Origin of the sequence: Halococcus sp. AFM35, from assembly GCF_051195015.1 — an archaeon.
Taxonomy (GTDB): domain Archaea; phylum Halobacteriota; class Halobacteria; order Halobacteriales; family Halococcaceae; genus Halococcus.
Map to the genome: position 1 here is coordinate 1 of NZ_JBNTJU010000017.1, position 55,830 is coordinate 55,830.

Below are 55,830 nucleotides of genomic sequence, written 5' to 3' on the forward strand. Positions count from 1 at the left end.
ACCTTAAACTCCCAAACCAACGCGTTGCGGTGCGGGCGTGGGATTCCACGTCGTTCACGGCGTGTGAGGATGTCAAGGACTGGATGGCGTCGGCGACGGATCGTCTCCACCATTCAGGATACGGTTGATTACGTGAAAGACAGGCGCAAAGCCTCGCCCTTTAGGGCGGGGATACGCGCCGTCCGCTTTGTCTCGGATTGTCGCAACCGCCAGCAACGCGGCGGTGGCCGTCTGGATATTCCACCATCGGAACGCTTAGGTTTGTTCAGTGTCATAGGTTACGTATGGCGAAATCGATGGTCACGCGCACTTATCGAGCGAGGGTTCGGAACCACTCGCAAGTGCGCGACGACCTCGATTCGCTTGGTTTCGCCGCCAGCAAGCTCTGGAACGTCGCTCGGTGGACAGTCGGGCGCGTTTGGGATGCTTGCGGCCAGATTCCCTCAGCCTTCGACCTGCAAAAGTACCTCAAGAGCCACGAACGCTACGCGGACCTCCATTCTCAGTCCAGTCAGCGAGTTCTCGCCGAACTCGGTGAAGCGTTCACGGCGTGGTACGGGCATCGAGGCAACGGGAACCAGAACGCGAACCCGCCCGGCTACCGCAAACACCATGACGAGCATCCGCGCTCAACGGTCACGTTCAAGCAAGCGGGCTTCAAGCACGACGCCGCGAACAGCCGGATTCGGCTCTCAAAAGGGAAGAACCTCAAAGACGGTTGGGGCGACTTCATCCTTTGCGAGTACGACGTTATCGGTCCCCGAGATACGACCGTCGAGAACGTCCAACAGGTTCGGGCCGTGTACGAACACGGCGTCTGGCGACTTCACATCGTGTGCAAGGTCTCGGTCGAAGTGGCCGAGTCACCCGGCGACCGAACGGCGGGCGTGGACCTCGGGATCTGCAACGTCGCCGCCGTCAGCTTTGGCGACGAATCGTTGCTCTATCCCGGTGGGTCGCTCAAAGAGGACGACTACTACCTCGGCAAAAAGCGCGCCGAAACGGACGATTCGTTCTCCCGTGAAGCTCGACGATTGGACCAGAAGCGCACCGACCGCCGCACGCACTTCTTCCATGCGCTCTCGAAAGAGATTGTGGCGAAGTGCGCCGAACGTGGCGTTGGAACGGTGTTCGTTGGCGACCTCGGTGGTATCCGCGACGACGAAAACGGCGACCCGATGAATTGGGGCAAACACGGCAACCTCGATTTGCACGGGTGGGCGTTCGACCGCTTCACGACGATGCTCGAATACAAGGCGGAGATGCAGGGTATCGCCGTCGAAACGGTGTCCGAACGGGATACGTCGAAGACTTGCTCGGTCTGTGGTCACACCGACGACAACCAGCGCGTTGAGCGTGGGTTGTACGATTGCGACGAATGCGGGACCGTGGCGAACGCCGACACGAACGGCGCGGAGAACATTAGACAGAAAAGTACCTCCGAGTCCTCGTCAGAGGATAGGAGTAACGGCTGGTTGGCACAGCCAGCGGCTCGTCTGTTCGACAAAACGCGAGGAGTTTTTCTCCCGCCAGAACAGGCGACCCGCGAACCCTAATATCCCAACTGCGGTCGGGAATCCTCGCTGTTCACGGCGGGGAGGATGTCAACAATCGGCCTTGCAGTTGATCACCGGGTGGAGACGATCAACAATCTCACCGGTTTCGTCGATACGCGACTCGACGATACCGGGATCTTTGTACGACATCGGTGACTCGTCGAGAGTGTTCTCCGAAATCGATGTTGAGTACACGCCCTCCATTGCAGTTTCGAACTCGTCGAGAGTAAATCTCTCTTTAGCCCATGTCCGGCTCCCGTTGCGACCTGCGCCGTGTGGCGCGCTGCGATTCCATGCTTTGTTGCCTTTCCCTCTGAGGACGACGGATCCCTCGCCCATGTTGTAGGGGACAACCAATCGCTCACTCTCATGGGCACGAGTGGCTCCCTTTCGAATAACGAGATCTTCGAAGTCGATGAGGTTGTGCGGCGAGTGGATACTGTCGGCGATACCGACACCGAGCGCGTCGGCGGTGAGTTCGCCCATGTATCGACGATTCTCCCACGCATAGGTCTGGCAAAATGCCATATCGATGAGATAGCCATGGGCTGTCTCGCCCTCCAAGTAATCGAGCTGTGTGTTTCGATCGGCTTCGAGGTCTTGCTTGCGGTCGTGCTGCACCTGCCTAATGCGGTTGAGATTCGCCTCGATGTCGTGGTCGTCGAACTGTGCGCGACAGAATTCCGCCGCGGCGTCCATATCGATCCGGCGACCATCCTGGTCGGTGATGTCGCTTACCGTTCCGCCAGCCTCCCGTACTTCGTCAGGGACATCCTCCTCGGCGAGCGCTGGGACGGCCGCCTCGTTACGGAGTTCGGTTGCTCTGTCCTGCCAGTATTCAGCAACGGAATTGCCGAGCGCCCGGCTCCCGCTGTGGAACACGACCCACCACTCGTCAGTTCGTTCGGATTCGGCGACCTCGACGAAGTGGTTGCCACCGCCAAGGGTGCCCATTTGGTTGATCGTCTTGTTCAGGCTGACGCCAGCTTTCTCACAGAGCGTCTTGAAATAGTCGAGATCGTACTCCTCGAACGCAAATTTCTCGTCCAGACGTTCCTGTAGGCGTTCGATCTTCGCCGTGGTTCCTTCCCACGGGAAGTCGTTGCCGATGTGGTATTGCTGGTCGTCGTGAGAGTGCCAGCCCATCGGGATGGTATCGCGGATGCGCTGGTCGATCTCCATCTTCGAGAGATCCGGCTTCCGGTCGAGTTTGATGGCGAGCATGCCGCAGCCGATATCGACACCAACGACGTTCGGGACCACCCTGTCGTCAAGCGGCATCGTGAAGCCGATTACACAGCCCGCTCCGGGGTGACAGTCGGGCATGATTCGGACGGGTTCGGTGAACGCCTCGTGGTTCACCATCTCCTGAATCTGCTCTCTGGTGAGGTCTTCGAGATCGCTCTCGTCAAGGAATACCTCTGCCATCGTGTGGTCGCCCGTGATTGTGGTCGTCATCGTGTTGTTATGTTTTTAGTTTCTATCTATCTCCCAGTTGTCTCAGTCAGGAAGATGGCTCCTAATTCACATCCCGGTTGCACCATTCGTCAAAATCCCTTTCAAACTGATTGAAGAGGTTGCGATGAAAGTTTCCGATGTATGGAAGAGGGTACTCCTGTTTGCTATCAGGCGAGTGCGCAAGATAATCGCCAGCAGAGTCAAGATCGCCCTTAGGAGTTGCATTGAAGAACTGTTTTTGGAAGCGTAGGTGGTAATAATCATACCCATCCTTGGCTGCTTCGTGCTCAACTCTGAGACACCAGTAGTCGCTATGCTGGAAGTCATTGCGCAGCCCCCAGAGGAACGTTAAAAGACGGGCGTACTCTGGTGCACCGGCATTATCTCCGGCCGGAAGGAAGTATCCCTTGTGGATATCCTTGTTGAGGTGCTTGGTGAGGGTGTCTCGCACTTGTTCGTTGTACGAATAAAGAGAAGTGAGGTAGTTGTGAACGCGTCGATGGATTTCATTGGAGACATCAGTTTCATCTGTTCCGCCTTCGACTTGAACAAGACCATCTGTCGTGATGCTGTCACACATCTGGACGAGGCGGTCATAGTTCCCGTGTACAATATATGCAGAGGACCGTGCGCGCGTTACTTCGCGATTTTGTACTGGGCTGTCAGGTCCTCTTGTATGGCCGAGTAGTTGATCAACAGTGTTTGTTGATCCAACATTCGCCCGACTCATAAAAGAGCCTACTCGTCAGAGTAGTCTTTGGCTAGTTCAGTGGCTGCTTCGCGGTCCTTCTCTAACTGATCTCGCGATTGTCCCGTCGTTTCGGCGAGATCATCGACCGTGGGGATGTTGTCTAACGCCATCTGGTTCACCTCTCATTTCTATCTAAGTGCCTCAGCACACAAAACAATATGGGTTTTGATGGGTGTCACTACTCTCGCTTGTGAGTTGTACAACCAGATCAGATAGAAGCGAATAGGAGGGATAAGGATCGGTCTTCAGAGTTCTCGTATCGCAGGTTGTCGGCTTGTTGAAATCGACGTGCGAGATACAGGGCGCGTATTCAGCAACCCGTCTCGTTGAATGCCTCTCAGTGTGTGAAGTTTTTACAGATAGGCTGAAGACGGCGATTGTTCGCCCCGAACGTACTGGAATGGCAGGGACCGATTCATTTTTCGAGCCATCGACAGAAGTCACCGTCATGTCTGACCGGCCACCGACGAGTGTCCTCCTGCCGACGATTAGGTGGACCGACTCATGCACGGAGCTGGCCGCCCAACTCGGGGACAGCGACGAGCTGTTGGTCATCCACGATGGAGAGGACAACCCCGTTACCGGGCGAGAAGATTATCCCGAAGGTGTTCGGCTCGTCGCCGCCGGTGAGCCGGAGAGCTGTTCGGGGAAGGCCAACGCCATCGCCGCCGGGATGGAGGCCGCGCGCCACGACCGCCTCGTCTGGACGGACGACGACTTCCATCATCCTCCGGACTGGCTGGCGACCTTCAGCGCGGACTATGCGGACCATGGGCCGGTGGGGGAGGTGCCGTATTTCGTCGGGCGGGACCCCTTGTCGGTGGTGCTCGAACCGCTGTACGCCTCTGGCGCTTCGTTAGGCATCCATCTCCGCAACCAAATCTGGGGCGGCGCGGTCATGTTCGACCGTGGCGACATCGACGAGGCCGCGTTTCTCGATGACCTTCAGCGGACCGTCAGCGACGACGGCCTCCTCATGGAGTACCTCGAAGTGACGACGGTCGGCCGGACGCGCACCGTTCCCATCGGGGGGACCATTCGTGAAACGATTGAGCGCCAGGTCCGATGGTCGAAGATTTTCCGGTGGCATTTCCCCGGTGCAATCGCCGGGTTATATCTCGTTATGCTGCTTGTCCTCGTCGGTTCGATCCTGTCCCCACTCTATACGGCGGCAGTCCTGACAGTGCTGCACCTCGTCGTCAACGAGGTTTTGGGTGTCCGCCGGTGGACAGCCGTGCTCGCCTACCCGGCGATGTTTGTGTTCGTGCTCCTCATTCCGTACACGCTCGCCCGTCGGACGTTCGTCTGGGGTGGCCGGCGATACCGCTGGCACGGGAAGTTCGACGTGACGGTTGTCGAGTAGCGACCCATCCAAGGACAACCCATTTCTCGTCGGTGCGCGCCGTCGGCCCTCTGGTCAGGACATTATACTCCTGCCGGTGACCGATACCACACCCTCTTAACACGTCGTTCCTATCGCAATCCGAAGTTTCGACAAAGCTGGTGTCGATGTTGGGCAGAGACTATCGATCACGGCACGTGGAGGGCCGCTTGATCAGCGCGTCACGGTCGATTTCCTGAACCGTCGAATAGCCGCTAGAGCCCATCACGCTCTCCAATTCCGCAAGACAGTTAAGCACGGTCTCGTAGACTCCCCGTTCACCCGCGACAGCGAGCGCGAAGAGGTACGGGCGGCCGACGAGGACACCATCAGCACCCAGCGCGAGCGCCTTGAACACGTCAGCGCCACTACGAATCCCACTATCCATGAAGACCGTCAGATCGTCTCCGACCGCTTCAACGATGGCGGGGAGTTGGGCGAGCGCAGCCACCTCGCCGTTGATCTCCCGACCACCGTGATTCGAGACCACGAGGCCGTCGATCCCTCGCTTGGCGGCCAATCGAGCGTCATCGGCAGCGAGGATACCCTTCAGGACGATTGGAAGATCCGTCCACTTCTGGAGTTTATCGAGAGCGTCCCAGGTGAGGCCTGTATCAACCTCCAAGCTCTGGATAAACGACGGAACTGATTCGTCGGTCGCTTCGGCTCGGGCACGGACAACTGGGTCCGTTTCGAGGACGCCTCTCGTGGGTTCGTGGGTCTCTTCGGCGTCGTTTGGGATGACTTGTCGCCGTAACGTGGGGTACTGGGAGTCGACTGTGAGGACGATGGCATCGTATCTGGCTGACTCGGCCCGCTCGACCAGGCTCTTGGCCACCTTCCAATCAGTTGGCCAGTAAAGTTGGAAAAACTGTGATCCGGCGTCAGAGACGTCCGCGACAGCCTCAATGGAATGCGAGGCCGAGGTGCTCAAGGCCATCGGTACGCCGAGTGTCCCTGCTGCCCGGGCCGTTGCGAGTTCACCCTCGTCGTGATACCGGCTCTGGCCGCCAATCGGTGCAAGCACGATGGGCGCAGCCGCCGTCTGATCGAACAGCTCGACATCGATAGTCGGATCGGTTACGCCACGGAGGACCCGCGTGACGATACGGTACCGGCGGAAGGCGGTGCGGTTGGCCCGAGCGGTGTCTCCAGATCCAGCAGCGGCGACGGCGTAGTCGTACGATATCTGCTGGAGCGCGTCACGGGCCCGCTCGCGGAGGTCGTCGTAGGCGAGTGGGACGGATTGGTCGCCCGCTGACAGCTCAGAGAGACGCCGTTCGAGGAATGAATCGTTCATACCTCTGGTACTTCGGCTGGAGTTAATACCGTACCGCCTGTGTTGCGCACGATATGATTCTTGCGCACGATATGATTCACGGATCTGAAAAACGATAGGAATCGAGTGTTTCGACGTACATGACCCTCACCAAGTCGTTATTGATTGTACTTCGCCACCTCAATAATTTCGACGATAGCTACTATAATATATGCTTGCTCTGGATCTGTCGTTGCGACTCTCCTTCTTCGTGAGAATCTTTAGTGCTGACTACATGCTCTATGTCTTGTGACATTTCTGACAGTTGCCAGAGAACATACAAAACAGAGTACGGATTCGGTTGCTAATTCGTAGAGCTGTTCGTCCCGCCGAGAGACACCTGTTCGCCACTCCGAGCCGCCGGCCCGCAGCCGATCTCGACCGAGGAAGGAGCGTCGGGACCGTCCTCGATGGTGTCGTCATTGGGAGTCAACGCCGGATGCTCGACATCGGCGAGTCCGTAGTGAGTCTTGACGAACCCACGCCACCGTTCGAGTCTCGGCAGCGCAGCGAACACCTCATCGGCATCTACTGGCCAAGCAAACAGCTCGTAGTCGGGATCGAGACCGAGATCGAGAGCGATCTCGTACAGCACATCATCCCACCGAGATGGACGGACGAGCGCGCTTTTGTCGCCGTCGGCCGTTCGCGGACCGTCGATGTCGGTGAGCGGCGACCACCACGGGACGATCCACGCCTGCCACTGCTTGTGACCGCCGTTGCCGGTGGCCTCCACGAGTCCGATTGCCGCCAGTTCGTCGATGTTGCGGTCATAGGAAGCTTCGGAGATGCCAGCGCGCTCGACAATCGCTGAACGACCGAGCGGCCCGTTGGCGACGAGCAGCGCCTTCACCGCCTTCTGCATCGTCGGCGGCAGCGACGGAACGAGCCGCTCGGCCGGGAGTTGGGCGAGTCCGTAGGCCACATCGCCAGTCGTGAGTGTCTCGGTCGGCGAGTGAGGACTGGCAACAGTAAGCAGCGCCTCAGCCAGCACATACGGCGAACAGCGTCCCGACTCTCCGCCGAGCGTCGCGGTCGCCAGTCGGACGTTCCGGCGGCGGTCGTCGGGACCGAGTGCCGCGAAGCCCTTCCGGTCGGCATGGCGGTCGACGACGCGACGCAGTGCGCCGTATGCGTTGCCGTCGACGACCGGAATTTCGAGGCTGACGCCGCGCTCGATGCCGTCCTGAATGGTCTCACGAACGTCGGTCGCTTTCGATGCGATTGCTCGTTCGATGTCCTCGCGGAAGGTCGCAGCGGTCGGTCCCGAGACCACCCACGACGCCGTGAGATCGGCCGTCGGGGCGTCGTCGAACTCGTAGCCCATGCGATGTTTGAGCTTGTCGACGCGCTCCTCATACAGGAGGCGATGACATCCTCCTCGCCGTAAACGGCGAGGTTTCCTGACCACAGTTGGGAATATTAGGGTTCGCAGCGCACCCGTTCTTGTGGAAGGAACCGTCCTTCCGTAGCGTCGAACGAATACGTCGCTGGCTGTGCCATACAGCCGTTATCCCTATCCAGACGGTCAAATGCGTCTGGATTCGGGAGTAGCGTTTGTCTGATGTTCTCCGCACCGTTCGCGTCGGCGTTCGCCGCCCGACCACAGTTCTTGCAGTGGTACAGGCCGCGCTCGACGCGCTGGCCACCGTTCTTGTGGCCGCACACGGCGCATGTTTTCGAGGTGTCTCGCTCGGAGTCCACAACCACCTCGATACCGGCGGCTTCGCCCTTGTATTCGAGCATCGTCGTGAGTAGTCCGAACGCCCATCCGTGGAGCATCTTGTTCCCGTGACGGCCCCAGTTCCGCCCGGAACCGTCGTCTTCCGAACGGATACCACCGAGGTCGCCGACCATGAGGCGACCGACGTTGCGCTCGACGCACTCGGTGATGATGCGTTTCGAGAGTGTGTGGTGGAAGTGCTGGCGGCGGTCTTTGAGAGTCCGCTTCGCGTTCCGAGCACGGCGCGAAAGACCGTTTTCGCCTTCGCACTCGTACTCGACGCGCTTGTAGTAGTGTTTGGACTCTTTGAGCCATCCACCGGGGAACAGCAGGGTCTCGTCGCCAAACGACACAGCAGCGATGTTGCAGATGCCGAGGTCCACGCCCGCCGTTCGATCGCCGGGCGATTCGACCTCGATGCCGTGACGACAGACGATGTGGAGCCGCCACTCGCCATGTACAAAGACAGCGCGAACGACTTGGACGTTCTCGATTTCCACGTCCGGATCAGCGTCGTAGGCACACAGGATGAAGTCGGACCAGTGGTCCTTCGTGTTCTGCCCTTCGACAGCCGGATGTAGCCGTTCTTTTCGTCGTGTTTGAAGCCGTCTTCTTTGAACGTGACCGTCGAGCGCGGATGCTCGTCACCGTTCTTGCGGTAGCCTGGCGGGTTCGCTCTCTCGTTCCCGTTGTTGCGGTGGCCGTACCATCCACGGAACGCCTCATCAAGTTCTTCGAGAACTCGCTGACTGGACTGAGCGTTGAGGTCCGCGTAGCGTTCGTGACTCTTGAGATACGACTTGAGTGCCGAGCCGTCGGGAATCTGGCCGCAAGCATCCCAAACGCGCCCTACCGTCCATCGGGCGACGTTCCAGAGCTTGCTGGCGGCGAAACCAAGCGTATCAAGCCCGTCGCGCACCTGCCGCTGGTTCCGTATGGAAGCGCGGTGAGTGCGGGTGACGGACTGAATCGCCATACATAGCCTATGTCACTGAACACACCTAAACGCTCCGATTGTGGAATATCCGATCAGCCATCGCCGTGCAGTCAGTGGTTGCGCAGTACTGAGACACAGCTTACGCGATTCACGCCCGCCCCTCGGCCTACGGCCTCCCCCCGTTCCACGGCGGGCGTGAATCGCGTAAGCTTTCCAGTGGCCTTTCGCAGCCGGCGACGGTGGCCGCTGTGGCCGGCCGGAACCCCACCGAAACACCCAATACGCCCGCGAACGTGTGTTTCGGTAGGGTACAGCCGGAAGCGTGGCATCGGACGCAATCCGCCACGCCGACGGGACGACCTGAAACCAACCGTCTGGATGTTCCGAACGGAAGGTTCCCACGGCCCCTTTGGGGTGCGGGATTGTCGTCGGCCGTGACCCCGGTAAAAAGGTGCGACCGGCCCGAACTTGGCCGTGAAGCCGACGCCTTGGGTGAGAGCCGACGGTTGAAAGCCGTCGGCGATGACACGCTTGGCGATGGGAGCACTCGTGACGGTGCCACGCGACGCTCCCCGACGAGGCGTGAACCCCACGCCACCGACTCGGGGAGAGAGGGTCGCGGAACCGAACCGGCCCCACTTCGGGGCCGGGTTCCCTGTTGCGGGGGAAGCCCCGGCGTTTACGCCGGGCGAGGAGGTCACTTCACTGATTTCACGGGTCACACCGCTAACGTTCTTACTGCTGGAAATCTTTTGTGCAGCTAACGATGTCGATTGATCGGGAAACCTTTGAGAACACGAGCGAGGAAGAACTCGCGGAGCTGTCTGTTCCGGACCAGATACTTGGGTTCTTAGCCTCTCACGAAAACCACGCATTCAAAGCGAGAGAGATCGCCTCTCAGACGGATCTTGAAGAGGGGTCAGTCAGCACTGCACTTTCTCGGTTGAAAAAGCGTAGTCTAGTTGAGCACAAGGCAGCGTACTGGGCGGTAACTGACGATGAAGACAGACTTACGGGGTACAGTGGCTATGAACGGGCGACTACGCTGTTCAACAACCAGCTCGGCGAAGAGACCAAGGATGCATGGCGCGAGCATGCACCCGACGAGCCCCATCCAAGCGTCGAGGACGAACAGTGAGTGATGCCGAGACAGATCCGATCTTCGAACGAGGCGATATCGTCTATGGTGACGACCCGTTCAAGGGCGAGGAGAATGCACGGCCTTGGTTGATCCTCTCCAATCACGAGGACCGTCCGTTTCATGGCGAGCAGTACATCGCGCTGACGCTCACGACGAGATCTTGGTTGGACGGCTTGATCGATATCCCACTACCTCATCGAGGCGTTTGATATCGCTTTCTCCCGCCGTCACACTCGCCGACTCATGCACAAGGCCGGGGTCTCACGGCAGGGTTTCCTCGCTGTCTTAAGATGACTGACCTCCTGCCGCCGCGGCGAGACTCGCTTGGTCTGGTTCGACGCCGACCGTCGCGGTCACGTTCTCCGGCGGTGGACCACCCGGCGCATCGAGAAGTGTCTGAATCACCCGTATCCACGGATCTAACCACTCCCACGCCTCTCGGAGCGCTGGTATTCTCTCTCCCGGTGGACCGAACAGCGCACCGCCCACCGGGTCGTCCGGGTCCGCATAGCGGTCGGCGTCGAGCAATTCATAGACTACATCGTCAAGCACGTCTCGGACGAGTGTGTCTTGCTCTTGGACGTCATCCGAAGTCACCACAAACCACGGGAGAATGGTATCACCGCGCTCCTCATCAGTGTGGAATGGCAGCGTGAACCGCCATCCTTCGTCGGTTTCGCGGATGAAATCGAACGCCGCCAACCGCTCGGTATGGTTGCGAATCGACCGCGCCGAGACATCGGCTCTCTCCGCGAGTCCACTCTGAGTGAGCGGTGCGTTGATAGCAAGGAGTGCGTGGACGATCTTCGACAAGGCTGGCTTCGACATAGCAGGGAGAATGCGGTCAGCATCCAGCGCCGAGAGTGCGTATCGTACTTCATCAAGGCGGATTGTTCGCCCCGGCGCTTTCGTCTCACTACCGAGGTTGTGCAGCGCTTTCGCCGCGTCGTAGGGCGTTCCGGTGAGCGCTGCGAGCATCGAGATCGCTGCACGGGTCGAGCGGATGAATTTCTGCTCACACATGAGTTGCACAGTATGGGCGGTGTGAGGACGTTCATCGGCGATTTCGACCGAGACTTGAACAGCAAACTCCGGAGCGTCGTCGTGGATGTCCCGATTCGCCAGCCGGCGACGAAGCCGGTCGGCGAGGCCCTCGACGCCGTTTCCCGTAATGACGAACGATCCGATGAGTTGCCCGAACGGGTCGTCGGCATCCACCGTCGGTGGGAACGTACGCTTGTCCTCGCGGTCTTCGAGCAACTGGCGATACGCGGCGAATTCCCGATAGCGACTCTGGATAGTTGCTCCAATAGCGATTGTTTCGGCGAGATCGTGGCGGTCAGACGCATCGTAGTCCCGTGCAAAGTTCGGGAGGCGAAGCTCTCGAACGAGATCAACGTCGGCGAGGTCCAGCAGATGAACCATCGTCCCAGCGAGACCGTGAGCTTCGCGGAGAATCGTCGCACGAAACTGGGTGGGATTCTCGAAGTTCCCGTGATACCAGTCCTTGGTAAGCTCGCGGAGGGCGTCGGCTGCGTTCAGGAGGGCATCTGTGTAGCCTTCGGCGGTGGCGTTGGCATCCTTGAGGTAGCCGAGACACCGCGAGTTCCGAAGGAGGTCAGTATGGTTGGCGAGCATATCACCGAGCTTGCCCGCCTCGAAGCGCTCCGGGGTGAGAACATGGCGGAACGTTCGCGGGTTGGCTAACGCCAACGCAATGCACACCCACCCTTTCATGGGGTTATCGTATTCAGCACCGACGAGCAGGCGGTCGTTCTCGTGGTCGTAGTACCAATGCGGTTCTCCTCGGTCGTCCTTCTCCGGGATGGGATGGTCAACGAGCGTGATTCCGCCGTCAGTAGCGCTTCCGGCCGCCGCTGCGTAGCGATGGCGTGCTGCCGGCCGCACCTGATGATGATGCGGCAAACGATGGCGGTCGGCGTCGCGGTCATCGGCTACTCCCGCACCGCTATGGCCGCCGCAATCGTCACCGCCCTGCTCCGCGACGCCCTCCGTCTCCGCTGCCGGGCTGGGGCGGCCCTCGTGTGCGGGCGGGGTTACACGGCTATCGTCTGAACGATTTCCGGTCTCGCTAACGACTGCGCCAAGCCGCTGCTGTCTGCCGATCTCGCTGTCGAGTGTATCGAGAAATTCACGGCCAGCGACGAGCAGTTCGACCGCATTGCCTCTCCCTGTGGTCCGCGAGAACGTTTCGACGAGTCCGAGGTCCGCAAGCGATGGGTCGCCGGTCGTGAGGCACTGGCGGACGGCTCCCTTCGAGATGTTGTGAACCGCGTAGAGCGCGTTGTACGAAAGCGTCTCCGCGGTCTCTTCGGCAAGTTGGCGGAGAATGCGGACTTTCCGGCTACCGGCGTCGAGAGTCTCACGAGCGGTCTCGACGCGCTGAGTAATAGTGCTCTCTGAGGGGCCTGCATTGTACTGTTCGCTAACGCCGGGGAGTTGTTCGCGGTACTCTTGGGCGAGCTTGCGTTGCCAGCGGCCGGTCGCCACAACGCGGAGGTCAACGGCGCTGGCGAGGTCGGCGAGAAGGCCGATGACGTCGGTGCGTTGGTCGGCATTCAACTCGGCGAATGCATCATCAACTTGTACGGCAACGGTCGGTGACGTCTTGCTGGCCTGCAACATGGCGAGTGGGCCATCCGCAATCCCTGCGACCGGCGCGTGTATCCAGAAGGCGGTTCGCTCGGCCGCACCGAACTCCTCGGTGAGCCGAAGCGCTTGCTCGCGGCGCTGTTCGCGGATTGGGTCTGCATCGGCGAGGGCTGCGACGACGCTCGCGTATAGTCCATCGAGTGCGGTCACGCCGTGCTGTTCGAGCGCGAGCGCGCGTTGGCCTGCGTGGAGGTGCCCAACGAGTTCAGTCACTCCCGTATCGAGCGCCTGCTGAAAGCCATCGGTCGCGGCGATGCGTTGCCAGACCTCGCCAACGGGCGCATCGAGTGTGACGGTCGCGGCAGGCGAGAGCGGCGGCTGCTGGGTAAGGGTGAGTCCTGTGTCCGACATGGATGCTCATCCCAACCCGCCGATCAGACTGTGCCGACTCCGGGTACTGTCCTCCTGCGCCTCGGCGGACACGTCGGTGTGCTCGCGTGTGGCGAGATAGACGGCGAGGTCGCGGTCGCCGAACACGGGGCCGATCTGCGTATGCTCGCCGCTGTCGTGTTCGACGATCGTGCCGGCGGCCGGACAGTCGTCAGTCCGACACTGGTAGTTGTGGTAGGCGATGCCCTCGCCCTGCCACGCGCTCGATAGGCACTCGGCCGTCCCGCGACAGATTGCACACTGGATCGTCTCGGGGGCGTCGGCGTCGATCACCTGCCCGAAAGCGTCGATCTGCATCAGGCCACCTCCCCCTGTCGGTCGCCGCTCCCAGGGCCGGCGCGGTCGTCGTCATCGCTCGCGAGAACCGCGTGCTCGCGATGGCGGTACCGCGTGGCTTCTTTCGCGCGGTACAGTCGCGCCCGAGCTTGCCGAGCCGGATCGCGGTCGCTGTGGTCGGCTGGCTGTCTGTGGTGGGTGGCTGGCTGCCTGTGGTGGTTAGATGACTGTGCTTCGTCGTGTCGGTGGGTATGTGTGCTGTGACGTGCGGCCATATCTATCCATGGCCCGTAATTGGAGTGCTGACGGCCGGGAGAGCCGTCGTACCCACGGCTATCGCTGCGCGTCGACGAGGCGTCTGCCCCGCGTGAGACAGCAACGCCTCTGCGCGTGGGGCGAAAGCTATATCTGCCATGGGCCGCGAAGGAAGAGTGTTCAGGCCTTCCTCGTCGGCACTGATTCGGTAGCCCTTGCTTTGGGCAGACGGTGCAGCGGTTGGTATGTAAGGTTTTGTATGCCACTCTGACGGACCGTCGCGAGCCCCTATTGGGGTGGGCGCGGCAGCTGGTGGGCTTCATTCACGTAGCCCGTCAGTCTTCCTCCGCCGGGGTTTCGACGCGCACGCGGACGATCTCGCTCACGTAGCCGACTTTGGAAAGATAGTACGGTTGGGGGAACTCCGGTCGCCCCTCGACCTGATACTCACCTCCCTCGGGACCGCGAAGGCCGACCGTTCCATCCGGCTCGCTCGCGGTGTCGGTGACGCACAATGGGTGTTGCCAGTTCTGCAGGAGGACCCGCTGGCCCTCCCGGAGGTCCGCCAGCGAGCTAATCGGTCCGAGCCGCTCGATAGCGTCTTGTGAGGGGTGCGTGCCGTTCGCGGTGGTTTCGGGACCACCGGTTTCGTCGTTCGGCTCATCGTCTCGCGGCCGGTGATAGACCGTGGGAGCACGACAGCTCCTCACGACCATCTCGATTTCGCTCTCGTCGGGAGCGCCATCGGGGTAACACGCAGGCCAGTCGCACGGCTCGTAGAACGTGCGCATACGGGCGTTGTAGGGCATTTCGCGCCACTCGCGGCGGTCGACGCCGCGCCCGACGTCCCGCGTGCGACAGGCGGGTTCTACTGATTCGTCGTCGGTAGATTCCGACTGATTGGTGTGTTGTTCGTCCTGCGAACGTGCGGTGCCTTTAGGTGATTTGACACCGTATGACGAGTTGCTTTGGCTCATTGGGTTGAGTGAGTTTGAAGGGTGAAGCGATCCGATGATGCCAGAGCCAGTCAGTGCGGGTTCGACCGATTCCGAGTGATCTCCAGTCACTCAGGCCGCGAAGTCGAGTTCCGCACTGACGACAAACGCCCGTGAGCCGAGCGTCCGTCCTGCACCCGCTGCTCGACGCCTGCTGACATCGCTTGCGCCGATTGGGTGCGGTTTTGTGCATCCGATTGCCTCTGACAACAGCCGGTTTGGGGCCACTCCATATAAAAGTGTGGCTACCATCACACTCATATAGTTGTGATTGTAGCTGCTTCCGCATGCTTCACCGGCGTTAAACTGTCGCCTCAATGTATTCAGATCAATGTCGCCTCCCCTAGTTCCGTGGATGACGAGGATTGACCGTCTCATTCTTGAAGTGCTTGATGACGCGGAAATTGCTGCGATTCCGCCGCAAGCTATTGTTTTTGAATTGCGCACGAGACATGGTATTGACGCCCCCTCTGAGTCGCATGTCAACCGACGCTTGCGAAATCAACTCACTGAGCACGGACTTGTTTATCAACCGTTTGAGGAGGAGGCACGCGGATACTATGCAATCACGGAGCTCGGCCGTCGCTACTTCCATGACTCGGATGCCAAACCTGAGGAGTTCGTTGCTGATATCGACAACAATGGGCAATAAGTCCGACACCGGTCTCCGCGGCGGCGATTGTAAGGTGGTGCGTGGCATCACTTTTCTTTCCTCTTTGATCTTCAATTGGCCGGACAGCCATTGTGCTCATCGGTTGCAACTACTTTCAGGACATGACTGTCGGCTCTAAGACGGATTCTTGTTGAATCCCGGAGACATGGCGTTCTGCATCGTGCAAAGTAAGAATCCAGAGGTCCTATAACATTGAAATGGCCGATCAACGCACGGCATATGTTGTTTGCCGAGATGTGTTATTCGCTCACTGGCCAATCGATGTAGAACAGCTTCGACCATATATTCCCAAACAACTGACTATCGAGACGTTTGATGGCAGCGCGTGGCTCGGAATTCTTGTGGTTGATGTAGCGGAAGCTGGTCTCCACCGACTTCCGTTTCGGTCATCGTTTCCATCGCTCAACCTACGCACGTACGTGAACGTGGATAGCGAGCCAGGTGTCTATTTCCTTGATCTTGACACTACTGAACAATTAGGGGCATTGATCGGCCGAAATGCCTTTGGACTACCTTATCATCAAGCAAGAATGAATTTCTCGCGGCACAACGGGAAAATTACATTTGAGAGTCGACGTACCGATTCAGACCTACCAGCACGATTTGAAGTCACGTATCAACCATCGCCTGAAAGCAATCCTTTCGAGGCTGAACCTAAGTCAATTGAGGACTTTCTCATCGAGCGGTCCCGATTCTATGTTTCTGGTGGGCGTAGCGGCGTTGCAGCGGTCCGCCCGACTACACAGGATGCGATCTTAGAGGCAACCATTGACAAGGATCCATGGTCACTGCAACAAGCAGTAGCCACTATCCATACCAATACGTTGTTTGACGCTATTGATCTCTCACCTACGAAAGATGAACCTCTTTGTCACTATAGTCGTCAACAATACATGTTTTCAGAATCACTTCGTGATATCGACGAAGCGCCAGTTCCCGACCGGTGACTATCCGGACCCTGTGATGGGTTTCGGCAGGATATCGATGTAGGATAATACTTCGTTCACCCCAGCGTTCCGAAGACGCGTATAAAGATACGTTAACGGCGGCTTTGATTCATTGTGGTATGATTCAAGTAGATTAAGCGCCCATGTGACCAATTCGTCGTTCTCTGATCTGAGCATTGCTTGAACCTGCTGTTCCTCTCCGGGTTGATCCGTAGTGATTAACATCACCTCATTGGCGTCAAAAACTACCATGTTGATTGGGAGTTCGTTGGGGTAAATCCGCCAGTCTATCGCATTGCGGTTGATGCCCCGTCTCATATATTTTAGTTCCGTTGAATCAGTCGGTAGAACATCGTGGGAGGGCAGAGGACTCATAACAGTAAGTTTCGCGCCATCATCGATAGCTCGGTGAACAGCTGCTACGTCGGCTTCAGTATAGCGTGACGAGAGCACCCAGCAGTGATCGAAGCCCCTCTCTACTCGCTCACGGAACCTATCTGCTATTCTCACAGGATGACTGTATGAGTTATAGACCACCTCTGCTTCACTGAGGGTTTCAGCCGGCAGTCCAGCACATCTGACACCGATATTGCGAAGAAATGAATTTTTGTCCTCTACCTGTTCGATGGTTCTTAATAAAGAGTCGTATACATTCAGCGCATGTTCGCCCGAAACAGTCAATCTGCAATCGCTTCCGTACCAATTGATGAATCCACGTTCCGAGAGTCCATCTTTGTGCCGTTGAACCGTCGACTTCGATAAGTCGTCCTTTAGCTCGGCTTCTTCGGTTGGGCCATCTTGTAGAGCTCGTAAGAATCGCACTCTGTTTTCGCTCCCAGCAAGATAATCAAGATCGTTATGACCATTGCGACCGACGGTTTCAACCGCGTTGTCGTATGTACGCAGTACAATTGCGCCAGCTCCAGTCAATTTGTATTGATCAGCGTGGATTTGCACCCAGCCACGCTCCTCTAAATCATCGCACCGGCGTGAGACTGTCGGCAATGACATAGAACAGCAATCGCTTAGGTCGCTTTGCGACGCTGGTCCCTCGCGCAATATGCGCAAGAGATGCACTCGATTCTCCGAGGTGACGAAATGTTCGACGACATCCCGCGCGTCCATTTCGTTGTCCAATGCGCTCCTATCGGAACAACGCTGCTGTCTCCGAATATTGTCAAAGGGTAATGATACCCCCATTTGCCAGAACTACCCGGGATGTAATGAAGAATTTCCGAGTCAAGTCTAGCTATTCCCTGTCCTAATACCCGAACCGCCGACTGGTAGCGGCATATCGCCCACGCCCACCTCTCCAGACGCTCTCACGCTGCTCATCGCCTTCCGAGACCCCTCTCGTCGGAAGCATTAGCTTTCGGGTTATCCCGATTCCTTCAAGAACGTATTCGCTCATCGGAGGTCGGTGTTCACCGCTTCGGAATTCGAAGCAAGCTCGCTGGAACAGTCCCAGCACTGGTATTGGAGGCCACGCACGGCAATCTGGACAGTGTTCAGTGACTCATGGGTCGATCTGGAACAGCGTATACGTCGGCGTATGCTTCCGATTCGTCGCCCGTGCTGGATTTTCTGGCTCCTGCAGCATATTGTGAATGTACTTGCTGAACACAACCAATGAACACAACTACTGAACAGCTCCAATCCCCTGCTGATTGCCGATTCTTACGATTGCTGTTGGTATTGATGCTCCTGGCTACCCGAGCCGACAGTTGGTGGTGCCATGTCGATTGCACCTTCGCTGGGGACGAACACGAGCTGATGCGACTGCCGCGCGACATCACTTCGCAGCCCGAGAGTCCCACGTACCAGCCACTCGGTGCCACCGAGCGTCGGATGGACGATGGTATCGGGCGCACAATCGCTACAGTTGATCCGCGCGACCGTGATATCGTGCTCGTCGGACATCGAGTACGCATAGACACTCACCGGCGACCCTTCGCCAATCGACCGCCTACAGCGTCCACAGAGCGCGTGCTCACCATCGCTGATCGTGGCTCCGGTGACAGCGCGTTCGATAGGCACGGTGATCAAGCGGTGTGTCTCGACGCTCATCGGCTGCCTCCGCGTCCACAGTGAGGACAGTACTTGCCGTGATGCCGGGCAAAGTAGCCGTAGAATCCTGATCCGCAACTCGGGCAGCACTCGTCGCTCATCGCTGCTCACCACCGCTCTCGTCCGTGGTTGCTTTCGCTATCGGTGCGACACCGTTTTGACCGCTTAGGCTTGTAGTGCGCATGGCTGTCGGTCCTACAAGACAGCCAGCCCGCGCGCTGCAACGCGCGGGCATTCTCTCCGTCGAGAACGCCCCAAGGGGCCGGCTTGTCTCTACCTATCGCCACGAGGGGATGGGTAATAAACGTTTTCCTATCCGCTCGTAGGGATAGACTTACGGCAGTCGAATGCGTAGGCCGGAGTATGTCAGACCGGGAGCGTACGGAAACGGGTGAGTACGTCGAGACGGTCACCCCCGAGCGGGTGCTCGATGCCGTGGCGACTCATCCAGATCCCACGGTATCAGCGCGCGAGGTCGGTGAGGTGCTGGGATGCTCGACGGACGCCGCTCGTAAGAAACTCAATGAGTTGCACAAGCAAGGAAGCGTCGAGCGAAAGAAGGTCGGCGGACGGTCAGTCGTCTGGTGGCTCAGCGACGAGGAGCGCACCCGCGGTGGATCCGCTGACCCACTCTACGAGCTTGTCGGGATGCTCAGCAATAGGGAGGCTGACCGCCTCCGTGAGCGCTCACGCAAGTTTCGTGAGGAGTTCGACGAACGCACCGAGCAGACCCGCCGCGAATTCGCTGCTGGGAGCACATCCGAAGACGGCAGTAAGGAGAACTGACCGAAATCGATGCTGCTTGACACGACGTTTCTCATCGACATCATCAACCGGCACTCGGACGCCAGAGCGAAACTCGAGGAACTGTCCGACGCTGCGACGCCGGTCGCGTTCTCGGTGCTCACCGACTACGAACTCGGTGTCGGGTTCCGTAGCAGCACCAAGCAAGAGCGATACGAACGGGTCGCCGATTCGATGGTGATAGAGCCACTCGACCGCGACACGGCACGGCGTGCGGTCGACATCCAGCGGCGGCTTCGATCCCGTGGTGAAGAAATCGGTAGCATCGACGCTCTCATCGCCGGCACCGCCCTTGGAAGCTCCGACCCGCGTGTACTCACCCGGAACGTCGATGGGTTCGGGCGGATCGAGGGTCTCGATGTCGAGAGCTACTGACTCGATGGTTCGGCGCAGCTCATACAAGGCCTGCTACGCGAACACCACCCGGAACTACTCGAAGAACTGCGCGAGGTCGTTTGCAGTGAATGATGCTGTGGCCGACCGTTGGTTCGGCTGTGTTGGATCGCTGCAAGGTAGTGAGCGTCATTGCTTCATGAAACATCAGACGTTGTAGACGGCCGATCTATTCAGTCATTCAGCGAACCGCTTTCTGGTAGGTTCTCTCTGCTTTGGTAGCGACCGAATCCCAGTCGTACGTTGCCGCACGCTTTTGCGGATCCTTTGCCGGACGCTCGCCAGCGAGCGCCTGCCTGAGTGTCTCAACAAGCGCTGCCCGCTCAGGCTGGACCAGCATTCCTGCACCGCCGAGGACTTCGCTTGCGGCGGATTCGGGGTGGTCAGCGGCGATCACGGTACAGTCGGCGGCCATCGCCTCAGCGCAGGTGATGCCGAACCCCTCGCGGGTCGACGGCGAGGCGAACACGCGCGCCGCGCGCATGTGTCCGAGGACGTGATCGTATTCATCCAAGAACCCGAGAAAGTCGATCCGATCCGTATGATCCAGTCGCTGGGCCTGCTGCTGGAGTCGAGTGGCTTCGGGCCCATCGCCGATGATCCCAAGCGTCGCGTCGGTCCGGTCGGCGACCGCATCGAACGCATCGAGTAGCAGCGCGACGTTTTTATCTTCGATCAGTCGGCCGGCAAACAGGACATCGTAGGAATCGCGACCGTGAGTTTCAGGCAGCGGTGCCGACCGGATCTGATCGACGTCGATCCCGTTTGGTACCACGTCGATAGACTCTCGCGCGGGACCAATGGCCGCGAGGCGGTCGGCAGTGATCCCCGAGACTGCGATCGCCTGCTGAGGAAGGCGAGCGGTGACGTGCTCGATTGTCTTGCCGAAGGGCGCTGCGCCGCCGAGATACGACTCCCAGTAGTCACGCCAAACTTCGTGCCACGTCGTCACTAATGGCGTGTCGGTACCAAGTGCCGCGAGTTTCGAAGCGAGCACCGGGAAGTATGGGAAGACGGAGGCGACGACGAGATCGTGGTCGTTCTCCGTAAGTCGACGGTGGAGCGGGCGGGCGAGTCGGGCGGCGAAATCGACCGCCTCGGTGATCGAGCGTCGGTCATCGGTGTAGAGGTCGGCTGCGGGTGCGACCGCGCGAAGGGTGAGACCCTCGTGGTCGAGTTCGTCGGGACCGTTCCAGAACTGGCGTCCATAGATAGTAATTTCGTGGCCGTCGGCGGCGAGTCGAGTGCCGATCTCGTGGATGCGCTTTTGAGCACCTCCTTTGACGAAGGGATGAACGACATTTGAGATGAACGCAATTCTCACGTCACGGTATCCTCTGCACGCAAGCAACCGTCTTTCGGTCGGCTCCGGACGCATGTCGCAGTGATGACCGACCGACGCCGTTCTCCTGCTGATCGTCGCCGTTGCGGTCCTCGATGATTTCGTCGGTGCGTTGCGGGTGGTGTCTGGAGAGATGGTGGATGACATATTCTCAGTAAATTTATTGATGTAGGAAATCCACTGATGGCTTGGGCTCACCAAGACTGAGAGTGAGGAATAGCTCTCCACCAATCGCTGACGCACCACCTGCGTTGCGTCCGGTCGCTTCCATGCACATGCTCTCGTAGAGTCATCGCCAGCCGTGTACTCGTCGGCCGTGAAACAAAGACACTAAGACGCCCTCCGGAGTTCGTTCGGTAATGAGTGAGTGGGAGCACGTGGTGGTGCTGTCGGCCGACGCGTTGCGTGCGGGCCATCTCTCCTGTTATGGCTATCACCGGGAAACGTCGCCCGTGCTTGACGATCTCGCGGCGGAGTCGCTCCGGTTTACCGACGCCTATAGTGCGAGTTCGCACACGCGGGAGGCGGTGCCGGCGCTGCTCACCGGGAAATATCCGGACATCGCCGTCGATGCTCACGCTGGTACTCGAACTCGGAACAAGAAGAGCACACACAGCGGAAGCGAAGCTGGATGGAATCTCGATGGCCTAAGGTACGCGAAGTAATGCATCTCCTCGTCCTTTCGGAAGCGTTCTACCCCGAGACTAGCGGCGGCGCACACGTTCGCTGGCGATTCTGCCAGCTGGCGGTCGAGCGCGGTCACGACGTCACCGTCTTCACGCCACACGAAAAGGGACTCGCCAAATCGGCGACCGTCGATGGCGTCGAAATCAGGCGACCGTTTCCCGTGAAACCCGACTCGGTTCCGGTTTACTCTCCGCTCGCGGTCGTGACTCGCATCGCCGCATCCGTGCTGTTCTTTGTCTATCTGTCTTGGTGGCTCCGCGACCGGGACGTCGACGGGCTGCACTCGGCCTCGCATCTGACTCACTGGGTCGGCAAGGCGCTGTCGATGCTCTACGACATGCCACTCGTCTCGTTCATCGGGTACACGCCGTCGGTCGATGCCGATCCGTCGCTCAGCCCGCAACTGCTGCTTGAACGGATCAACTTCCGCTTTTTCATGGGCCAGACTGTGTTCTGTCAGACACCGAGCGTAAAGGAAACCATCAAACGATACACCGACGGGACTGTCGCGGTGCTCCACGGGATACTCAATCAGAAGCGAATCTCAGATGCCGTGTCGTCGGCGGACCGGGACCAGCGACGCGCCGACTTCAGTGTCGACGAGAGCGAGAAACTGCTCGTCTACGTGGGCCGTCTCGCACCGCTCAAAAATCCCGTCGGCGCAATCGAGGTGCTTTCGGAGCTTCCACTGGAATACACGCTTGCCATCGTTGGCGATGGCGACGAGCGAGAGACTATCAAACAAGCGGTACGAGAGTATGGTGTCGAGGACCGCGTACGGATTTGTGGGCTACTCCCACATGAGGAGGCACTCGAAACTATTGCGGCTGCAGACGCACTCGTGTTTCCCTCTCACGCGGAATCGTACGGGGCTGTCGTCTTCGAGGCACTGGCACTCAATACGACGGTGTTCGCAAGACCTGTCGGAGCAGTACCAGCAGTCGACCATCCACAGCTACACGTCGGTTCGCTCGACGAGTTCCCGCGACTCATCTCCGAAACGACCATCGAGTCATCCGATGGTCTCGATACCGAGACGCTGGAGCGCTTTTCGATGGAACGGTATACGAACGGACTCCTCGGTGCGTTCGAGGAACACACTACTCGTGATACCATGATTGGAGGTGTGTGACATGCGAATCGGCGTCTATCTGGGTACCGCCGACAATCCAACTGACAACGTCACCGAAGTCCTCGGCGGCGTGGGCCGCTGTCTCTCCGATCACAAACTCGATGTCTTCGGTACTGCATCGCTTCCCGAGTCGGTACGGGACTACTATACCCGGATATCGACCACATCGCGTTCACCACGAACGCCCTACACGCGGATTCTGGCGACGTACCGCGACTCTCGTGAGTACATCCGTCGGCGGTCCCCGGATGTCCTCTTTCAGGTTTGGAAGTACCAGACACACGCACCGGGAGTGGCGCTGGCGGGACATCGTGCAGGTGTTCCGACCATCACCCGACTCGCCGGTGACGTGTTTCAGGAATATCAGGGCCACTCCGGGGTGAAGAAGACGGGAATCTTCCTCCTCGACAACGTTCTCGGTCGGATTCCGCTGCAGCTTTCGGATGCGATGATCGTCTTTGGTCCCTACGGGGCCGCGCAAGCGTCCTCCCGTGGGATGGACACCGAGGACATCGTGACCATTCCACCACCCGGCGAACTGGACGAACAGTTCTCCCCACCCGAGGACAAAGCGGCCTGTCGGCGAGAACTCGACCTCCCAACGGACAAGGACATCGCCCTGTTCGTCGGGCGACTCTCTCGATTGAAAGGGATGGACTTTCTCGCGGCAGTCATCGAGCGCGTTGTGAGCGAACGCGATGTCCTGTTCGTGCTCGCGGGGAGTGGTCCGTACCGCGAGAAGCTTGCCGAGAGATTTTCTGAGGAGGTGGTTCGGCCGCCGGGCTACGTCCCGCATGCGGAGATTCATCGCTATTACAAAGCGGCGGACGTGTACGTGCATCCGTCACCGTACGAGGGAATACCGCTCGTACTTCTCGAAGCGATGAACTGCGGCGTGCCGGTGGTTTCGCGTCCTGCGGGCGACATCGCGTTTCTGACGCCGAACATCGTCGAGACGCCGGCCGAGATGGCTGCCACGATTCTCGCGCGAGATTGGTCCGACGAGTGGCTGAACGGGAAGTATTTCACGACCCAGTATCAATCGGATATATTGAACGGCCTCGTAGAATCACTGGCTGAGTATGAACACTCTTGAACACACCACGATACGGTAGCATACTCACGGCTATGCGACGACTCAAAGCGGCAGCGATTATCGCCCTCCTATCGATCTCGACGGGTGTTTTCGGAAGCCACATCGCCGAATCGCTCTGGCCGTGGATTCCAGTTTCAGTCGGTGTCGCGGTACTCGTAGTGCTCAGTGGTGTTCTCTGGCAACCGGACCAAGAATCACCACCAGACGGACCTGCTCTCGTGTTCGTAATCGGGATTGCGGTGTTTTATCGGACCTATACGTTCGTCTTTCCCGCCAGTATGATTGGGCTAGACCCCGACCAGTATGCGGTCTGGATCAACCAGTTGGTCGCAGCCGGCTCAATCGAAGCAATGGACGTTGGGTTCTATCAGAACGCTCCATTCTTCCCGCTTTTGAATGGATTGTTTTCGATTATCTCTGGCCTCCCAGTACGAACGGCGATGATTATCACTCCACTGCTAACAGGCATACTGATTCCGCTGTCGATCTATGCTATAGTTGTTTATTTTACAGAAGAACAGGTAGTTCGGGTAGGAATTACTGCGAGTCTCATCGGAGCCGTGGCAACTCAAGGCGTCAAACTCAGCTACTGGCCGATTCCTCAGATGCTTGCAACGCTGTTTCTGTGTCTGCTCGTTGTTGTGACCATTCGCTCTATCTCTGCACCCCGCCGTGGCTATCGCTTTTCGGTGCTGTTCGTGGCGTTTCTGCTCTCGCTGTCGCTCACACACAAACTTCCGATGCTGGTCGTCGTTCTGTTCGTCGGCACGTTCGCCATCCTGTTCCTCTTCCCGAAACCGATAGCCCGACGACTGGGATTGGATGAACGTGGTGAGTACCGACTTTGGATACTGTTCGGAATTGCCTCGATGATGTTGTTCGTTCAATGGACGTATATTGCCGACTTCTTCGACTCTGTAGTGATAAAATTGGGAGCGCTGCTTGGGAGCGGACCGCCGAAGATATCTCCGGCACTGATGAATCCTACTGCGGCTGTCAGTCCATATCCACAGGTCGTCGGTATCCTGCTCCAGAACCTCCACGCTCTTGCCCTGCTGGTTATAGGTGCAGTTGCATGGTTGATTCTCGCATACACGAACCGCAGTAAGCGTTCCGTGCAAACGTTGCTCGCCGTCACCGCGATACTGTTCTTGTTGTTTCCGATTACGATAATAGTTCCCAGCGAATTCATATACACTCGTGTGACGCTGTTCATCGAGCCGTTTCTCGCTGCAATCATCGCCGCTGCGTTCGTCCGGCAGTCGAATCGGTCCCAGCAACTTCTCTCTCGTGCGCTGTCGGTGGCGACCGTGGGAATCCTCGTGTTTGTCATCGTTACACAGGTCGTCGCAGTCGGGGCCGCACCAGATTTCCCCGGTGCGCCGCGGATGTATCTCACCTCGGAAGAGGTCACCGCGAAGGAGTTCGGATACCAGCACTTAGATGATTCCGTGGCAGGACCGTACTACGCCCACGAGAGGCCGTTTCCAGATCAACAAGTGGCCGCCACCGGAGCACTTTCTGGACGTGCGAATACGTACGCACCACTAACTGAGTCCCTCTACAACGCAACGCTGATCAGCGATTGCCATCCGAACGTACTCTACCGCCAGATCGCTGTCTATCGATTTCAGGGACCGTGGCAGCTCACATGGAACCCCCAGCCGGCCCTTGACGGGCACTACAATCGCATCTATGCAAATGGCGGAGCGCAACACTATTCACGGACTAAGTGCCGCGGGACGAATAGCACAGTAGGCGTATAGCTGCCCCTCAGCCGGGACCGTCTTGTAGTTCCCATATCGGTATTGATCGACACTCTGATAACACAAGCATCCGCTGACCCATTATGCCAAGACCAAATATCGTGTTACTCACCGTTGACTGCCTCCGATACGACCACTGCGGATTCAACGGGTACACGAGACCGACCACGCCCACACTCACCGAACTGGCTCGGTCGTCGCTCGTCTTCGACACTGCGGTTGCGACCGGTCCGTACACGCCCGAATCGGTCCCTGGATTTCTCGCGGGCCTGCACGGCTACAACAGCGCCTACTACTCCGATGTCGACTGGACAGCGATTCCGAACGATGCCGAAACGCTCGCGTCGCACTTCCGGGATGCCGGCTGGGAAACCATTGCAACGATATCGAACCCACAGCTGACGACTGAGCGGAACTTCGACACGGGCTTCGACAGCTTTCGAAACCTCCGCACCGAGGACACCGAGACCGAAATCGGCAATCCGCCGGGATCGGCGGGACCGCTCCGCGAGCGGGCGAGTTCTGTCCTTCGCTCGGTGCGTGACCGAACGCGGTCGATGGAGAACACTGCTCTCTCCTCGGCGCTGTACGCCCTCTATCGTTACCAGCAGTTTCGGACCGACTGGCCCACGACGCGCGGCGAGGTAGTCGTTGACATCCTGCTCGACGAACTCGACGTATGGGACCGGGACCAACCGTTCTTCGCGTGGACGCATCTGATGGACCTCCACGCACCGCTGCATCCCGTTTCGATACGTGAGGGCGGGTTGGCGTGGAGCGACGCGACCGCGCGGCATCTGCTCGCCGACGCGGGCCGCATGACGAACCAACATACGCCGGCCTACGAGACGATGTACGACAGCGCGCTGCGCTATGTCGACGCACAGATCGCTCGCGTCGTCGACTATCTGCAAGAGGAGGGCGTCTGGGACGAAACGATTCTCGTCGTTACTGCAGACCACGGCGAAGCCCTGTTCGAGCGCGGCGTCTACGCCCACCAGTACCACAACCTGTTCGACGAACTGCTCCACGTCCCGTTTCTCGTCCGAACGCCCGACGAGACCGCCGGGCGGTTCGACGCACCGTTCTCGCTGGCGTGGTTGCACGAACTGCTCGCCGACCTCACAGACATCGAGCGCGGTCCACTCCCGGCGACGAGCGGGCGCTCCTCGCACCTCGACGACGAGGACCGCGCCATCGCGCTCTCCGATTCGGTTAGCCATCGCGGCCACACGGTCACAGCACGGACCGCTCGCCACAAGTTCATCCGGCACTTTGGAGAGCCGCTATACCGTGACCATCAGCTTGCGAGCGCCGTCGAACCGTTCAACGGCGAGGGTGTCACCTACGACCTTCGCGCGGACCCCACAGAGCACCTGCCGCTCGACGCGACCGAAAGCCCAGCCAAACTTCGAGAACTCGCGGTGAACGTGCAAGTTAAACCATCAGAAATTCCGCCACTCGCCGGAGAACTCGATACCGAGGCCAAAGCACGGCTAGAAGACCTCGGATACGTCGAATGAAACCATACCGATTCGAACAACCTCGTGATTTTTCACGAGATATACCATCGCTCAAAACCGGTCTCACAAAGTAATTCGCTTTTCAAGGGGTCTGTCTCGGCTTCAGCTATGTGCTGTCCGGTAAAGATTTCGTCGATCATCCATCGACAGTCACCTCGGTTGCGAGCAAGTCGCCACCGCCCTCCGCTGGCGATGGCACCAACCGCTTGAATGCCTCGGCTGGCGTTTCCAGCCTGTCCCAGTCGAGGCTCATGTGCGGTCGCTCCTCGTTGTAGAAGGTGAGGAACTCGGAGAGAGTTCCGAACCGCTGGCGGTGTTTTTCATAGGTCTGGAAGAACCGCTCGATCTTCCCGTTCGACTGCGGTCGCCCGACTTTGCAGAGCGTGTGCTCGATGTCATTGTTGTGAAGAAAGCGTTCGAACTCGTGATCGAGACATGGCCGATCATCCTGGCGGGGGTTGACGAATTCCGAACCGTGGTCGGTGATGACCTCCAAGATCGGGACCGGACTGTCGAACTCCTCGTCAACGCTTTCGAGGAGTTCGACGGCTTGGCTCGCCGAACTGCTGTCAGTCTCGATCATGTCGAAGACGCGCCGCGAGGCGTCGTCTTCGACTGCCAGCACCTGCTGTCCGCGGTCGTTGTGGTACCAATCCATATGGACCGTCACTGCCGCATTCTCGCGCTCGAAACGAACCCACGGCCGCTTGCGGCCCTGCTTGTTTGGATTCTCGGTCACGTGGTCGTGCTCCTGGAGAATTTCATGGACGTGGTTATTGGCGATCGAGAGGCCGTCTCTGACGCGGAGTACATGGGCGATGACGACTGCGCCAGCGCGGAGGCGCTGGCGTAGGTCGAGTATCCGGTCTTCGAGGTCGTCGGGATGCTCTGCGTAGGGTCTGCGTCCGGGTGTTTCCAGATGTGGAATCTCACCGCTCTCGCGGTATTCTTTGGCGAGTTGCTGGACTCGTCGCCGACTGATCTCGAATTGCTCAGCAACCAACCCTGTATCCATGCCGTGGTCAACAACTCGCTGACAGATTCGGGTGGCGTCATCCTGAGCAAGTTTCATCTCACCTGGTTGATCGTCAGGCAGATAGCGCCGACGAAATCTTTGGCGGACACTACAGTCTCGGCTTCAGCTACCAGAAGAATAATTCGTGCAACGAGCACAGGACATGATAATGGCGCCCTCGTCGATTCTCTATACTTGCCGGATTGGTCTTCAAGGACCGATTTCGACGATACACCGAGAAGTGACAAACGAATTACTGGAATACCATGTTACAGCATTCGGCGATCAGGTAGCAGAGGGGGTTGACAAAACAGTTGTCGTTCCAGACCAAATTGGTGCGCGGGATATTGCCGACGTAATACAGACGTACGGGAAGAAATATGATATTGTTCACACCGGTCCTCGAAACCGTGACTATCTCGCGTGGCTAACTACAGTCCGAGGGGCAAAACACGTCCATACTCTCCATGCTGCTCCGAACAAGCCAAAGATCGTCAAACGTGAGCGCCGCCTCGCTACTCACGCCGACCACGTGACGGCCGTTAGCAAATACGTGAAACAGTGGGCGCTAGATACACTTGACATCGATGAACCGATAACAGTCATTCCCAACGGCGTCGATATGGATGCCTTCGAACCGGTAGCGTCACCCGCCGAACAGAGGTTCGTATTTGTCGGACGTCTCGTAGAAAGAAAACATCCGGAGCAGGTGCTTCAACTGGCCCGAAAACGCCCCGAGGCAACCTTCAAGATACGTGGCTCCGGACCACTTGAAAGCGAAATCGTCGATACGGCCCAGTCGCTCGACAATGTCGAACTCGTTCCGAAACTCGATTACGAAGAACTTGCCGATCTCTACGCGAATGCGACCGCGACGCTGTGTCCGTACGAGCACGAAGGATTTGGCATGGTCGTGATCGAGTCGATGGCCAGTGGTACGCCTGTCGTCGGACTCGATAGCGGTAATCTTCCCTCACTCATCGAGACAGGTCGGAACGGAATTCTGTGCGGTTCACTCGATCTCGACGAGTGGCTGGATGCTTTGGAGGGTATCCAGACCGAACGAGGGCGTTTCGAACCGCGGGAAAGTATCTCTCAATATTCATGGGAATCTATTGCTGAGCAGTATGAGCACCTATACGATACTGTTCTCTGAGAACACTCCGACGCTACTGCAAAACAACTCCAGACACGCAATATCGCTATGTATTCACCAACTCATTCTTCACTCGTTTCACTTCATCATAGGTATACCCCCGGAAGACGAATAGGATAGCGAAGTAGAAAAGCGGAGCAGTCGCTATTGTCAGGACTATATTCGAATTCAAAATAGTGAAAATTGATGCCATACTTATTGATGCGACTCCGCATTTTCCCATGAAGTAATAATCTATGCTTACAGTGAAATAGCCCTTCAATTTGTGTATGAGTATCATCAGTCCTACTCCGTACGACATCATCGTTGCAATAGCTGCCCCAAGAATTCCGAACTGGGGTATCATAATCAAATTCAGTATCACGTTCGAAATTGCGGCTACACCTCTGGTGAATGTTAATATCTCCGTACGCTCTGATGCGATGAAAATAATTCCATAAATCTCATCTAATCCAAAAAGAAAAATCCCAGAGGCGATAATAGGTAGGATGGTGATTGAGGCTTCACCGGTTGCCTCTGTTGACAACGATTCAATGATCTCTGGTCCAACAAGATACAATCCTGCAATAGCAGGCAGACCGATGGTTGTGAAGTAGCGGATGCCGGCTTCAAGATATGCTAAACACTCATCCGTCCGTCCTTCCTCTATTAGGCGGCTGAATTCTGGAAAATAGGCGGTCGTTATAGGTTGGGCGAGCAGTCCGAGCACTGTCGCAAATTGGTAAACAATTGAATATATACCGACTGCGGATGCACCAAGAAAATACCCAATGAGTATTCTGTCCGCTCGTGAGGAGAGATTTCCAGCAATAATTGATACTGCGAGAGGGATTGAGTAGCGAAGATATCTTGTGAAGTCCTCGAAGGATGGACGAACAATTCCGAGACGACGAGTAATGATGCTCTGGAGGAAGAGCACATACAGGAACTCAGCACCTACAACCACGCTGATGACGCCCGGAAGTCCATAGTGGAGAAGGAGAAGCACGACCAGTACGCCAACGATACTGAGGTACGCACGCGCTGTCCTGAGTCCGGAGAAGAATTTGATTTGCATCTCGGAGCGGAAGTAGTTTCCTGCCATATTCCCCCAAATTCGAAGTGGCACAAGCACCGCTCCGATTCGGAACACCACTGCATATTCGACCCCTCCGAGTACGAGACGGGATAGTGGAGTCGCTACTGTATAGAGAACGGTTGCGACTCCCACACCGACTACGACCGCAAAGGTAGTGAGCGAATAGTAGAGTTCAGCCGTATTGCCATCGTCCTGAGCATATCGAACGAGCGATCCGTGGAGACCCAGTTCGAATACGATCGCAAGCAGAGACGCAATAGCGAGCAACTGAGCGTACGCACCGTATGCGGCAACGCTCAGTATGCCGCTGATTACGGGAATGAAGACGATTCCACGGAGTCTCGTCGCAAAGTCAAAGATCGTCGTGACAAGTACGTCTGTAGAAAGCTTTCGACCGAGGTTCACGTCATTTCACGCCAATATGCTGTAGCCATCTGGCTATGTATTCGTCGATGTCCACTCTGTAGGAATGACTATACCTTCTCTCTGTTCTTTGGAACGACGTACCTCTTATAGCACTTGCAATTTGAATTTTGTCATGACTGTTCTATCTCGTTCTTGCTGGAGGAGATGTTGATATCACTCAAATGTATTTCATATATCTTTTGAAATAGGGTTTCGCACTCCATAATCTCTCGCATAGAGTTCCACAATCAGTAGAGCGAGACCAATCAGAATCCCGAGCGCGAAGACAACTGTCTCTGCAAAGAGGATTCTATCGGGGGTTACTGTATTGACCCCATGGACAATTTTTGCCGGGAACACTGATTTGAGGCCATCCCCGATACGTTGTCGTATGGAGAGGCTTTCGTTGAGGCTTGTAGTTTGAGAACGTAGATCCGCTGAATTGGCTGAAGGACCACCTCCACTCTCATCTCTTGTACTCAGCCGCTCTGATTCATAAACTGAAGGAACTGATAACGACCAAACAATGGAATCATTAGGAGCAACCTCAAAAACTCTTCCACCGTGCGAGTCCGAGATGAGTGTGTTCCCTGATGGTAATCGGTCAGCGTCGCGGGCCCAAGACAATTGCGCATCTCGCCAGCTCCAGCTCCGACTCCATGACCCGTTTGCCGTTCTCTGATACTCAACAATTCGATTGTTCTCTGAATCCGCGACAACGACAGCAGGGCCACCGCGCGATTTGGGGATGTAATCGGGATTGTGTTGTTCATACAGAATATCATGCGATCCAGACTCTCCGAGCGTCCAATCTTTCGCTAGAGTGCCATTAGGACGAATGAAAACCACCTCATCGAAATTCCGGATACTTACCATGATTGTCCCGTTCCGGACCTCTTCTACATCATTCAGATGGGTCCAATCTCGGGGGAAATCCCCACCATTAGTGGTGCTATAAATTGATTGAGCGTCCCACTGCCATATTATCTTCTCAGTACTGGTATTGAGCTTGAAGACCCGACTTTCGGCCATGTCTGCCACCAATAGTGTTCTCGGACCGATACGATCTACATCATGCCACTGGTTCCCTTCGCTGTTCCGATACAGTCGGGTATATAGACGATGGGTGTCACCGCTGGTGAGGTTTACTGTCTCTATTACTTGGCGCAGACAATTCTGGAATTGGCAATCAACCACCTTTGTTGCGGAATACAGTATTATATCCTTCTCTCCAGAAATGGGGTCAATATCCCAGTATCCATCGTAAGTATCGTTGTAATACTGTAGCCGACCTTGCCGATTGATGGCAGTAAGTTGACCCTCTCCAAGATGGGAGGAGAAAACGGTTGTTCCATTGCGTTCTTCGGCAAGTGTGTCTCGTTCCTGATTAGGGATTGATGCTGATTGCTCAAATCTGTTTGCAGTGTCGCCAGTAACAGCTCCAATCAAGAGACTAGAGTTCGTTATCAAAAGGAACGTCATAATTACAATAAAACCAATCCAGAGAGCTGTGCGGAAAATAGTTAGCCGTCGATAGTCTCTCCATACCATAGAGAGTGAGCGTACAAAGTACGTTTGTTATTTTCGGTATCTCTTCTCGCATTCATTGAGGGAAATACTGTGAAGTAAAACACACAGTAGTCGTGTTTCGTGAGGTCATTCTTGGCATGGAGGGCTCAAACGTGTATACAGTTCTCGAAACACGTCCGCAACCAGGTTACGCCAGCTGCGCGAAAACGATGCATCGCTGCCGGGCGTCACCGCGTCGGGTGGCGGATGGACGTGCTCGCGCGCTGTGCGCGTTCGGGTGGAGGCCCACCGACACTCCCGGCAGGGACCGTCCCGGTACTGCTCGATGTAGTGGAGGATGTCAACTCAGTCGTCACCGGCTTGTACGCCCCACCACGCCGTTCGATAGTGTAAATGTCGAGGATCTTCGCGTCGTGAGCGCAGTCTGCCCCGAGACGGAACTACCCTACCCGGAGCTTCGAGTGCGGAACGCCGGTCAGCGGTTCGAGATAGTCGTCGGGACCGCGCCACTGGTCGTTCACGATCTCGTCGAGTTTGTCAGTGATGCGGTCCTGTGCGTGCTCGTCAAGGTCGTCGTCGGCGCGTTTTGCGGGCGACCAGAATGTCATGCCTACTCGTCACTCATCGGCGAGGATGTCGTTGCGAGAGAACGTCTCGCTCTCGCTGGTGCGGCGCGCGTGTTCGACGACAGCGATCTCCTTCCACGCCTCGCGCGTCAGGTTCGGATGCTTGACCGCATCTCGAAGGGCGTCGCGGATGAACTCGCTCTGGTTGTTGTACCCCTCCTTGTGCCACGTTGCGTCGATGTTGTCGAGGAACGACTCCGTCACGGATGTTGATGGTCGGCTTCTCCCGCTCGGCTCCGTCGCTTGTGCCTGTATCGGAATACGAGCGTATTACGTACAGAGTCGAGAAAGCGTTTCTCAGCCTGCATCACGGACTCTCCGGAGAACATTGATCGACTACGCTCAGGATTCGGCGATCGTACTCATGAAGAACGCCGAAAACAGCGTCTGCAAGCCGAGTACCACAGCCGTAAACGCGAGCATGTCTTGCATCACGAACGGCAGCGTGGTGAACCCGCTCGCAGCCCACTGTCCGAGGAGTGTCAGTCCATAGACCGTGCCGGCAGCAACCAACACCACCCCAATAGTGGCACCCTGGCCCAGCCGGAGATGCCGTCGAATCCATCCCGAGACATGGTCGTCTGCACTACTTACCGGATCAGACGCTACTGTCGCGAACACCCCGAGAGTGGTGACCTGATAGCCGACGATCGTCAGCAAACTTCCGAGCACCATCGAGTGCACCCCCAAGCGGACGCCATTTACTCGAAGCCCGGCCAGAATGAACGCCATAATCCCCACCCCGAGGCCACCGAGCATGACACCGGGCAGCGAGAACAGATACCCGGGCGCGTTCACCAACATGAAGCGAACGTGCCGCCAGCCGTCCCGGAAACTACTCAGCGTCGCCTCGCCCTCGCGCTCGTGGTAGGTAATTGGCTCCTCGGCGATCGTCAACCCCGAGGCCCCGGCCTCCATGATCATCTCACTGGCGAACTCCATGCCGGTCGTCGAACACTCAAGCGCGTCGAGCGCCTCCCGACTGATCACGCGCATGCCGCTGTGGGCGTCGCTGACGCCAGCATCGTAGAAGGCGTTCAGGAATCGTGTCAACAGGGGATTGCCGACGTACTGATGGAGTGCGGGCATCGATCCCGCTTTGATCTCGCCGTCCAGTCGCGACCCCATCGCCATGTCGGCCTCACCGCTCGCCACCAGCTCGTAGAGCTTCGGCAGCTCCTCGAAGTCGTAGGTGGTATCGGCATCCCCAATCGCGATATACTCGCCGCGAGCGCGCTCGAAAGCGTACTGATACGCATACCCGTACCCCTCCTGATCCGGCGTTACGACATGAGCCCCGTTCGCGGCGGCGATCTCCGGGGTGCGATCGGTCGAGCTGTCGCTAATAATGATTTCGCCGGTGACGCCGAGTTCATCAAGCGCGTTTTTGATACGGCCGATACACTCGGCGACGCCGCGTTCTTCGTTCAGGGTCGGCATGACGACGCTCAAGACCGGCTGTTCGTCACTGTCGTACTCAAGCAGGTACTCGCTTGGATCGGTCGTAGTCGTCTTTGCCGACTCTACTGACTGGGCTTTGTTCCTCGGTATGACTGATTCTTCCTGTTCCGTGCTCATACCGTAGCTCTCCCAGCGCGGAAACCCACGAGTATACTCGTGGAAGGAGCGCGCAGTCCTCCGCAACCGCTTGTGTCTGCGCTACCCGATTCGGCGGTTTCGTAAGGCTTAACGCCCTGTAGCTCCTGTTTTAGCATAGTCCTCGGAAGGCTAAACATGTCTTTCGTGGCGGGCCGCACGTGACCCGGCCCCACAACGGGGAACGATGAACGGAAGGATGGGCGCAAACTCCCACGCGGTCCGACGGTACGCCGTCGGGCCGACTGACCGAGAGAACACCCGTAATTAAATGGTCTGTGCCGACGCCACCGGGCCGACGGAAGGTTCGCACCCATCCACAAGGAAAGACCCACCGACGGATTCGGAACTCCCGTCTCCGGGTGCGAAAGAAACGTCGGCGGTGCGCGACCGTTGTCGCGCCACCGCCTCGAAGGGAACGAGGCGGAATGTCCTGACGACAGCCCAAACGACGCTCTTCGGTCGTGAGCCGAAACCCCACCCCGGTGCGGTGCGGAACCGGTGCGGTGCGGGGGGAAGCCCACGACTTTAGTCGTGTGGTAGGTCACCTCAATCTCTCCATAGCAGACTTGGTGGTCGATTGTGGACGGCTGCACCCCTCTAAATTCGAAGCGCGTCTCAATTGATTGACCACACTATCTGATCTTTCCAGGGATTTGATTGAGAACATGTTTGCGTGGCATGTGTTGCTCGTAATGTCTTTCGCAATGTGTCTTAGTATTTTGCATCGCTCATCAAACTTTCCTTGTGCTCGTCTTGAGATGTTCTATGATCCACACGACAACAAAGTGGTGAGTGCGCCGATGTCTCTTTCATCCCCTCGAATCAGCGAGCCCGCGCGGAAGACAGGGTTCCACCCCAAATCCCAATGCGAATAGGGCGTGCTCACACACCGTTCTCGTATGTGGCCCTGGGGGCATCTCGCTGTTGGTTATTTGCTGTATTCGGCGTGCGCCCGACTGTGGTCGATTGAACCGTTCGACGCCACGACGGTCGGACTCGTCGTTCTCGGAACCCAACTGCCCGATCTCATCGACAAACCGCTCGCTTGGACGTTCAGCGTGCTCCCAAGCGGTCGCTCCCTCGCACACTCGGTGTTCGCACTCTGCTGTTTCGGAGGACTGGCGTGGTGGTACTACCGCCGGCAGGATCGGCCCCAGCGAACGATCGCGTTCGTGGTTGGCTACGCTTCCCATCTCGTCGGCGATGGCTATCAGGCACTCCTGTCGGGCCGGTATGCGTATCTCTCGTATCTCGGGTGGCCACTCCTCCCTCCGCCACCGTTCGGCGACGAAGGGACTTTCCTGAGCCATTTCCGGTCTCTCGAGATGACGCCGAAAGTGATGATCGGCGTTGTGGCGCTTACCGTTGCGTACGTCGTTTGGATCGAGGACGGCGCACCCGGACGGCAGAAGATCAATCAGCTCTTCCGACACTACCGCACCCGTTGACATTCTTCCCCCTCCCCCCTTCCCCCTCTCCTCGTTTCTACTCACTTGTGTGACCGAGTACATCGGACGCCCTGCGTTCGTTGCAGATGGGCATTGCGCCTGCCGCTCCGCCCCATAACCGCCAAAAGTATATCCTCCTCCCGAAAACGGAGAGGCAATCAATGCCAGCGGAGCAATCAGGCTACACCCGTGCGTTGCTCACCCGCTGGTCACGCCGCGATCGCCTCACCGTCCTCGTGGTTGCCGTTACGACCGCCTTCCTCGTTGGGAGCACGCTCTTACTGACCGCCGCGGGCGCACAGACCGCCACGATCGCGGGCGAGCTCGATACCACCACAACCGTCACGCACCACAACTCGTTCGCGGCCGCGAGTGCCAACACAACCGACGAGGAGATCACCCTCCCGACGGCGACTCTCATGCGGCCGAACGGCAGCACGGCCCGTTTCATCGGAGTCCCACCGAACGCCCCCACACAGATCGCCGATGCATCCGTCGGGTGGCGACGCGCGACGATTCCGTCGCCGAATCAAACGATCCGGGGTCCAGTGACAACCACGACGCGCCAGCGCTTTCGCCTGTCAAACGGAACGACGACAACGCTCGAAATCCAGTCCCACGCGGCGAACGACTCGCTGTTCCCCAGTGACTGGTACGTTGCGAACGCGTCGACAGTTCGTACGCTCGGCACTCAGAACACCAGTGCCTTCGTGATTCATCCCGGACAGAACGCCAGCGGCTTGCTCTCGGTCCCCCAGAATGGGACGCCGATCCTCTCGGCGCTCGTCTTCCTGTTTGCGGGCATGCGCGAGATGCTGATCGCGCTGCTTGCAGCCACGGTCGGCAGTGCCCTCCTGATCGTCGTTGTCGTCTACAACGTCCTCCGGATGTCCGTCCGGGACCGTCTCGAAACGATCAAGATCATCCGGTCGACTGGTGGCACCCCGCGGCGCGTCCTCACCCTCTTCGGCCTTCGAGCCGGCCTCATCGTTACCGTCGGCGTCGCGCTCGGCTTCGCGATCGGGGTCGTCGTCACGAACGCTGTCGTCAACGCCGCCACCTATATCGGCCTCCCGATCTCGCTCACACCCGAACTGACGCCGCTTGCCCTCGGCATCCTCGGGGTCATGCTTACCGTCCTCGTTGTCGCAGGTGTCGCCGCCGGGACTCTCGCGGCCCGGTCCGCCGCGACTCGGTCACCGGCACGACTCACTGCGACCGCTCAACCGACGAGCACAAACGATCGCTCTCGATTCGCCCGCCTCCGCACAGCACTGACACCGACACTGCTTGACCCACGAGCGATCGTGCCGACAACGCTGACGCTGGCTGTCTTTGCGGTCGTCGTGATTCTCGTCCTCTCCTTTGCGGGCGCGATCGCACCCCTGTCGAGTCCTGGAGAGGCCACCATTTCTGAGGCCGACGCCGCCCACGTGCTCAACAGTCGGATGGATACAGGGTACGCGACAGTGTTACGGTCGAAGGGGATCGCTGCGAGCCCCGAGATCTTGCTCCCCCAGACCATCGACGGCCAGCCGTTTCTCGCACTTGGGGCGAACTATTCGGCGTTCGCGTCGGTGACAAACGCCACCCTCACGGAGGGGACGACACCGAACGGGTCGACTGAAGCCGTCATCGGTGCTGATCTCGCCCAAACGCTCGGCGTCGACGTCGGTGACACCCTCACGCTTGGCGGCAGCCTCTCGCCGGCGATCACGCGCGTCACCGTCGTCGGCACCTACGACGCATCCGGCATCGCCGCCGACCAGCTCGTCGTGCCGCTCTCGACAGCCCATCACCTCGCACTCAGGCCCGGCGTGGTCCAGTACATCCGCACCGAACAGACGAACTTCAACGACACAGCGCGGATGCCGAACACGGCTGCAAGCAGCCCGATCAGCGTGACTGGCGTGTCGGCTCCGGATATCACGGCAGTGAACCAGTCGGTCGAGGTCGAGATCAGCGTCAAAAACCTCAAAGCAAGAAATGTGACACACCGGATACCGATCACCATCGGCAACACTACCCGAACACGGTCGGTGACGCTTGGACCTGACGCCCAACGTGACCTCACCGTCTCGATCCGTCCGCAAGCGCCCGGCAATCAGACGCTCCGTGTCGGCTCACGAACGCTCTCGATAGACGTCTTCCCGCCCAACTCCCTCCGGATTCCGTCGGAGCTACCCCACAGAGCCCCGCCGAACGCGACATTGTTCGTTCCGGTGGCCACCCCTACTGACGAGCCGGTCGCGAACGCCACCGTTTCCATTGGCAGTCGGACGACTACGACGAACGCAAACGGCATCGCCAGACTCACGCTCCCCAACGAGCCGGGTGCATACACGATCACCGCCACCAAGGGCGATCGTCCGCAGGCGTCGCACAATCTCACGATCAGCGAATCGGCCCAACGTCAGCTCTCGGCACAGCTCACGGTCACGCCCAAAACGGCGAGCGTGCTCGAACGCCCCAAGGCAAACGTCACGGTGGCGAACCCCTGGAACACCACCCTCTCGCGCGAACTCGTGCTCGCTTCGCCGGCGAGCTCGCGCAGTCGGAACGTCACATTGGGACCGGGCGAGACTGCAGCGGTTGGGGTTGAAGTGTTCAGCGGGAGTGGGGGACGAGCCGCGCCCGGAACCTACACGATCCGCTTGCTGTCGAATGGGAGTACGCTCGCGCGGACGGAGTACACCATCGAAGGCGACGACCGGCTGTTCTCGTCGCTTGCGACCACCGGTGAGTACTCCTCGGGGGCTGGCGTCGGACAAGCTATCCGGAGTGTTTTTGGCAATATTCAGTTACTGTTTGTAACGATGGTGGTGCTCGCTGGTCTGACAACCGTGGGGACGACGACTGCGACCTTCGCCCAAGTCATCCATGCCCGCCGTCGGACTATCGGGATCTACCGGGCGACCGGTGCATCGCCGCGGCGCGTGCTGGTGACCGTGCTCACCGACGTCTGTTTGATATCGATTCCGGCAGCTGTGGTCGCGATCGGCCTGGCGGTCGGTGCTACACGCGTTCTCGAATCTGTCGGTGCGCTCACCATCTTCGGCATTCGCCTTTCGACCGCGACGCCCGTGCCCCTGCTCGTCGCGACTGCAGCCAGCGCGTTCGTCCTCGCCGTGCTTGGCGCTGTGTTCGCAACCGTGCCGTTCCTCACGCACCCGCCGACCGGACTGCTCTCGGACTCGATCGCGAAACTGGCCAACCGATACAGGAGCGAGCGGTGATCGTGGTCCGCTATCCCCGTTCAAGTGGATGCACAACGCGTCGTGAAAGCAGGACGCCCCGCGACGCGACTACTAGGTGTATTCACGGTGGTCTGTCGGCTGCAGCCTGCGAACGGACCGATCGCTCCCTGCTTGAGGCTCGCTCGCCACCCACAGTGGGGACTGGTTCGTGCCGGCCGCACACGCCGAGCATTCGCGTGGGGAGGTATAGTTCGTGAACCGACGCCATGGGTACGTGCTCGTCTGTCTGGCCGTCTTCGCCGTCGCACTCGGGATGCGCACGATCACGCTGTACTGGAGTCCGTTCCCGGCCACGCTCGATGGGTTCGATTACGCCGCCCTTGCTCGGAGTACGATTGCAATCGGCTCGCTCCCCTTCGAGCGGCTCCGGGCGGACAACCTCGTTTTCACCACCGTTCTGAGCCTCGCCGGTATCGTTGCGGATGTTCGTCCAGTCATATTGGCGCAGCCGCTGATCGCAGTTGTCGGTGCGGGCTCGTGTCTCACCGCGGTCGCGATCACCCGGCGTATCGGGTGGCAGCTGAACTATTCGAGTCGGCAGGTCCGCCTCGCCGCCATCCTCGCCGGACTCACCCTCGCCGTTGAGGGCCTGTATCTCCGGCGTACTGGCGTCGCTGACGAGGAGGCGATCGGCATTCTGCTCGTTCCCCTGCTTGCGATCGCCTTGCATCGCGCCCTCCGAACGCGGCGCACGGCGTGGCTCGGAGTGACAGTACTGTTCCTCCTCGTGTTCCCGCTGGTCCATACCTTCAGTACGCTGATTGCGGCAGTCACCGCGATCGGCATCTTGGCGACCCAACTCCTTCGGATTCCGCTTCGCCGGTTCGTGGTCATGGGTGGCGGCCTCGTTGCCGGCTTCTGGGCGTATTTCGCACTGTACTACGAGGCTGCGGCCCGGTTCGGGCTCACAGTACCGTATGTCGGCCGGATATTGTCACATCCCGGCTTGTTCGTCGCCTGGACGATCGTTCTCGTCATCGGCATCCTCTGGCTTCGGCGGACCAGCCGCCGCCTCCAGATCGGGACGCTACTGGGAGTCGTTGGGATCGGATACGTCGTGCTCGCCGCGAACGTCTTCCTCCCGATTTTTCCCGGAACGGCATCGACGCCGCTGGCCATCCTGCTTCCCGTTCTCCTGTTTATCGTTCCGGTCGTCCTCGCGAGCCGTGGCCTTCCATTGGTGGCCGACGATCGTACTGAGGGTGCGGTCGTCGTTGCCCTGCTTGCTGCCCCAGTAGTACAGACGTACTTTTCGCTGACGGCCTCGCTTACCCCGGAGTTCTTCGGGACGGTCATGCGTACCCAGACGTTTGCCCATTTCCCGATTTTCGTGCTTGCGGCGCTCGCGACGGCCGGTCTCGTGTCCAGAACGGATGCGTCAGTGCGAGCACGACTCCCCGCTTCGCGTTCGGCCGTCCGCGCGATCGTGCCCAGCGTGTTGCTCATCGTTGCGCTGCTGACTGCGCCAGTCGCGTTCGTCGATCTCGATACGGCGTCGTATCCGAGTACGACGACTGAATCGGAGTTCGCGGCCGCCTCGTTCGCTGCTACCCACCTCACCGACCAGTGGACCGCAGCTGATCCGCTCTCACGTGTCGGTCGTCAGTACTATCCTAATGGGGCCAACGTTTCGCGAACGCCGGTCTATAGTTGGTTAACCGGTGGCTCGCCGCCGACCTGTCCCACTCTCTCGCGAGAGGCTTGGACGACGACGGGCGCACATCTGTTCCCGCTTGCACCGGAGACGATCGGCGAGGCGCGCTATCAGCGGTGGTTGTTCGAGCGCAATCTCGTCTATGCGACTACCGATCCATATCGGATTTCGTTGAGCTTCCCTGCCACGAACACGAGCCAGGGCTGTTGAGACTAGGTAGGAAGCTCTCTTGATTCGCTACTCATCGTTCTGGAGGAGGCGTCGAGGCGAACGGCGAGCGATCAACTATTCTGCCGGGATGCTTTCGCCTCGCGCACGTCGTTTCCATCACGTACCATGTCGGGACAGTTCGGACAGACGCGCACGGTATCCATCTCGGTCGGCGCGAACACACGAACGTATTGCTCGGTCACGAACGCGCTGCAATTCAGACAGTCAGGCATAGTAGAATCAGTTGACTCTCGGAACTTCATTCTATCGGATATTTTCCGCAATTTACCTTTCATATCCTTTCGCTCCGGCTCGCCACCGGTAGAATGTATACACTTCTTTGTACAAATTTGCAAGCGAAACAATTACGACCGGGGTCGGAGTTGGGAGAACTATGAGAAGGCCAGCAAGCCGCGACAAGACTACCGGCAAGTGCGACCACTGTGGTCGAATGGCAGTCGTCTCGGACAACGGCTCACCGGTGACAGGTGCTATGGAGTGTCCCAGTTGTGGGTCGGACGATGTCTCGCCGTTGCTGTTCATCGAGTAGCGACCGCCCTCGTCCAATGTCGTGGTACTCGATCTGATTCTGGTAGCTCTGTCCACCACGCCCATCTCTCCCGAACCATGGATAATGTACAGAGTAATGCTTATACAGTAAGAAACAAAAAGTAATACTGCAGACCATGCCATCTGTTACGACCAAAGGCCAAGTGACAATCCCCAAAGCCGTCCGTGAGGCCATGGGAATCAAACCCGGCGACGAAGTTATCTTCGAAGAAACGAACGAAGGCTACGTCATCCAAAAAGATGCTCCGACGACCAACGAGGGTACCGATCCCTTCGAGAAGTATCGAGGTATTGCTGACAGTGAAGTGACCATGCCCGAACGAATGCGCCGACTGCGTGGGGAATACCCTCGAGACGTCGATGATACTCCATCGGCAGAGACCGACGAAACAGCCGGTGAGTCATGACAATCGCTGTCGATACGAACGCGCTACTCGCTCTTTTGCACGACGATCACCACGCCGACGCGGCTGAGCAAGCACTCCGCGACGCCTACACGGAGGGGCCACTCGCCATTACTCCAGTTGTGTATGCTGAGACTGCCGCCGATGGACAGTTCTCAACTACTGAGGAACTGACCACTTTCCTCGATGATTTGAGTATCGATGTGGCGCACCCTTCACCCGAGGCGTTGTTTCGTAGTGGCGAGGCGTTTGATACGTATATTGACCGTCGTCCGGATGGCTTTCAATGCCCCGAGTGTGGCACCAAACAGGTATTGAACTGTTCGGAGTGCGACCGCAAGCTCACCCCCCGACAGCATATCGCGGCGGATTTCCTGATCGGTGGCCATGCCGTCACGGATACAGAGGCGCTAGTGACGTTCGATGCAGGCTTCTACGGGTCGTACTTTCCTGAGCTCGCTGTGCGACCAACAGAGTGATTCTGATTGCTCGCCTTCCGTGCCCGAAGTGCGGATTGGACAACTGTTTGTACTATGCCCTTCTGGAAACAGCCACGCAACCAGATCTATGCCCAATACTATCCTCGAAGCTGACGCGATCAGCGTCACGCGCAGCGACACACCGATCCTCTCCAACGTTTCCCTGTCGGTGCCTACCGAAGCACGGATGCTTGTTCAGGGACCGAGCGGTGCAGGGAAGACCACGCTGTTCAACGTACTGGGGCTGCTTGATCGCCCGACAAGCGGCACACTCGAGATATTGGGCTCGGAAGCCGGTAGCCTCGCCGAGCGCGAGCGCGCCCGCCTTCGACGGAACACGATCGGCTTCATTTTCCAAGAATTCCAGCTCGTCGCAGATCTCACTGCGTGGGAAAACGCTGCCCTCCCACAGGAACATGCAGGCAGCCGGGACGAGGAGTGGCTTACGACGTTGTTTGCTGAACTCGACATTCAGGGGCTTGCCGATCAGTACCCCGCAACCCTTAGCGGCGGCGAGAAGCAGCGTGTTGCGATCGCTCGAGCGCTTGCGAACAAACCGGCAATCGTGCTCGCGGACGAGCCGACGGGCCAGCTCGATCCCGAGACCGCGGATCGCGTGCTCGAACTGCTCTTTGACCTCCAGAAAACTACCGATACGGCACTTCTGACCATCAGTCACGACCGGCGGTTACGCTCGCGTTTTCACGATGTCGTCCTGCTTGAGAATGGGACAACAGTCACTGCGGCTGGCGATACGAAATCCGAAACAGAACCAGCCAAGTAGGTGGAAGGGAATCACTTTCCCATTCGATAAAAACAAATTCCGTCGTGAACAGGAGTCTCGCGACTACCCCGAGAGGTTCACGCTGCCGTGATGTTGTAGCTATCCTCTTGCGCTGAAGCGTTGTTTATCCCGAGCGAGAACGTATAGTTGCCCGGCTCGGTGGTTGCAACACCACCATCGATGACAACGACGAGCTCGTCGTTCTGTTCGATGGCCCTACTGCCGTCAAGGGGAACGACGAATCCTTCGCCATCGCCAGCCCTCTTGATCCTTCCCTCGACGTTCGAGCCGAGGCTTGGTCCATTAGTCTGACTCCTGGATTGATTGCTACCTTCGTCGATACCTGCCGTGTCCACGTTGGCGACAGTAACACCCGAGACGTCAAGCCCCTCACCTGCGTTCACCGTAATGTTCTCGATACTGTCGGTCGCGGAACTGGAGCTCATCGCGGAGTAGATATACAGTGTGACGTTGGACGAATTCGCCGTGCGCGGTTCGGCAATCACGTTCAGACCCGCCTCTTCGGGCGAACTGTTGGTCATGGGTCCTGCAGCGGCTGCCGAGGTGTTAGCACTACCGTTGCTGGCGTTCCTGCTGGTCTCACCTTCAGTCATGTTTGCGGACGTGCTGTTGGTCGTGGTCTGTGAGGGAGTCCCAGAGCCACCCCCAGTTGCGACTGAATCATCAGTGGCAATCGCAGTTCCGTCTGGTTGACCGCTGTCTGTCCCACTGGTAGGCGTTTGTGTTCCGTTAGAGGAATTGCCGCCACACCCTGCAAGAATGACCATTACAGCAAGAAGTCCGACCGCCAGTGTTCGTCTCGATGGAACAAGCGTTGACCAAGGCTGCTGCAATCGTCCGAGGCGTTTTGCTTTGCCCTCGTCTCGCTCCGGGGAGCTGGACGAGGATTCAGTGATCGTTATCCGATTGTCGTCTGGAGCCATACTGTTTGTTAGCGGCGGAGGGCACTGCTATAATTGTGTTGAAACTCTCTTCGCCCCACGGTCTGCTCTCGTAGTCGATGTCCGAATCACTGTTTTTCAGGTAGCACGTTTAAAGAGAGAGGAAATCCCGTCAAGCTGTGTCGTGGTACTGCGTAACTGCCGGTTTCTCAGTATCGACTGGCTGACGCCCAACCCATTTTTCGGATCGGCACTGAGGCGTGAGAAGGGTTCTATAGCATCCACATTAATCAAACTCCACCCAATAGCTTTATTATCGTTCTGCTTGATTTGCTTATTAGACTATGGTATCCGCTAAACGAGTTAGTGTAGTCGTCGTTGCACTCGCCGTAATGACGATGGCTATACCAGTACTGGGCATTTCCCCACTGGGAGCCAATCAAATGGCATCGAATGCAGATGGTTCGTTGCAACAGAACGCACAAACCAACGCAAATCAACAGCCCCCATCGAACAATACACAGAACACCGCTGAACAGTCCGAACAGAGCAGTGATCAGACTACCGGCCAGCAAGATCACTCACAAGACAGTACCGAGACCAGCAACGGAGCCGAAGATCGCTCGCTCATGAGTGTGCTCCAACAAGCCCGAACGTCCTACAAGCAGATCAAGGACGTGAACGCGACGGTCGCAACCAGCACAATGGTTTCGAGCGGCGATGTCGAGCAGTCGTACAACGCAACGCTGGGCCTCTCGTACGAGCAGCCCAACAAGTTCCGGTTCGAAGTCCTGAAGCCAGAAGCACAGGCAGGCACCGTTATCGCTTCGAACGGAACTACTGCGACGCTCTATGATCCGGCCAGCAATACCGTTAGTACGGTAGCGATGTCGGATATGATCAGCCAGGACGTCTCGCAGGCAAGCGTGATCAAGCAGGCCGGTTCGGTCGGCCAAGCCCAGGCTGGCGCTGGCATGGCCGCCATGGGTGCAAGCGGGATGACCCCGGCTAGCCTGAATAACCCCACCCAGCTCCTTCAAAAGGCGAATGTCTCGTATGAAGGAACCAAGACGGTCAACGGCTACGAAACGGACGTTATCTCGATCGAGGACACGAACGCATCGCTCGGGTACAGCTCCTCGACGACTGTCTATCTCGACCAGAAGACGAGTCTTCCAGTGAAGGTCGTCTCGAACAACACCTTCACGAGCGATGGCGAGACAACGACGATCAACTCGACGATTGTCGTGCGCGATCTCAAAGTCAATACGGGCATTCCCGACAGCGTCTTCGAACCCGAGGTGCCGGAAGACGCAGAGCATGTCGATACTGAACCGACCGCACCAGGTGAAGCCGCGTACTACCAGATCGACTTCGTTGAAGGCGAGCCGATCGAGAACCTTCGTGGAGCCGAAGGAACCTACACCTCCGACGAGCTGATTCGATTCGCTCACGGTAGCAGTGAGGACCCGATCACGCGTCGCTCGGATGGCGAGTTCACCACCGACAAGAAATTGGCCGACCGTATCGAGAGCCAAGACATCACCGTCGAGAACGGCACCGCGGAAGTCACGTTTACGGTAACCGAGGGCGAGCCTGTGACGCTCACACTCGCAAGCTACGAGAAGATCGGTCCGGGCTGGAGTCCCGAAACCGAATCCGAGCAAGAGTTCATCGACGCTGAAACTGAGACGTTCAGTTCAGGTACCCACACGCTAACCGTCGATCTGCCTAGCAACGAGACGAGCGAATAACATCCTCCCGGCGTAAACGCCGGAAGACAAACCGCGTCTTCCGAATCTCGCTTCACCTCATTCAGCGAGCCGCCGAGATTTCCGACCACAGTTGGGATACGACGTCGAGGTTCGCAGCGCACCCCATTCTTTCACTGTGTTCAGAGAACAGACGATGGAAATATGCATCAATTTCTTTACCAAACAGTCCGATAGTTGGAGTGGAAGATGGGGTACAGCAAGACGCCAGACAAAGAGGAATACTGTCCGACGTGCGAATCCGTGCAGTCTGTCATCCAGACTGTGGCGTGGCAACCGAACCAGTGCAGCGAGTGTGGATCAGAGATCGCAGCGCAGTGAACTACCCCGCCCTACTTCGCTCGCGGTTGAGGGAGCGTCGGTATATCGTCCTTGCGGCCGCTTCTCACCGTTAGTGCAACGGGCATGGCGCACCGTAAGTGAGGAAATCTTCATGTTCTAGCTGACCGATGGAGGCATATGACCGTCTACACACTTCGCGTCGAACTCGCACCGAACCCGCCGATGTTCGAGCCCGGCGAGGACGAGGAAGTCTGGTGCGATATCGAGGTCGACGAGACCCACACGCTGGAAGAGTTGCACGAAGCAATTTTCGAGGCGTTCAACCGCTGGGACGCCCATATGTACGAGTTCATGACCTACGACGAAGAGGGTATGGCCACTCGCCGATACGTCATGCCACAGTCTTACGATGGAGAGCCGAGCTGGCCACCGATGGAACCTGAGGAAATCGAGCAAGCAATCGCCCAGGTTGGCGCTACCGACGCATCGGCAGAGGCGAAAGAGCGGTTCCGGAATCTCCGTTCCGACCCACCCGAAGAAGGGAACGCCGCCGACACCACGATTGCCGATCTGGATCCCGCGGACCTGAACTGGCTGTACTACCAGTTCGACTTCGGTGACGGCTGGGAACACATCATCGAGATCGAAGACTCGCGCGAGGGATCTCTTGACGACCCACGAGTCTGCGAAAAGCATGGCCCGATTCCCCCGCAGTATCCAGATCTCGACGATTGACATCCTCCCCGCCCTGAAGGGCGAGGCTTTGCGCCTGTTTTTCACGTATCCGAATCCGGCACCCACACCTTGTGTACGGGCTGGAACACCACGTACGAGTCCACGTTGGATTTGTCGTTCGGGTGAGCTGTATGAAGCGTCAAGGCTCCCATCTCTGAATGCAAGCTGTTCTGCTCGGACACCCACGCTTCTGCGTGATCCTTCGAAGGGAATTCGATGTGGAGGTCATCGAATTCGTCTTCGGTGAGCGGCGTCTCACGGAACACCGAATTTTTGAGTTCGACAAGATAGTTGCCAGACATGTCGTGAGTGTTCGTGCTGAGGATGGTTTAATTTTGCTCCACTGTCATCTGAGCGGGCAATCACGGATCGTAGTGATAAACGTAGGGATAGTCTCCCTTTCCCTTGGGCATGATACCCGATAGAATATCTTCGAGTTGCGCTTCGGTCGGTGCCGTTGCGACGACCTGCCCATCGTAAATGGCCACGTACGCTGCTTCGAGCCCGAGGTCGCGGAATTGCCGGCCCAACCGTCGGGCACTCGCCTTTCCTATTTGCTCGTGATAGATTCGCGCCAACTCATCGGTTTTGTCCTTGAGGTCCTCGATCTCGTCGGCGAACCGCTCGCGGTTGTCTTTGTTCTTCGTATAGAATCGCAGGCGTTCGGCGTCACTACGGTCCGGTTCGTCTTCCGGCGGAAGCGTTTCAGCGATCCCGAATCGGTGTTTTGCTTCTTCATAGGCGGTCTCCGGGTCGTCCTTGATCATCTGCATCGCCATCCCAGCAAGTATATCGGTTTCTTCTAAACCGTCTGTTACGATCCGCCCCTCGTACGGGAGCAACACGACCGATGTCACCGCAACCGGGAGCGCCTCTTCGGGAAGCGACTCCACGTAGCTGTTGTAGACGCCCGTGACTTTGTACGCTCGCGGTTCATCTGGATCGAGAAATACACTCCCGTCGTCGAGATGCTCGACAACGAAAAACTGCCCCGTTTTGTAGTTCAGCCACGATTCGATCTGTTCGAGCTGTGACTGCGAGAAGTCGGCGGGATTTTCCCTGATGAACTCCTCGATCACTTCGGCCACGTTTGCTTCTCGATAGAGTGTGTCGTGAATCGGCCGGAGATCGTCGATATACGACTGTTTGAACTCCTCGTAGGTGTCGATACCCGGCACCACACCGAAGCGGTCGTTGACGTACAGGAGTAGCCGCCCCTTCAGCTCAAGGAACTCTTGTGCAGCTTCCGGGTCGAGAACCGATGGGTCATCCGTGTCGCCTGGACTCGAAAGCAGAGCGCTCCCTTCCTCTTCCATTCTCATAACGATCTCTTCCATGACGGCATCGTACTCTTCGGGAGAGACACCGGCACGCTCGAGTGCGACATCGGGATCGATCTCACCCCGTAGGCCGTTCGTCGCCGCTGCGAGTGATGCAAGCACGGCATCGGATTCCGGCGACAACGAATTGATGATCTCTTCGAGCTGGTCGGCTTCTGCCGGTGGCAGGAATTCGTCCGGGTCAAGACTCTCAGCCGACTCCAACTCCGGGGGACCGAGTGGCGATTCGGGGAGTTCAGATGGCTCCGTGACATCAGAAACAGCATCGAGGTGCGTGGCGTCATCGAGTTCGCCACCCATGAACATCGACTTCGCCATCCCCCAGTTGGCGGGATCAGCTGCAGCGTTGACGATGGTGTCGCCGAGCGATTCGACGTGCGTCGCCAACCGACCACCGTTGTCGATATCACCACGAGCATCGAGAAACCGGAGGAATGCCCCGATCACCGGTGCGACCGTTTCGAAGTGGTCGGAGTCGGCGCTGATTTTTGCGGGGTAGAGCTGTTGACACACCGTTTCGAGACTGTGCTCGTCGGGGTCGTCGAGTGGCACGTACTCGTAGCCATACAGCAGTTCGTGAAACACTTCGATGACAAACTCTGCTTCCCGTTGCTGGTGTTCTGTGAGCCGTTCGAACTGCTGACTGTCGGCAAACTCCGAGACGAGTCGCTCGATACGATCGAGTGAGGTTTGGTATTGCTCGTCCGATGGGGGATCGTTTCCATCCATGCAGCCGTTTGGGCAGCCACGAGCAAAATTCGTTTTCCCCTTTCGTTTTGCTCTCTGTTCCCTTCCCCTCCCTTCCCTGATTTGAGTTGTTGCAGAGCAGTGAGACAGCGAAAACCAGCCAAGCAGGCTCTTCTCCGACTCGTTCACCTACTTGTTGCCGTTCCGTTCGTCTCCGACTGCACGACGACCGACTCGAGCGCGATCGTCCCGTAGCCGGTCCGGAAACCACGGAACTCGATTCCGTTGCGCGGCTCTTCGAGCGTGAACGGAACGGTCACCGTCTGGGTGCCTTTGGCTGCTGGAACCTCCCGACGGGCGATCGTGCGGGACTCGTTGCCCACCGCAACGTCGACAGCCGCGATCGATCTGTTCGACCCTCCCCCACCCGCCGCGACGCGGAACGTTGCGGTGTAGTTGCCTGCCGGCAGCGCCGTGTAAGGCCCGTTCCAGACGTTACTGCCATTGATGCCGCCGGGATCGACGAGACGGCCATTTTTGACCCCACCGTTACTTGCTGTGAACTCCGTGGCATCGAAGACAACCCGCTCGCGCGATTGTGACTGCGTGATGCCGATCGGTGATCCATTATACCCACGTTTGAGGAGCCAGATACCGTCCTGATAGCGATAGACACCGTACTCGTCGCCAATCAGCGGGAAGTACGTATCCCGCACGGGTGCCGACCAGTCGAACGGACGCGTATCCAACCGCGTATCGAGGAGGACGTATTCCGGTTTCGGCGTGCCGGAGCGCTGTTGGTAGAGTTCGAACAGCGAGGAATTCGGAATGAACGCTGCGTTCGGGCGGGTCGCGACGTGGGGGTAGAGCGTGTTTTGGGCCACTAGCGAGGCGTTTGCTGGCACGCTCTCGATGGCCGTTGCAAGCGTCTCGGTATGATCGCCGGTTTCTGGCACCGCACCCTCGGCGGCGATGGTCTGGGCACCGGCCCCTGCACTCGTCAGGAGAATTACGATCAAAAACGCCGTAAGCACGCGTCCCGATGGCAGTGTCGGCGACAGTCGTCCAAACACGCGACTGGCGCCAATATAAATGAAGGGCAGCAGATAGAGCGGGTAGTGACTACCGAAGGTATAGAACGCCTCCGTTCCGGTCAACAGCCACGCGAACCCGAGAAACGGCACCAGTACACCGAGCGTGCTCTCGTCGATCAGCGCGAGGAACAACACTGGCGCGAGAAAGAGCGCGAAATAGAGTAGCTTGGTGAAAAAGTCGGTTCCGAGCAACTCGACGATAAGTTCGGGCCGCGAGAGAACCAACAGGAGTAGTTCGCCAGCCGTTGCTCGTCCTCCCTCCACGAACGGCTGCAACGGGGCTGCGATGGCTACCTCGGGGATGCCCGAAACACGGCCGAAGCGGTCGATGACTACCCCTGAGAGGAGCTTGGCGGTAACGGTCAGCCCGATTGCCCCGACGAACACCCACCGCTCGCGGACAATACGGCCGGTACGGTAGGCACCGAGCGCGAGACCGATGAGAAAGCCGTTGCCAATGAACACCATGAGCTCGTTGGTGACTAACACGAGTGCGAACGCCGCCAGAAACAGCCGATAGCGCTTGTTTGCGTACCAATGATAGGCCAGCAGAACCAACATCGGCAGGAGGATCTGTTCTTGGAAGCCGGAGACCCACGCCGACCAGAGAAACGGGTTACACGCATACGAAGCGGTCAGAAATCCAGCCAAACGCCGATCCTCAATGTGATCTCTAGCGACAACCCACACCAGCGGGATGCTGGCTGCAAGCATGAACGACTTCCACAGCAGTAGTGTCACCGGCGACTCGACGAGCGCGAACAGCGGCAGAAACACCAACAGTGTGAGCGAGAAATGACTCCCCCAGTACGACCCTCCCGGGTAGCCGGCGACGTACTTCCCCTGCTGGAGGAACCCCTTGCCGTCGAGCGTCGTCGCGAACATGTGGACGTAGGTACCGAAGTTTGTCCCCGTCAGCCAGAAGCTCTCGTAGAGTGCAATAGTGTAGGCCGCAAATCCGATGAACAACACTGCTGCGAGAACAACGACGTACCACGGCACTACCGCGTAGCGCCGGAACGAACGTGCAAGCGGCGTGACGATCGCGTCGGGGAGAAGGCGGTTCCCGAGGCGTTCGAGGCGGTTATCCATCAGTTTGCTCCAGTGTTGTGGGAAATTTTTCCGACTGATGTGGGTAGAGTGCGATCTTCATCTCGTCGGTCGTTGTCTAGGCGACGGCGACTCGCATCAAGATGGTTCCGGTCGCTCGTCGCGGCCAACCGATTGCCGGGAAGGAAAGCAGTTTTATTCAGTCGTGGAGAGAAGGTAGTGTGGTCTCCGCGCCTCGCTTCGGCACCGTCATGGTGGTTTGTATGGCGGTGTTGCTCGTGACTGTCGGGCTGATACCGGCCAGTACAGCGGTGGTCGGCGCGATCGCGGTCGACCGTCCGTTGCAGGTCGACCAGCCCTCCAACAACAGCTCTGTCGTCCACGAGGATCCACAGTCGGCTGACAACGAGGGTAACCTCTCCGTCCTCCAGCGGTCGTTGTCGGATCGACTCGGCGAGACACTCATCGATTGTTCGGAAGGTTTACAGGTCGGTAACTACAACGCCTGCAATCAGTCGGGCAACTATCCGGATTGGCTCGGCAAATACGTCAACGTTACCCGCAGTTCGAACGCCGAGACCAACAAGACCTCCGAGTTCAAACAGGCCAGGGAAAATCAATCGTCGTACGCAAACGACGTCCGGCGCTTTCGCCAGACCGTCGAGCAGTACCGGACCGCACGGCAAAACGGTCGGACAGAGCGCGCCCAGCGCCTCGCGCGCAGAGCCCAACGACTTGCACGCCAAGTCAACGAAACCGGAGGCCGCCTGACCGAAGATTATCGCACGCTCGACAACGGCACAACTCAGAACTTCTCGGCAGCGATCGAGACGACAAATGCAGTCACGAACAATGTCACTGCGGTCGCCGAATCGGTCAGTGTCGAGCAGTTCAAGAACACGACGATCACGGCCTCGACAGCCGACCAACGAGCCACCTTCGACGATCCGTTTGTCGTGAGTGGCCGCCTCACGACGCCAAATGGGACGCCACTCGCGAACCGTACTGTCGTACTGGAAGACGACAACCGGCTCCAACGGACAACTACCGACGAGTCCGGACGGTACACGATCACTTATCGGCCGACGCTCCTCCCGCTGGATACGCGCCGCCTCACAGTACGGTATCAACCGTCAACCCAATCGATCTATCGGAGCAATCAGACGACCGTTCCCGTGTCCGTCCAACAGACAACGCCGACGATTCAGGCACGGACGGCCTCACGGACAGTCGGGTACGACGACCTCCTTTCGATCACCGGCCGTGTCGCGGTCAACGACACCGGTGTCGGTTCGCTACCGGTCGCCGTGTCGATCGATGGCGAAGAGATCCGCCTCGCCGACGGGAGCCGTATCCGGACAGGGGCGGACGGACGCTTCAGGATGGCTCGCGAGCTACCGGCCGACGTCGCTCCCGGGCGTCAAACCATTCGCGTCTCGCTACCCATCGAGAACAGATCCATCGCTAGTGCGAATACATCGGTCCCCGTGACGGTCACTGAGACACCGACTAATCTGTCGATCAATGCTACCCAGCAGTCGGTGAACGGTTCGGCCATCGGCGGGCCGATCGTCCATGTCGAAGGCCAGCTCACCGCCGACGGGACACCAGTCGAAAACCGAACAGTATCAGTCAGGCTGAACAACTCGACAACGGCTGTGACGACCGACGAAAACGGGAGCTACGCGGCCAACGTTACGGTGCCGAGAAACGTCTTCGCCGACCAGACGGGCACCACGACGGCGACGATCGGTGCGACGTTCGACGGCGCGGACACGAACCTCGAATCGTCGCGTCGCCGAACAACGATACAGCTCATAGTTCCGGCCCGGACAACTAGCGTCTTCGAACAGTTCGTCAACGCGTTCACAGCCCTGCCGATAACCTATCAACTGCTGCTCGGGTTCGGTATCGTGTTCGTGCTCGGCACTTCCGTCTCCGTTCTTCGTGCGTGGCTTGGCCTCGGTGGAACCAAGACTACGGACTCTCCGACATCGACGATGGCGAGCGAAGAGAGGGGACCCACCGGCGAACAGCGCGATGGTCTCGCGGCGCTGCTCACGGCAGCTCGCGAGCGGCTGTCGGCGGGTGACTCTGAAGGTGCGGTCGGCTTCGCGTATATGGCCGTCCGACGGGCACTTGGCCGCGACCCCGAACTCGGGGGCACACGAACACACTGGGAGTTTCTGGATGCATGCATCGATCGCGGGCTCGGCGACCGTCAGCTGGGGGCACTCAGGCGTCTGACCGAACGCTACGAGCGGGCAACCTTCTCCCCGCGTTCGCCCTCAACAGAGACAGCGTCGTCCGCACTCGACGATGCTCAGACGGTAACCGAATCCGACGACTTGCCGACGGCCGACGAGCAGGACACAGACTCCGACCCCAATTCAGAATAGACTCACTACCATGAAAGACAAAAACATCTTTAGTCAGGCAGGTAACCCCATCCTTGAGTTCGGACGTTCGTCCGAACGAAAGGGCGAGGCGGAATGCCGTAAGCTTCTCTCGGCTTCCGCCGGCCAATGCATTGCCGACTCCCCAACGGAACCGTGGTCTTTAGGTAGCTCACCGCTCTATATGTGGTATGGAGATTCGGCGCACTGTTCCGGTGAAGCTCGACGTGAGCGACAGCGCCGCCGAATCCCTGTTTGCGACTATCCGAGATTATCGGTTCGCCGCGAACTGTGTCGTCGCGCGCTCGCGGCGCGACGACGGACCGGTCGAAACCACGAAACAACGGCTTCACGAACGTACCTACGACGAAGTGCGCAACCGTGTACCGGAGTTACAGTCGAATCTCGTTCAAACCGCGCGCAACCGTGCCGCCGACGCCCTCTCGGGCGTCGTCGCACGGTGGAAGGACGGCGAGTACGCGAGTTTGCCGACGTTTACTGCGAATTTCATCGACTACAACACGCACGCAGTGACGTTCTACGAGGACTACGCGACACTTTCGACCGTGGACGGCAGAGTCGAAGCGGAGTACGTTCTGCCACCCGAGACGGACGACACACCGTTCGGCGAGTACGTCGCCTCCGGCGACTACTCGGTCAAAGGAGCAACGCTCCACTACCGCAACGATTCGTTCTACCTTCACCTCCGCGCAAAGACGGAAGTGGACGACACCGAACCACCCAAGCACCCAACGGTCCTCGGTGTGGACCTCGGTATCGAGAATCTGGCGGTCACTTCGACCGCCAGATTCTGGCATGGTGGCCTCTTGAATCACCGCCGCGAATCCTACGAGCGGCTCCGTGGAGCACTACAACAGACCGGGACCGAATCGGCCCACCGCACGATAGACGCTATCGGCGACCGCGAAAGCCACTGGGCGGAGAACCTCTTACACAACGTCTCGAAAGAATTGGTGCAAGAGGCTACCGACCACAGCTGTTCGATTATCGCCTTCGAGAATCTGACGGACATCCGCGAGCGGATGCCCGGCGCAAAGAAGTTCCATACGTGGGCGTTCAATCAGTTGTACGAGTACGTCGAATACAAGGCCGAAGCCGCCGGTATCGAGGTAACACAGGTCTCGCCGGAGAACACGAGTCGGCGGTGTACCGCGTGCGGGTACACCGCCAAGAACAACCGTTCGTCGCAGGCGGAGTTTCAGTGTCAGAAGTGCGGTTACGAACTTCACGCCGATTACAACGCGGCGAAAAATGTCGCATGGAAGCACGTCCGCGCCGGGCAAACGTCTCGGCGCGGACGGGCCAATCGTCAACTGGCCCTAAAGTCGGGGGCGGTGAGCGCGAATGATGACTTTACACCTGCCGAGAGTATCGGCCAGAGCGGGAGTCCACCGACAAGCTCCGGCCTTTAGGCCGGAGATGTTGACAAGTCATCCTGTGGCAACCCCTACTCATGAACGGTCGTCTGTAGCTCGACGTTGTCTCCCATTTCCATTATGAGTGTTACTTTACCCGGATCGAACACTTCTCACCCGTCTCGTATTGCTAAAGCGTTTGCAGCGTTCGGAACGCTCGTCGCGACGCTCGCAGTTGGAGTAGCAGTCGGTCCGCTCGGTATCCTCATGGCCGCCGGTGTCGCCAGTGCATACTATGTCGTCTCGGCGACGGCAGCCTTTGCGCTCGGGCAGGTCATCCTCGTCGCGCTCGTCCCCTCCGGCGGAATATTCGCGAGCCTCGTGCTTGCCGAGATCGGCCTGCTCGGAGTGCTTTGCAGCACTATCGTTGATCATGGCGACTCGGCACGACTACTTGTCGCGTCAGTGCTGGCCGGTCTCGCGATTGGAGCGATCGGCTGGCTCAGCTTCCAAACGAGTCAGACAGTTTGGATCGCTGCGAGCGCGCTCGCCCTCGCCACCGCATTCTCCGCCTACGGCATCCACCGCTACGAACGAGTGACGCTTGGACTGGTCGAAACATCAGCTACCACGCCCTAAAGGACGTGGTATGTACCCAAAACAACCAATGGCACGAAATACCATTCGCCGCCGGTTC

The 55,830-nt window shown here is 58.3% G+C and carries 43 protein-coding genes and 3 pseudogenes; 25 read left to right on the forward strand and 21 right to left on the reverse strand.

Annotated features, from left to right (window positions below):
• The first annotated feature begins 284 nt into the window (after nucleotides 1–284).
• The gene (locus ACQUQO_RS12945) at nucleotides 285–1,556 is read left to right on the forward strand and encodes an RNA-guided endonuclease InsQ/TnpB family protein (RefSeq protein WP_435078440.1); all 1,272 of its coding nucleotides are present in this window, start codon (nucleotides 285–287) and stop codon (nucleotides 1,554–1,556) included.
• A 48-nt stretch (nucleotides 1,557–1,604) separates the two neighbouring features.
• On the opposite strand, the gene ACQUQO_RS12950 is transcribed toward ACQUQO_RS12945, so the two are convergent.
• Nucleotides 1,605–3,014 (reverse strand): RtcB family protein, encoded by a 1,410-nt coding sequence (locus ACQUQO_RS12950; protein WP_435078441.1) that lies wholly within the window; start codon nucleotides 3,012–3,014, stop codon nucleotides 1,605–1,607.
• Nucleotides 3,015–3,075: 61 nt separating this feature from the next.
• A complete protein-coding gene (locus ACQUQO_RS12955; RefSeq protein ID WP_435078442.1) occupies nucleotides 3,076–3,594 on the reverse strand; it encodes a hypothetical protein in 519 nt (172 codons plus the stop codon).
• Between the two features lie 619 nt (nucleotides 3,595–4,213).
• On the opposite strand from ACQUQO_RS12955, the gene ACQUQO_RS12960 reads away from it, so the two are divergent.
• On the forward strand, nucleotides 4,214–5,128 hold the full coding sequence (locus tag ACQUQO_RS12960) for a glycosyltransferase (protein WP_435078443.1): 915 nt from the start codon (nucleotides 4,214–4,216) through the stop codon (nucleotides 5,126–5,128).
• Between the two features lie 160 nt (nucleotides 5,129–5,288).
• On the opposite strand, the gene ACQUQO_RS12965 is transcribed toward ACQUQO_RS12960, so the two are convergent.
• The 3 genes and pseudogenes from ACQUQO_RS12965 to ACQUQO_RS12975 form a co-directional block, all read right to left on the reverse strand.
• The gene (locus tag ACQUQO_RS12965) at nucleotides 5,289–6,446 is read right to left on the reverse strand and encodes an alpha-hydroxy-acid oxidizing protein (RefSeq protein ID WP_435078444.1); all 1,158 of its coding nucleotides are present in this window, start codon (nucleotides 6,444–6,446) and stop codon (nucleotides 5,289–5,291) included.
• Nucleotides 6,447–6,768: 322 nt separating this feature from the next.
• Entirely contained in the window at nucleotides 6,769–7,791 is a 1,023-nt protein-coding gene (locus ACQUQO_RS12970) for a hypothetical protein (protein WP_435078445.1), read from the reverse strand.
• A gap of 95 nt (nucleotides 7,792–7,886) precedes the next feature.
• A pseudogene (locus tag ACQUQO_RS12975) lies at nucleotides 7,887–9,163 on the reverse strand (RNA-guided endonuclease InsQ/TnpB family protein).
• Between the two features lie 727 nt (nucleotides 9,164–9,890).
• Between ACQUQO_RS12975 and ACQUQO_RS12980 the strand changes: the two are divergent.
• Together ACQUQO_RS12980 and ACQUQO_RS12985 are read left to right on the forward strand one after the other, a co-directional pair.
• Nucleotides 9,891–10,262 carry a MarR family transcriptional regulator gene (locus ACQUQO_RS12980; RefSeq protein WP_435078446.1) on the forward strand — a complete coding sequence of 124 codons (372 nt, stop codon included), beginning with the start codon at nucleotides 9,891–9,893 and terminating at the stop codon, nucleotides 10,260–10,262.
• Nucleotides 10,259–10,453 (forward strand): annotated as a pseudogene (locus ACQUQO_RS12985) (type II toxin-antitoxin system PemK/MazF family toxin); the annotation flags it as partial. The gene ACQUQO_RS12980 and the pseudogene ACQUQO_RS12985, both read left to right, overlap by 4 nt.
• 97 nt (nucleotides 10,454–10,550) lie before the next feature.
• Here the strand turns inward: ACQUQO_RS12985 and ACQUQO_RS12990 are convergent.
• From ACQUQO_RS12990 to ACQUQO_RS13000, 3 genes are all read right to left on the reverse strand, one after another.
• A complete protein-coding gene (locus ACQUQO_RS12990; RefSeq protein WP_435078447.1) occupies nucleotides 10,551–13,289 on the reverse strand; it encodes a hypothetical protein in 2,739 nt (912 codons plus the stop codon).
• A gap of 6 nt (nucleotides 13,290–13,295) precedes the next feature.
• Nucleotides 13,296–13,625, reverse strand: a complete 330-nt coding sequence (locus ACQUQO_RS12995; RefSeq protein WP_435078448.1) for a hypothetical protein — start codon at nucleotides 13,623–13,625, stop codon at nucleotides 13,296–13,298.
• Between the two features lie 569 nt (nucleotides 13,626–14,194).
• Nucleotides 14,195–14,836, reverse strand: coding sequence for a hypothetical protein (locus ACQUQO_RS13000; RefSeq protein WP_435078449.1), 642 nt, complete (start codon nucleotides 14,834–14,836; stop codon nucleotides 14,195–14,197).
• A gap of 373 nt (nucleotides 14,837–15,209) precedes the next feature.
• On the opposite strand from ACQUQO_RS13000, the gene ACQUQO_RS13005 reads away from it, so the two are divergent.
• Together ACQUQO_RS13005 and ACQUQO_RS13010 are read left to right on the forward strand one after the other, a co-directional pair.
• Entirely contained in the window at nucleotides 15,210–15,506 is a 297-nt protein-coding gene (locus ACQUQO_RS13005; RefSeq protein WP_435078450.1) for a hypothetical protein, read from the forward strand.
• Between the two features lie 218 nt (nucleotides 15,507–15,724).
• Nucleotides 15,725–16,474 (forward strand): YqjF family protein, encoded by a 750-nt coding sequence (locus tag ACQUQO_RS13010; protein ID WP_435078451.1) that lies wholly within the window; start codon nucleotides 15,725–15,727, stop codon nucleotides 16,472–16,474.
• Here the strand turns inward: ACQUQO_RS13010 and ACQUQO_RS13015 are convergent, their stop codons facing one another.
• Together ACQUQO_RS13015 and ACQUQO_RS13020 are read right to left on the reverse strand one after the other, a co-directional pair.
• Nucleotides 16,475–17,599, reverse strand: coding sequence for a MarR family transcriptional regulator (locus ACQUQO_RS13015; protein ID WP_435078452.1), 1,125 nt, complete (start codon nucleotides 17,597–17,599; stop codon nucleotides 16,475–16,477).
• Between the two features lie 552 nt (nucleotides 17,600–18,151).
• Entirely contained in the window at nucleotides 18,152–18,541 is a 390-nt protein-coding gene (locus ACQUQO_RS13020; protein ID WP_435078453.1) for a hypothetical protein, read from the reverse strand.
• 363 nt (nucleotides 18,542–18,904) lie between these two features.
• Here ACQUQO_RS13020 and ACQUQO_RS13025 point away from each other — a divergent pair, with 363 nt between their 5' ends.
• Nucleotides 18,905–19,327 (forward strand): MarR family transcriptional regulator, encoded by a 423-nt coding sequence (locus ACQUQO_RS13025; protein ID WP_435078454.1) that lies wholly within the window; start codon nucleotides 18,905–18,907, stop codon nucleotides 19,325–19,327.
• Nucleotides 19,328–19,336: 9 nt separating this feature from the next.
• Nucleotides 19,337–19,720 (forward strand): PIN domain-containing protein, encoded by a 384-nt coding sequence (locus ACQUQO_RS13030; protein ID WP_435078455.1) that lies wholly within the window; start codon nucleotides 19,337–19,339, stop codon nucleotides 19,718–19,720.
• A 199-nt stretch (nucleotides 19,721–19,919) separates the two neighbouring features.
• Here the strand turns inward: ACQUQO_RS13030 and ACQUQO_RS13035 are convergent, their stop codons facing one another.
• Entirely contained in the window at nucleotides 19,920–21,062 is a 1,143-nt protein-coding gene (locus ACQUQO_RS13035; protein ID WP_435078456.1) for a glycosyltransferase family 4 protein, read from the reverse strand.
• Between the two features lie 377 nt (nucleotides 21,063–21,439).
• On the opposite strand from ACQUQO_RS13035, the pseudogene ACQUQO_RS13040 reads away from it, so the two are divergent.
• The 5 genes and pseudogenes from ACQUQO_RS13040 to ACQUQO_RS13060 all read left to right on the forward strand — a co-directional run.
• Nucleotides 21,440–21,697, forward strand: a pseudogene (locus ACQUQO_RS13040) (sulfatase-like hydrolase/transferase); the annotation flags it as partial.
• A gap of 47 nt (nucleotides 21,698–21,744) precedes the next feature.
• Nucleotides 21,745–22,899 carry a glycosyltransferase family 4 protein gene (locus ACQUQO_RS13045; RefSeq protein WP_435078457.1) on the forward strand — a complete coding sequence of 385 codons (1,155 nt, stop codon included), beginning with the start codon at nucleotides 21,745–21,747 and terminating at the stop codon, nucleotides 22,897–22,899.
• Between the two features lies 1 nt (nucleotide 22,900).
• Nucleotides 22,901–23,995, forward strand: a complete 1,095-nt coding sequence (locus ACQUQO_RS13050) for a glycosyltransferase (RefSeq protein ID WP_435078458.1) — start codon at nucleotides 22,901–22,903, stop codon at nucleotides 23,993–23,995.
• Nucleotides 23,992–25,761 (forward strand): hypothetical protein, encoded by a 1,770-nt coding sequence (locus tag ACQUQO_RS13055; RefSeq protein ID WP_435078459.1) that lies wholly within the window; start codon nucleotides 23,992–23,994, stop codon nucleotides 25,759–25,761. The genes ACQUQO_RS13050 and ACQUQO_RS13055 overlap by 4 nt, the downstream gene beginning before the upstream one ends.
• Before the next feature lie 83 nt (nucleotides 25,762–25,844).
• Nucleotides 25,845–27,284 (forward strand): sulfatase, encoded by a 1,440-nt coding sequence (locus tag ACQUQO_RS13060; protein WP_435078460.1) that lies wholly within the window; start codon nucleotides 25,845–25,847, stop codon nucleotides 27,282–27,284.
• 136 nt (nucleotides 27,285–27,420) lie between these two features.
• On the opposite strand, the gene ACQUQO_RS13065 is transcribed toward ACQUQO_RS13060, so the two are convergent.
• Nucleotides 27,421–28,299: an integrase core domain-containing protein gene (locus ACQUQO_RS13065; RefSeq protein ID WP_435078461.1), complete on the reverse strand. Its 879-nt coding sequence runs from the start codon at nucleotides 28,297–28,299 to the stop codon at nucleotides 27,421–27,423.
• Nucleotides 28,300–28,468: 169 nt separating this feature from the next.
• On the opposite strand from ACQUQO_RS13065, the gene ACQUQO_RS13070 reads away from it, so the two are divergent.
• Nucleotides 28,469–29,455 carry a glycosyltransferase family 4 protein gene (locus ACQUQO_RS13070; protein WP_435078462.1) on the forward strand — a complete coding sequence of 329 codons (987 nt, stop codon included), beginning with the start codon at nucleotides 28,469–28,471 and terminating at the stop codon, nucleotides 29,453–29,455.
• Between the two features lie 46 nt (nucleotides 29,456–29,501).
• On the opposite strand, the gene ACQUQO_RS13075 is transcribed toward ACQUQO_RS13070, so the two are convergent.
• The 5 genes from ACQUQO_RS13075 to ACQUQO_RS13095 form a co-directional block, all read right to left on the reverse strand.
• Nucleotides 29,502–30,938, reverse strand: a complete 1,437-nt coding sequence (locus tag ACQUQO_RS13075; protein WP_435078463.1) for a flippase — start codon at nucleotides 30,936–30,938, stop codon at nucleotides 29,502–29,504.
• Nucleotides 30,939–31,127: 189 nt separating this feature from the next.
• Nucleotides 31,128–32,489 carry an arylsulfotransferase family protein gene (locus ACQUQO_RS13080; protein WP_435078464.1) on the reverse strand — a complete coding sequence of 454 codons (1,362 nt, stop codon included), beginning with the start codon at nucleotides 32,487–32,489 and terminating at the stop codon, nucleotides 31,128–31,130.
• A 419-nt stretch (nucleotides 32,490–32,908) separates the two neighbouring features.
• The gene (locus tag ACQUQO_RS13085) at nucleotides 32,909–33,076 is read right to left on the reverse strand and encodes a hypothetical protein (protein WP_435078465.1); all 168 of its coding nucleotides are present in this window, start codon (nucleotides 33,074–33,076) and stop codon (nucleotides 32,909–32,911) included.
• Nucleotides 33,077–33,085: 9 nt separating this feature from the next.
• Entirely contained in the window at nucleotides 33,086–33,298 is a 213-nt protein-coding gene (locus ACQUQO_RS13090) for a ribbon-helix-helix domain-containing protein (RefSeq protein ID WP_435078466.1), read from the reverse strand.
• 138 nt (nucleotides 33,299–33,436) lie between these two features.
• Nucleotides 33,437–34,672 carry a glycosyltransferase family 2 protein gene (locus ACQUQO_RS13095; protein WP_435078467.1) on the reverse strand — a complete coding sequence of 412 codons (1,236 nt, stop codon included), beginning with the start codon at nucleotides 34,670–34,672 and terminating at the stop codon, nucleotides 33,437–33,439.
• A 920-nt stretch (nucleotides 34,673–35,592) separates the two neighbouring features.
• Between ACQUQO_RS13095 and ACQUQO_RS13100 the strand changes: the two genes are divergently transcribed.
• The 3 genes from ACQUQO_RS13100 to ACQUQO_RS13110 all read left to right on the forward strand — a co-directional run bounded on the left by ACQUQO_RS13100 (nucleotide 35,593) and on the right by ACQUQO_RS13110 (nucleotide 41,262).
• Nucleotides 35,593–36,141: a metal-dependent hydrolase gene (locus ACQUQO_RS13100; RefSeq protein ID WP_435078468.1), complete on the forward strand. Its 549-nt coding sequence runs from the start codon at nucleotides 35,593–35,595 to the stop codon at nucleotides 36,139–36,141.
• A gap of 161 nt (nucleotides 36,142–36,302) precedes the next feature.
• On the forward strand, nucleotides 36,303–39,377 hold the full coding sequence (locus tag ACQUQO_RS13105; protein WP_435078469.1) for an FtsX-like permease family protein: 3,075 nt from the start codon (nucleotides 36,303–36,305) through the stop codon (nucleotides 39,375–39,377).
• A gap of 214 nt (nucleotides 39,378–39,591) precedes the next feature.
• Entirely contained in the window at nucleotides 39,592–41,262 is a 1,671-nt protein-coding gene (locus ACQUQO_RS13110) for a sodium/phosphate symporter (RefSeq protein WP_435078470.1), read from the forward strand.
• A 71-nt stretch (nucleotides 41,263–41,333) separates the two neighbouring features.
• Here the strand turns inward: ACQUQO_RS13110 and ACQUQO_RS13115 are convergent, their stop codons facing one another.
• A complete protein-coding gene (locus ACQUQO_RS13115) occupies nucleotides 41,334–41,495 on the reverse strand; it encodes a DUF7563 family protein (protein ID WP_435078471.1) in 162 nt (53 codons plus the stop codon).
• 453 nt (nucleotides 41,496–41,948) lie between these two features.
• Between ACQUQO_RS13115 and ACQUQO_RS13120 the strand changes: the two genes are divergently transcribed.
• The 3 genes from ACQUQO_RS13120 (at nucleotide 41,949) to ACQUQO_RS13130 (ending at nucleotide 43,499) form a co-directional block, all read left to right on the forward strand.
• Nucleotides 41,949–42,239, forward strand: coding sequence for an AbrB/MazE/SpoVT family DNA-binding domain-containing protein (locus tag ACQUQO_RS13120; protein WP_435078472.1), 291 nt, complete (start codon nucleotides 41,949–41,951; stop codon nucleotides 42,237–42,239).
• Complete coding sequence (locus ACQUQO_RS13125; protein ID WP_435078473.1) at nucleotides 42,236–42,715, forward strand: PIN domain-containing protein; 480 nt, start codon at nucleotides 42,236–42,238, stop codon at nucleotides 42,713–42,715. The genes ACQUQO_RS13120 and ACQUQO_RS13125 overlap by 4 nt, the downstream gene beginning before the upstream one ends.
• A gap of 88 nt (nucleotides 42,716–42,803) precedes the next feature.
• On the forward strand, nucleotides 42,804–43,499 hold the full coding sequence (locus ACQUQO_RS13130) for an ABC transporter ATP-binding protein (RefSeq protein ID WP_435078482.1): 696 nt from the start codon (nucleotides 42,804–42,806) through the stop codon (nucleotides 43,497–43,499).
• A gap of 77 nt (nucleotides 43,500–43,576) precedes the next feature.
• On the opposite strand, the gene ACQUQO_RS13135 is transcribed toward ACQUQO_RS13130, so the two are convergent.
• Complete coding sequence (locus ACQUQO_RS13135; RefSeq protein ID WP_435078474.1) at nucleotides 43,577–44,041, reverse strand: hypothetical protein; 465 nt, start codon at nucleotides 44,039–44,041, stop codon at nucleotides 43,577–43,579.
• A 989-nt stretch (nucleotides 44,042–45,030) separates the two neighbouring features.
• On the opposite strand from ACQUQO_RS13135, the gene ACQUQO_RS13140 reads away from it, so the two are divergent.
• Nucleotides 45,031–46,155 (forward strand): LolA family protein, encoded by a 1,125-nt coding sequence (locus ACQUQO_RS13140; protein WP_435078475.1) that lies wholly within the window; start codon nucleotides 45,031–45,033, stop codon nucleotides 46,153–46,155.
• Between the two features lie 477 nt (nucleotides 46,156–46,632).
• Entirely contained in the window at nucleotides 46,633–47,190 is a 558-nt protein-coding gene (locus tag ACQUQO_RS13145) for an IS1096 element passenger TnpR family protein (protein ID WP_435078476.1), read from the forward strand.
• Between the two features lie 362 nt (nucleotides 47,191–47,552).
• On the opposite strand, the gene ACQUQO_RS13150 is transcribed toward ACQUQO_RS13145, so the two are convergent.
• Both ACQUQO_RS13150 and ACQUQO_RS13155 read right to left on the reverse strand, forming a co-directional pair.
• On the reverse strand, nucleotides 47,553–49,259 hold the full coding sequence (locus ACQUQO_RS13150) for a hypothetical protein (RefSeq protein ID WP_435078477.1): 1,707 nt from the start codon (nucleotides 49,257–49,259) through the stop codon (nucleotides 47,553–47,555).
• A 143-nt stretch (nucleotides 49,260–49,402) separates the two neighbouring features.
• Nucleotides 49,403–51,403 carry a DUF2079 domain-containing protein gene (locus ACQUQO_RS13155; RefSeq protein WP_435078478.1) on the reverse strand — a complete coding sequence of 667 codons (2,001 nt, stop codon included), beginning with the start codon at nucleotides 51,401–51,403 and terminating at the stop codon, nucleotides 49,403–49,405.
• A gap of 179 nt (nucleotides 51,404–51,582) precedes the next feature.
• On the opposite strand from ACQUQO_RS13155, the gene ACQUQO_RS13160 reads away from it, so the two are divergent.
• The 3 genes from ACQUQO_RS13160 (at nucleotide 51,583) to ACQUQO_RS13170 (ending at nucleotide 55,772) form a co-directional block, all read left to right on the forward strand.
• The gene (locus ACQUQO_RS13160; RefSeq protein WP_435078479.1) at nucleotides 51,583–53,760 is read left to right on the forward strand and encodes a DUF4129 domain-containing protein; all 2,178 of its coding nucleotides are present in this window, start codon (nucleotides 51,583–51,585) and stop codon (nucleotides 53,758–53,760) included.
• 188 nt (nucleotides 53,761–53,948) lie between these two features.
• Complete coding sequence (locus ACQUQO_RS13165) at nucleotides 53,949–55,190, forward strand: RNA-guided endonuclease InsQ/TnpB family protein (protein ID WP_435078480.1); 1,242 nt, start codon at nucleotides 53,949–53,951, stop codon at nucleotides 55,188–55,190.
• Between the two features lie 210 nt (nucleotides 55,191–55,400).
• The gene (locus tag ACQUQO_RS13170; RefSeq protein WP_435078481.1) at nucleotides 55,401–55,772 is read left to right on the forward strand and encodes a hypothetical protein; all 372 of its coding nucleotides are present in this window, start codon (nucleotides 55,401–55,403) and stop codon (nucleotides 55,770–55,772) included.
• Nucleotides 55,773–55,830 lie beyond the last annotated feature (58 nt).

Excerpts from the sequence above, each read along its gene's own strand:
- ACQUQO_RS12965 (WP_435078444.1), bottom strand. The coding sequence starts at position 6,446 with ATGAACGATTCATTCCTCGAACGGCGTCTCTCTGAGCTGTCAGCGGGC.
- ACQUQO_RS13050 (WP_435078458.1), top strand. The coding sequence starts at position 22,901 with ATGCGAATCGGCGTCTATCTGGGTACCGCCGACAATCCAACTGACAAC.
- ACQUQO_RS13115 (WP_435078471.1), bottom strand. The coding sequence starts at position 41,495 with ATGCCTGACTGTCTGAATTGCAGCGCGTTCGTGACCGAGCAATACGTT.
- ACQUQO_RS12955 (WP_435078442.1), bottom strand. The coding sequence starts at position 3,594 with ATGTGTGACAGCATCACGACAGATGGTCTTGTTCAAGTCGAAGGCGGA.
- ACQUQO_RS13170 (WP_435078481.1), top strand. The coding sequence starts at position 55,401 with ATGGCCGCCGGTGTCGCCAGTGCATACTATGTCGTCTCGGCGACGGCA.
- ACQUQO_RS12990 (WP_435078447.1), bottom strand. The coding sequence starts at position 13,289 with ATGTCGGACACAGGACTCACCCTTACCCAGCAGCCGCCGCTCTCGCCT.
- ACQUQO_RS13060 (WP_435078460.1), top strand. The coding sequence starts at position 25,845 with ATGCCAAGACCAAATATCGTGTTACTCACCGTTGACTGCCTCCGATAC.
- ACQUQO_RS13070 (WP_435078462.1), top strand. The coding sequence starts at position 28,469 with ATGGCGCCCTCGTCGATTCTCTATACTTGCCGGATTGGTCTTCAAGGA.
- ACQUQO_RS12950 (WP_435078441.1), bottom strand. The coding sequence starts at position 3,014 with ATGACGACCACAATCACGGGCGACCACACGATGGCAGAGGTATTCCTT.
- ACQUQO_RS13145 (WP_435078476.1), top strand. The coding sequence starts at position 46,633 with ATGACCGTCTACACACTTCGCGTCGAACTCGCACCGAACCCGCCGATG.
- ACQUQO_RS13000 (WP_435078449.1), bottom strand. The coding sequence starts at position 14,836 with ATGAGCCAAAGCAACTCGTCATACGGTGTCAAATCACCTAAAGGCACC.
- ACQUQO_RS13030 (WP_435078455.1), top strand. The coding sequence starts at position 19,337 with ATGCTGCTTGACACGACGTTTCTCATCGACATCATCAACCGGCACTCG.
- ACQUQO_RS13015 (WP_435078452.1), bottom strand. The coding sequence starts at position 17,599 with ATGGACGCGCGGGATGTCGTCGAACATTTCGTCACCTCGGAGAATCGA.
- ACQUQO_RS12960 (WP_435078443.1), top strand. The coding sequence starts at position 4,214 with ATGTCTGACCGGCCACCGACGAGTGTCCTCCTGCCGACGATTAGGTGG.
- ACQUQO_RS13025 (WP_435078454.1), top strand. The coding sequence starts at position 18,905 with ATGTCAGACCGGGAGCGTACGGAAACGGGTGAGTACGTCGAGACGGTC.
- ACQUQO_RS13100 (WP_435078468.1), top strand. The coding sequence starts at position 35,593 with ATGTGGCCCTGGGGGCATCTCGCTGTTGGTTATTTGCTGTATTCGGCG.
- ACQUQO_RS13080 (WP_435078464.1), bottom strand. The coding sequence starts at position 32,489 with ATGGTATGGAGAGACTATCGACGGCTAACTATTTTCCGCACAGCTCTC.
- ACQUQO_RS13095 (WP_435078467.1), bottom strand. The coding sequence starts at position 34,672 with ATGAGCACGGAACAGGAAGAATCAGTCATACCGAGGAACAAAGCCCAG.
- ACQUQO_RS13135 (WP_435078474.1), bottom strand. The coding sequence starts at position 44,041 with ATGACCAACAGTTCGCCCGAAGAGGCGGGTCTGAACGTGATTGCCGAA.
- ACQUQO_RS13085 (WP_435078465.1), bottom strand. The coding sequence starts at position 33,076 with ATGACATTCTGGTCGCCCGCAAAACGCGCCGACGACGACCTTGACGAG.
- ACQUQO_RS13065 (WP_435078461.1), bottom strand. The coding sequence starts at position 28,299 with ATGGATACAGGGTTGGTTGCTGAGCAATTCGAGATCAGTCGGCGACGA.
- ACQUQO_RS13165 (WP_435078480.1), top strand. The coding sequence starts at position 53,949 with ATGGAGATTCGGCGCACTGTTCCGGTGAAGCTCGACGTGAGCGACAGC.
- ACQUQO_RS13125 (WP_435078473.1), top strand. The coding sequence starts at position 42,236 with ATGACAATCGCTGTCGATACGAACGCGCTACTCGCTCTTTTGCACGAC.
- ACQUQO_RS13150 (WP_435078477.1), bottom strand. The coding sequence starts at position 49,259 with ATGGATGGAAACGATCCCCCATCGGACGAGCAATACCAAACCTCACTC.
- ACQUQO_RS12945 (WP_435078440.1), top strand. The coding sequence starts at position 285 with ATGGCGAAATCGATGGTCACGCGCACTTATCGAGCGAGGGTTCGGAAC.
- ACQUQO_RS13045 (WP_435078457.1), top strand. The coding sequence starts at position 21,745 with ATGCATCTCCTCGTCCTTTCGGAAGCGTTCTACCCCGAGACTAGCGGC.
- ACQUQO_RS13020 (WP_435078453.1), bottom strand. The coding sequence starts at position 18,541 with ATGAGCGTCGAGACACACCGCTTGATCACCGTGCCTATCGAACGCGCT.
- ACQUQO_RS12980 (WP_435078446.1), top strand. The coding sequence starts at position 9,891 with ATGTCGATTGATCGGGAAACCTTTGAGAACACGAGCGAGGAAGAACTC.
- ACQUQO_RS12995 (WP_435078448.1), bottom strand. The coding sequence starts at position 13,625 with ATGCAGATCGACGCTTTCGGGCAGGTGATCGACGCCGACGCCCCCGAG.
- ACQUQO_RS13155 (WP_435078478.1), bottom strand. The coding sequence starts at position 51,403 with ATGGATAACCGCCTCGAACGCCTCGGGAACCGCCTTCTCCCCGACGCG.
- ACQUQO_RS12970 (WP_435078445.1), bottom strand. The coding sequence starts at position 7,791 with ATGGGCTACGAGTTCGACGACGCCCCGACGGCCGATCTCACGGCGTCG.
- ACQUQO_RS13105 (WP_435078469.1), top strand. The coding sequence starts at position 36,303 with ATGCCAGCGGAGCAATCAGGCTACACCCGTGCGTTGCTCACCCGCTGG.
- ACQUQO_RS13130 (WP_435078482.1), top strand. The coding sequence starts at position 42,804 with ATGCCCAATACTATCCTCGAAGCTGACGCGATCAGCGTCACGCGCAGC.
- ACQUQO_RS13010 (WP_435078451.1), top strand. The coding sequence starts at position 15,725 with ATGGCCGATCAACGCACGGCATATGTTGTTTGCCGAGATGTGTTATTC.
- ACQUQO_RS13140 (WP_435078475.1), top strand. The coding sequence starts at position 45,031 with ATGAGTGTGCTCCAACAAGCCCGAACGTCCTACAAGCAGATCAAGGAC.
- ACQUQO_RS13120 (WP_435078472.1), top strand. The coding sequence starts at position 41,949 with ATGCCATCTGTTACGACCAAAGGCCAAGTGACAATCCCCAAAGCCGTC.
- ACQUQO_RS13005 (WP_435078450.1), top strand. The coding sequence starts at position 15,210 with ATGACGAGGATTGACCGTCTCATTCTTGAAGTGCTTGATGACGCGGAA.